At 71.7% G+C, this 52066-nt stretch carries 45 protein-coding genes and 1 pseudogene (1 of these 46 cut by a window edge); 35 read left to right on the plus strand and 11 right to left on the minus strand.

What is annotated here, in order from left to right; translation table 11 throughout:
- From SRB5_RS23720 to aroA, 7 genes are all read left to right on the plus strand, one after another.
- A protein-coding gene (locus tag SRB5_RS23720) for a rhodanese-like domain-containing protein (RefSeq protein ID WP_153455371.1) crosses the window boundary here: on the plus strand, positions 1–226 show its 3' portion. 347 nt of this gene lie to the left of the window's left edge; the window shows 226 of its 573 coding nt (coding positions 348–573); its start codon lies off the left edge, out of view; the stop codon is at positions 224–226.
- Positions 226–1104, plus strand: a complete 879-nt coding sequence (locus tag SRB5_RS23725; protein ID WP_153455373.1) for a sulfite exporter TauE/SafE family protein — start codon at positions 226–228, stop codon at positions 1102–1104. The genes SRB5_RS23720 and SRB5_RS23725 overlap by 1 nt, the downstream gene beginning before the upstream one ends.
- Before the next feature lie 60 nt (positions 1105–1164).
- Positions 1165–1410, plus strand: a complete 246-nt coding sequence (locus tag SRB5_RS23730; protein ID WP_153455457.1) for a metal-sensitive transcriptional regulator — start codon at positions 1165–1167, stop codon at positions 1408–1410.
- 124 nt (positions 1411–1534) lie between these two features.
- Positions 1535–1888, plus strand: coding sequence for a hypothetical protein (locus tag SRB5_RS23735; RefSeq protein WP_153455375.1), 354 nt, complete (start codon positions 1535–1537; stop codon positions 1886–1888).
- A gap of 256 nt (positions 1889–2144) precedes the next feature.
- Entirely contained in the window at positions 2145–3056 is a 912-nt protein-coding gene (locus SRB5_RS23740) for an SGNH/GDSL hydrolase family protein (RefSeq protein ID WP_323378361.1), read from the plus strand.
- 61 nt (positions 3057–3117) lie between these two features.
- Positions 3118–4305 carry a cytochrome P450 family protein gene (locus SRB5_RS23745; RefSeq protein WP_153455379.1) on the plus strand — a complete coding sequence of 396 codons (1188 nt, stop codon included), beginning with the start codon at positions 3118–3120 and terminating at the stop codon, positions 4303–4305.
- Between the two features lie 61 nt (positions 4306–4366).
- Complete coding sequence (aroA, locus tag SRB5_RS23750; protein WP_153455381.1) at positions 4367–5596, plus strand: 3-phosphoshikimate 1-carboxyvinyltransferase; 1230 nt, start codon at positions 4367–4369, stop codon at positions 5594–5596.
- Here aroA and SRB5_RS23755 read toward each other — a convergent pair.
- Together SRB5_RS23755 and SRB5_RS23760 are read right to left on the minus strand one after the other, a co-directional pair.
- Complete coding sequence (locus SRB5_RS23755) at positions 5593–6351, minus strand: ABC transporter permease (protein ID WP_323378362.1); 759 nt, start codon at positions 6349–6351, stop codon at positions 5593–5595. The genes aroA and SRB5_RS23755 overlap by 4 nt on opposite strands.
- Positions 6341–7237 carry an ABC transporter ATP-binding protein gene (locus SRB5_RS23760; protein ID WP_153455383.1) on the minus strand — a complete coding sequence of 299 codons (897 nt, stop codon included), beginning with the start codon at positions 7235–7237 and terminating at the stop codon, positions 6341–6343. Before SRB5_RS23760 ends, SRB5_RS23755 begins: the two co-directional genes overlap by 11 nt.
- Before the next feature lie 56 nt (positions 7238–7293).
- Between SRB5_RS23760 and SRB5_RS23765 the strand changes: the two genes are divergently transcribed.
- Positions 7294–7923: a TetR/AcrR family transcriptional regulator gene (locus SRB5_RS23765; RefSeq protein WP_153455385.1), complete on the plus strand. Its 630-nt coding sequence runs from the start codon at positions 7294–7296 to the stop codon at positions 7921–7923.
- Here SRB5_RS23765 and SRB5_RS23770 read toward each other — a convergent pair.
- On the minus strand, positions 7920–9008 hold the full coding sequence (locus SRB5_RS23770) for a Gfo/Idh/MocA family protein (protein ID WP_153455387.1): 1089 nt from the start codon (positions 9006–9008) through the stop codon (positions 7920–7922). The genes SRB5_RS23765 and SRB5_RS23770 overlap by 4 nt on opposite strands.
- 101 nt (positions 9009–9109) lie before the next feature.
- Here SRB5_RS23770 and SRB5_RS23775 point away from each other — a divergent pair, with 101 nt between their 5' ends.
- The 11 genes from SRB5_RS23775 (at position 9110) to SRB5_RS23825 (ending at position 18650) form a co-directional block, all read left to right on the plus strand.
- Complete coding sequence (locus SRB5_RS23775) at positions 9110–9874, plus strand: GntR family transcriptional regulator (protein WP_323378363.1); 765 nt, start codon at positions 9110–9112, stop codon at positions 9872–9874.
- 136 nt (positions 9875–10010) lie between these two features.
- Entirely contained in the window at positions 10011–11012 is a 1002-nt protein-coding gene (locus SRB5_RS23780) for a sugar ABC transporter substrate-binding protein (RefSeq protein ID WP_228390398.1), read from the plus strand.
- A gap of 116 nt (positions 11013–11128) precedes the next feature.
- Complete coding sequence (locus SRB5_RS23785; protein WP_456114913.1) at positions 11129–12151, plus strand: sugar ABC transporter substrate-binding protein; 1023 nt, start codon at positions 11129–11131, stop codon at positions 12149–12151.
- Entirely contained in the window at positions 12148–13191 is a 1044-nt protein-coding gene (locus tag SRB5_RS23790; protein WP_153455389.1) for an ABC transporter permease, read from the plus strand. The genes SRB5_RS23785 and SRB5_RS23790 overlap by 4 nt, the downstream gene beginning before the upstream one ends.
- Positions 13188–14033, plus strand: coding sequence for an ATP-binding cassette domain-containing protein (locus tag SRB5_RS23795; protein WP_153455391.1), 846 nt, complete (start codon positions 13188–13190; stop codon positions 14031–14033). The genes SRB5_RS23790 and SRB5_RS23795 overlap by 4 nt, the downstream gene beginning before the upstream one ends.
- A gap of 58 nt (positions 14034–14091) precedes the next feature.
- Entirely contained in the window at positions 14092–15213 is a 1122-nt protein-coding gene (locus SRB5_RS23800; protein ID WP_153455393.1) for an ROK family glucokinase, read from the plus strand.
- Positions 15213–15791, plus strand: coding sequence for a hypothetical protein (locus SRB5_RS23805; RefSeq protein WP_153455395.1), 579 nt, complete (start codon positions 15213–15215; stop codon positions 15789–15791). Before SRB5_RS23800 ends, SRB5_RS23805 begins: the two co-directional genes overlap by 1 nt.
- A 28-nt stretch (positions 15792–15819) precedes the next feature.
- Positions 15820–16464, plus strand: a complete 645-nt coding sequence (locus tag SRB5_RS23810; protein ID WP_153455397.1) for an MBL fold metallo-hydrolase — start codon at positions 15820–15822, stop codon at positions 16462–16464.
- Positions 16465–16775: 311 nt separating this feature from the next.
- Positions 16776–17585, plus strand: a complete 810-nt coding sequence (locus tag SRB5_RS23815; protein ID WP_153455399.1) for an exodeoxyribonuclease III — start codon at positions 16776–16778, stop codon at positions 17583–17585.
- 81 nt (positions 17586–17666) lie between these two features.
- Positions 17667–18113 carry a DUF6278 family protein gene (locus SRB5_RS23820; RefSeq protein WP_153455401.1) on the plus strand — a complete coding sequence of 149 codons (447 nt, stop codon included), beginning with the start codon at positions 17667–17669 and terminating at the stop codon, positions 18111–18113.
- A gap of 144 nt (positions 18114–18257) precedes the next feature.
- Positions 18258–18650: a nuclear transport factor 2 family protein gene (locus SRB5_RS23825; RefSeq protein WP_153455403.1), complete on the plus strand. Its 393-nt coding sequence runs from the start codon at positions 18258–18260 to the stop codon at positions 18648–18650.
- A gap of 1 nt (position 18651) precedes the next feature.
- Here SRB5_RS23825 and SRB5_RS23830 read toward each other — a convergent pair whose 3' ends face one another.
- Complete coding sequence (locus tag SRB5_RS23830) at positions 18652–19398, minus strand: GntR family transcriptional regulator (protein WP_153455405.1); 747 nt, start codon at positions 19396–19398, stop codon at positions 18652–18654.
- Between the two features lie 554 nt (positions 19399–19952).
- Between SRB5_RS23830 and SRB5_RS23835 the strand changes: the two genes are divergently transcribed.
- Together SRB5_RS23835 and SRB5_RS23840 are read left to right on the plus strand one after the other, a co-directional pair.
- On the plus strand, positions 19953–23447 hold the full coding sequence (locus tag SRB5_RS23835; protein WP_323378365.1) for a S8 family serine peptidase: 3495 nt from the start codon (positions 19953–19955) through the stop codon (positions 23445–23447).
- Between the two features lie 101 nt (positions 23448–23548).
- Positions 23549–23761 (plus strand): helix-turn-helix domain-containing protein, encoded by a 213-nt coding sequence (locus tag SRB5_RS23840; RefSeq protein ID WP_153455407.1) that lies wholly within the window; start codon positions 23549–23551, stop codon positions 23759–23761.
- 45 nt (positions 23762–23806) lie between these two features.
- Here the strand turns inward: SRB5_RS23840 and SRB5_RS23845 are convergent, their stop codons facing one another.
- Together SRB5_RS23845 and SRB5_RS23850 are read right to left on the minus strand one after the other, a co-directional pair.
- Complete coding sequence (locus SRB5_RS23845) at positions 23807–24616, minus strand: endonuclease/exonuclease/phosphatase family protein (protein ID WP_153455469.1); 810 nt, start codon at positions 24614–24616, stop codon at positions 23807–23809.
- Between the two features lie 34 nt (positions 24617–24650).
- Complete coding sequence (locus SRB5_RS23850; protein WP_153455409.1) at positions 24651–25403, minus strand: hypothetical protein; 753 nt, start codon at positions 25401–25403, stop codon at positions 24651–24653.
- 266 nt (positions 25404–25669) lie between these two features.
- Between SRB5_RS23850 and SRB5_RS23855 the strand changes: the two genes are divergently transcribed.
- The 12 genes and pseudogenes from SRB5_RS23855 (at position 25670) to SRB5_RS23910 (ending at position 41978) form a co-directional block, all read left to right on the plus strand.
- Entirely contained in the window at positions 25670–26512 is an 843-nt protein-coding gene (locus SRB5_RS23855; RefSeq protein WP_153455411.1) for a nitrilase-related carbon-nitrogen hydrolase, read from the plus strand.
- Entirely contained in the window at positions 26509–27783 is a 1275-nt protein-coding gene (locus SRB5_RS23860) for an aspartate aminotransferase family protein (RefSeq protein ID WP_323378366.1), read from the plus strand. The genes SRB5_RS23855 and SRB5_RS23860 overlap by 4 nt, the downstream gene beginning before the upstream one ends.
- Before the next feature lie 230 nt (positions 27784–28013).
- Positions 28014–29405, plus strand: a complete 1392-nt coding sequence (gene hydA, locus SRB5_RS23865) for a dihydropyrimidinase (RefSeq protein ID WP_153455413.1) — start codon at positions 28014–28016, stop codon at positions 29403–29405.
- 401 nt (positions 29406–29806) lie between these two features.
- Positions 29807–34474, plus strand: a complete 4668-nt coding sequence (locus SRB5_RS23870) for a putative T7SS-secreted protein (protein WP_153455415.1) — start codon at positions 29807–29809, stop codon at positions 34472–34474.
- A 2-nt stretch (positions 34475–34476) separates the two neighbouring features.
- Positions 34477–34839, plus strand: a complete 363-nt coding sequence (locus tag SRB5_RS23875; protein WP_153455417.1) for a hypothetical protein — start codon at positions 34477–34479, stop codon at positions 34837–34839.
- Between the two features lie 26 nt (positions 34840–34865).
- Positions 34866–35272 (plus strand): annotated as a pseudogene (locus SRB5_RS23880) (hypothetical protein); the annotation flags it as partial.
- A gap of 310 nt (positions 35273–35582) precedes the next feature.
- Positions 35583–36635, plus strand: coding sequence for a type III polyketide synthase (locus tag SRB5_RS23885; RefSeq protein WP_153455419.1), 1053 nt, complete (start codon positions 35583–35585; stop codon positions 36633–36635).
- 47 nt (positions 36636–36682) lie between these two features.
- The gene (locus SRB5_RS23890) at positions 36683–37891 is read left to right on the plus strand and encodes a cytochrome P450 (RefSeq protein ID WP_323378367.1); all 1209 of its coding nucleotides are present in this window, start codon (positions 36683–36685) and stop codon (positions 37889–37891) included.
- The gene (locus tag SRB5_RS23895; RefSeq protein ID WP_153455473.1) at positions 37885–38436 is read left to right on the plus strand and encodes a cupin domain-containing protein; all 552 of its coding nucleotides are present in this window, start codon (positions 37885–37887) and stop codon (positions 38434–38436) included. The genes SRB5_RS23890 and SRB5_RS23895 overlap by 7 nt, the downstream gene beginning before the upstream one ends.
- Positions 38437–38450: 14 nt before the next feature.
- Positions 38451–40052, plus strand: a complete 1602-nt coding sequence (locus SRB5_RS23900; RefSeq protein WP_153455421.1) for an acyl-CoA carboxylase subunit beta — start codon at positions 38451–38453, stop codon at positions 40050–40052.
- Positions 40052–41053, plus strand: a complete 1002-nt coding sequence (locus tag SRB5_RS23905) for a glycoside hydrolase family 6 protein (protein WP_153455423.1) — start codon at positions 40052–40054, stop codon at positions 41051–41053. Before SRB5_RS23900 ends, SRB5_RS23905 begins: the two co-directional genes overlap by 1 nt.
- Positions 41054–41162: 109 nt before the next feature.
- Positions 41163–41978 carry a suppressor of fused domain protein gene (locus SRB5_RS23910; RefSeq protein ID WP_153455425.1) on the plus strand — a complete coding sequence of 272 codons (816 nt, stop codon included), beginning with the start codon at positions 41163–41165 and terminating at the stop codon, positions 41976–41978.
- Positions 41979–42053: 75 nt separating this feature from the next.
- Here SRB5_RS23910 and SRB5_RS23915 read toward each other — a convergent pair whose 3' ends face one another.
- Positions 42054–44804 carry a CDP-glycerol glycerophosphotransferase family protein gene (locus SRB5_RS23915; RefSeq protein WP_153455427.1) on the minus strand — a complete coding sequence of 917 codons (2751 nt, stop codon included), beginning with the start codon at positions 44802–44804 and terminating at the stop codon, positions 42054–42056.
- Between the two features lie 225 nt (positions 44805–45029).
- Between SRB5_RS23915 and SRB5_RS23920 the strand changes: the two genes are divergently transcribed.
- Both SRB5_RS23920 and SRB5_RS23925 read left to right on the plus strand, forming a co-directional pair.
- The gene (locus SRB5_RS23920) at positions 45030–45887 is read left to right on the plus strand and encodes a metallophosphoesterase family protein (protein ID WP_323378369.1); all 858 of its coding nucleotides are present in this window, start codon (positions 45030–45032) and stop codon (positions 45885–45887) included.
- Between the two features lie 65 nt (positions 45888–45952).
- The gene (locus SRB5_RS23925; protein ID WP_153455431.1) at positions 45953–46168 is read left to right on the plus strand and encodes a hypothetical protein; all 216 of its coding nucleotides are present in this window, start codon (positions 45953–45955) and stop codon (positions 46166–46168) included.
- 10 nt (positions 46169–46178) lie between these two features.
- On the opposite strand, the gene SRB5_RS23930 is transcribed toward SRB5_RS23925, so the two are convergent.
- The 4 genes from SRB5_RS23930 to SRB5_RS23945 form a co-directional block, all read right to left on the minus strand.
- Positions 46179–47567, minus strand: coding sequence for a hypothetical protein (locus SRB5_RS23930; protein WP_153455433.1), 1389 nt, complete (start codon positions 47565–47567; stop codon positions 46179–46181).
- Positions 47564–48934: a hypothetical protein gene (locus SRB5_RS23935; protein WP_153455435.1), complete on the minus strand. Its 1371-nt coding sequence runs from the start codon at positions 48932–48934 to the stop codon at positions 47564–47566. Before SRB5_RS23935 ends, SRB5_RS23930 begins: the two co-directional genes overlap by 4 nt.
- The gene (locus SRB5_RS23940; RefSeq protein ID WP_153455437.1) at positions 48931–50955 is read right to left on the minus strand and encodes an ATP-binding protein; all 2025 of its coding nucleotides are present in this window, start codon (positions 50953–50955) and stop codon (positions 48931–48933) included. Before SRB5_RS23940 ends, SRB5_RS23935 begins: the two co-directional genes overlap by 4 nt.
- A gap of 74 nt (positions 50956–51029) precedes the next feature.
- Positions 51030–51845, minus strand: coding sequence for a hypothetical protein (locus SRB5_RS23945; protein WP_153455439.1), 816 nt, complete (start codon positions 51843–51845; stop codon positions 51030–51032).
- Positions 51846–52066 lie beyond the last annotated feature (221 nt).

Raw genomic sequence — 52066 nt, forward strand, 5'->3', positions numbered from 1 at the left:
CGAGCGCCAGGTCCGCCTCGTCGCCGGCTCGATCGTGCTGGTCACGGGCATTTCCGGGCTGTTCGTGCCGGGCCTGCACCTCATCGGCACCGCCGTCGGCGCCGGTCTGACGTTCGCCGCGCTCAGCAATACCTGCGCCATGGGCATGATGCTGTCCAAGCTGCCGTACAACCGCGGCCCGCGCACCGACATCCGTACCGTCATCGCGTCCCTGCGGGATCGCTGATGATCACGTTCATCCTCGCGGCGTCCGTCCTGATCGGCATCAGCCTGGGCATTCTCGGCGGCGGCGGCTCCATCCTGACCGTCCCGATCCTGGTCTACCTGGCCGGTCAGGACAGCAAGGAGGCCATCGCCACCTCGCTCTTCGTGGTCGGCGTCACCAGCCTCGTCGGGCTGATCCCGCACGCCCGCGCCGGCCGGGTGCGCTGGCGCACCGGGCTGATCTTCGGCACGGTCGCCATGGTCGGCGCCTACGGCGGCGGCAGGCTCGCGGAGTACATCTCCGGCACCGTGCTGCTGATCGCGTTCGCCCTGATGATGCTGGCCACCGCCGCCGCCATGCTGCGCAGGAAGCGCGGGGACGCGGCGCCGAAGCCGGCGCACACCGAGTTGCCGGTGAAGCATGTGATCGTCGAGGGTCTGGTCGTCGGCGCGGTCACCGGTCTGGTCGGCTCCGGCGGCGGCTTCCTCGTCGTCCCGGCGCTCGCGCTGCTCGGCGGACTGCCGATGAGCGTCGCCGTCGGTACGTCGCTGCTGGTCATCGCCATGAAGTCGTTCTCCGGACTGGCCGGGCACCTGTCCGGCGTCGAGATCGACTGGGGCATGGCGCTCATGGTCACCGCCGCCGCCGTCGTCGGCAGCCTGATCGGCAGCCGCTTCGCCGGCCGGATCCCGCAGGAAACCCTGCGCACGGCCTTCGGCTGGTTCGTGGTGGTCATGGGCGTCTTCGTGCTCAGCCAGAACCTCCCGCACGCCGTCTGGGCCAGCCCGCTGACCTGGACCGGTCTCGGCGTCGCCCTCGCGGCGGGCGTGACATGGACGACAGCCCGGCGTCGCCGCACGCCGCGGACTCCGGAACGGATACCCCAAGGGGTATCCTAGGTTCGAAAGGTGGTGAACAGGGTGGACAGGAGAAACCCGGTGAAAGTCGAAGAGGCAGCGATGGCCCCGGTCCTCAACCGGCTGCGCCGCGCACAGGGACAGCTCGCGGGCGTCATCACGATGATCGAGGCGGGCCGGGACTGTCAGGACGTCGTCACCCAGCTCGCCGCCGTCTCCCGCGCGCTCGACCGGGCCGGCTTCAAGATCGTCGCCAGCGGAATGCGCCAGTGCCTCGCCGACAGCGAGGAGGGCGCGCCCCCGATGAGCGAGCAGGAGCTGGAGAAGCTCTTCCTCGCCCTGGCGTAGGCAGCACCCGCGGCGCCCCCTGTGCGATCACCGCGCAGGGGGCGCTGTGTCGCACGGACACCGGATCCGGCCCAGACTGATACCAGGGGCGGGTCCGTACGCGCGAGGAGAGGACGACCGACCCATGAGCGACGACGACAAGGTCACCGTCGGCCTGAGCGCCTGCTCGGCCCAGGACGCGGCCGCGGTGCTCGAGGCGCTCGGCGACACCTTCGAGACGAACTGGCGCCGCGGCGAGCCCCCGCCCGAGGCCGCCCCCGGCCACCCCCAGGTGTGGGTCGCCACCGTCGACACCGCCCACCCCGCCGGCGCCGCCCACCCCCCGGCCCTCGGCGCCTCGGTCACCGCGGACCTCCAGGGCGGCTATCTGGCCGTGGACCGGGTACGGGACGCCCTGGCGGACACGTACACCGTCCGCGAGGAGGGCACGGCGGCGGGCGACCAGGAGAAGGACGTACGCCTGCGGCTGACGAACTGACCGCCGTGGCCGGCGAACCCCGGACCGCCGACGCGTACCCCGACGGATTCACCGGCCCGGCCCGTGCCGTTTTCGCCCCCACCACCCGCGCGGCCTGCGAACGCGATCTCACCGCGATGTAGCCCCGTCCGGCCCGCGGTCTCCCGGCGAACAGACTTTGTCCCTCCGGCGGATTGACAGACCGTCGGCCACCGTCTGAATGTACTCCCCAGTAAGAGATCCGCGTGATCCGCGCGGACGGGGAGTGGAGGCGGCAGTGGCCGAGCAGGGGCTCAGGGAACAGCGCGGCAGAGGAGACCGGCGGCGGGCGGCGGTCGCGCTCGCGGTGTCGGGGGCGGCGGCCCTCGTCGTCGGCGGGACGGCGGTGCCCGCGCAGGCGGACCCCGCCGAGCACTACGTCGCCCTCGGCGACTCGTACACCTCGGGGCCCCGCATCCCCACCCAGGTCGACGTGGCCTGCGAGCGTTCCGACCAGAACTACCCGTCGCTGACGGCGAAGGCGCTCGGCGTCGCGACGTTCGAGGACGCGAGCTGCGGCGGCGCCCGCACCACGCACATGTGGGAGGCACAGGGCGCCAACCCGCCCCAGCTGGACGCCATCGACAAGAAGACCACCCTGGTCACCGTCGGCATCAGCGGCAACGACATCGGCTTCGGCGAGATCATCGGCACCTGTACGGTCCTCAGCTTCACCGACCCCACCGGCAACCCCTGCCAGCGCCAGTACACGGCGACCGGCGAGGACGTGCTGGCCACGCGGATCGCGGACGCCCGGACCAAGGTCGACGCCGTGCTCGACGCGATCCACGAGCGCTCCCCGCGGGCCCGGGTCGTCGTCGTGGGCTACCCGGTGATCGTCCCCGACGACGGGGTGGGCTGCTGGCCGGCCGTGCAGATGGCCGCGGGCGACATCCCGTACCTGCGGGACACGGAGAAGCGGCTCAACGCCATGCTGGCGGACGCCGCCGCGCACAACCGCGCCGCGTACACCGACACGTACGCCTCGACCGTCGGCCACGACATCTGCAAGTCCCCGGCGGACCGCTGGGTCGAGCCGCTGGTCCCGGCGAGCCCCGCCGGCTCCTTCCACCCCAACGCCAAGGGCGAGGCGGCCATGGCCGACGCCGTGGTGGCGACGCTGGCGAAGCCGGGTCGCGGGCGGTTCTGAGGCACGTCCGGGGGGCCGGTGCGGGCTGTGGTCCGCGCCGGCCCCGACGTACCCTGACGTGATGGAGCCCCTGGTCGATCTCACCGCGCTGGGCGCCGACTTCGCCCGCGACCCCTACCCCGTCTACGCGCGGCTGCGCGAGCGCGGGCCCGTGCACCACGTGCTGAGCGACGACGGCGAGGTATGGCTCGTCGTCGGGTACGACGCGGTGCGCGAGGCGCTCGCGGACCCCCGGCTGCACAAGGACTGGCGGCTGCGCATGAGCCCGCAGGAGGCCGCCGGCCTGCCGGACATCAGCGCCAACATGCTCGAGTCCGACGTCCCCCGGCACACCCGGCTGCGACGGCTGGTGACCCGCGAGTTCACCGCCCGGCGGATCGCCGCGCTGGCCCCCCGGATCCGGCGGATCACCGACGACCTCCTCGACGCCATGCTGGCCGCCCCCGGCCGGCGCGCGAACCTCGTCGAGGCGCTGGCGTTCCCGCTGCCGATCACGGTGATCTGCGAACTGCTCGGCGTACCGGACCTGGAGCGCGACGACTTCCGCGCCTGGTCGCACGAGGTCGTCTCACCCACCACACCCGAGGCCGAGGAGGCGGCCACCGCCGCGATGGGGCGCTACCTCGACGAACTCATCGAGGACAAACGCGTCCAGCCCCGCGGCGACGACCTGCTCGGCGCCCTGATCCGCACCCGCGAGGAGGACGGCGACGCGCTCTCCCGCCAGGAGCTGATCGGCATGGCGTTCCTGCTGCTGGTCGCCGGCCACGAGACCACGGTGAATCTGCTGGCCAACGGCATGCTGGCGCTGCTGTCCCACCCTGACCAGCTCGCCGCGCTGCGCGCCGGCCCGGACACGCTGCTGGACGGCGCGGTGGAGGAGATGCTGCGGTACGACGGGCCGGTGGAGACCTCGACGTTCCGCTTCACCACCGAGCCCGTGGAGATCCACGGCGTACCCGTCCCGGCGGGCGCCGTCGTGCGCGTCGTGATCTCCTCCGCCGAGCGCGACCCGGCCCGCTTCGACGCGCCCGACACCTTCGACATCCGCCGCGACACCCAGGGCCATCTGGCCTTCGGCCACGGCATCCACTACTGCCTGGGCGCCCCGCTGGCCCGCCTCGAGGGCCGGATCGCGGTCCGCGCCCTGCTGGACCGCTGCCCGGACCTCGCGCTGGACGGGGAGGCCCGCGACTGGCGGCAGGGGCTGCTGATCCGCGGACCCGGGGTGCTGCCCGTGCGGTGGTAGGGCGGTCCGCAGTCCGGACACCGCGGACATCGGGGGCGGCGGCGCGCATAGGGTCGCCGGTATGACGACCGTCGCCGTGCCCGGGTCCAAGTCCATCACCAACCGCGCCCTGTTCCTCGCCGCCGCCGCGGAGGGGGTGACCACGCTGCGGCGCCCCCTGCTGTCCGACGACACCGAGGCGTTCGCCGGTGGGCTCACCGCGCTCGGGTACCGGGTGGAGCGGGGGGACGGCGTATGGCGGGTGCACGGGCGGCCGGAGGGGCCGGCGGTGGCCGGGGCGGAGGTGTACGCGCGGGACGGGGCCACGCCGGCGCGGTTCCTGCCGGTGCTCGCGGCGGCGGGGCGGGGGGAGTTCCGGTTCGACGGCTCCGCGCAGATGCGGCGCCGGCCGCTGGGACCGCTCACCGGGGCGCTGCGGGACCTGGGGGTCGACGTCCGGCACGACGGGGCGGAGGGACACCTCCCGGTCAGCCTGTCCGCGCGCGGGGTCGAGGGCGGCGAGGTCACGCTGGACGCGGGGCTGTCGTCGCAGTTCCTCACCGCGCTGCTGCTCCTGGGACCGCTCACCCGGAGGGGGCTGCGGATCCGGGTGACGCGGCTGGTGTCCGTGCCGTACATCGGCATCACCCTCGCCATGATGCGGGCGTTCGGCGCGGAGGTACGCCAGGACGGTGACGTGTTCGACGTACCGGCGGGCGGGTACCGGGCGACGGAGTACGGCATCGAGCCCGACGCCTCCACCGCGAGCTACTTCTTCGCCGCCGCCGCGCTCACCGGGCGGGAGGTCACCGTCCCGGGGCTCGGGGAGGGGGCGCTGCAGGGGGATCTGGGGTTCGTGGAGGCGCTGCGGTCGATGGGCGCGGAGGTACGGACCGGGGCGGACGCGACGACCGTGCGGGGGACGGGGCGGCTGCGGGGGATCACGGTCAATATGCGGGACATCTCGGACACGATGCCCACGCTCGCCGCGATCGCGCCCTTCGCCGACGGGCCGGTACGGATCGAGGACGTCGCCAACACCCGGGTCAAGGAATGCGACCGGCTCGACGCCTGCGCCGGCAATCTGCGGCGGCTGGGGGTACGGGCGGAGACGGGACCCGACTGGATCGAGGTCCACCCCGGCGTCCCGGCCGCCGCGGAGGTCGGCTGCCGGGGTGATCACCGCATCGCGATGGCCTTCAGCGTGACGGGGCTGCGGACACCGGGGCTGACGCTGGACGAGCCGGGGTGCGTGAAGAAGACGTTCCCGGAGTTCCACGAGGCGTTCGGGGGCGTGTTCCCCGCCGCCTAGAGCCGGTCCGACCGCGCCCGCCCCCGCCCGATCGCCCACGCCGCGGCCACCCCCGCCACCGCGGCGAACCCGAGCAGCGCCCCCGACGCCGCGAACACCGCCCCCGCGTCCCCGCGTACGGCGCCGCGCAGCGCCCCGAAGCCCCAGTAGCCGGGGGAGAGGGGCGCCACCGCGCCCACCCAGCGCGGCAGCTCCGCGAGCGGGACGAGCGCGCCGCCCAGGGCGCTGAGCAGCATCCCGCCGATGTCGTACGCCGCCGACAGCTCACCGAAGCTGCGCGCCGCCGCCCCCAGCGCCGCGCCCATGGCGAGCAGCGCCACCGTCCACGCCAGGCACGCCACCCCCAGCAGGGCGGGCGCCCGCACGTCGAGCCCCAGCAGCCCCGCCCCGTACCCCAGCACCAGCGCCTGCTGCAGGAGTAGCGCGACCAGCACCGGGAGCCCCTTCCCGGCCAGCAGCTCGACCGGCCGCGCGGGCGTGGTGCGCAGCCGGTCCCAGGTCCGCCACACCCGCTCCTGGAGGACGGCGGAGCCGACCAGGCTCATCCCCAGCAGCGAGAACATCACCAAGATCCCCACGACGGCCTGCTCGGTGCCGGCCGCCCCGCCCTGCGCGGCCTGATAGAGGGGCCGCATCAGGGTGAGCAGGATCAGCGGCAGCACCAGCCGGCTCACCAGCGGCCCCGACTCCCGCAGCAGCAGCGCGGTGTTGAGCCGGACCAGGGCGGCGGTGCGGAGGGCGGAGTCACGCGGCACGGGTCGTCTCCTTCGCGGCCAGCGAACGGTACAGGTCGTCGAGCCCGGGCCTGCGCACGTCCACCGACGCCGGCCGGCACCCGGCCGCCAGCAGCCGCGCCAGCTCGGCGGCCGGATCACGGGCCGGTACGCGCAGCACACCCTCGTACGACCGGGCCGGCGTCCCCGCGGGCAGCGGAGCCCCCGCCGGGTCGAGGACCAGCCGCAGTTCGCCGGGGAGCCCGCGCAGCAGCTCCGCCCGGGTGCCCCGGGCGATGACCCGGCCGGCGCGGGCGACGGCCAGGGTGGCGTCGAGGTCGGTGAGTTCGGGCAGGTAGTGCGTCGTGTAGAGGACGGCCGCGCCGGCCGCCGCGCGGGCCCGTACGGCCGCGAGCAGCGCGTCCCGGGTCTCGGGGTCGGCGCCGGCGGTGGGCTCGTCGAGCAGCAGCAGCGGGGGGTCGCCCATCAGCGCCGTCGCCGCCTGGGTGCGCCGCCGCTGACCCCCGGAGAGCAGCCCCGCACGGGTGTCGAGGCAGCCGGTGAGCCGCAGTTCCTCCGCCGTCCGTGCCACGGCCCGGTGCAGTGCCCGGCGGCGCAGGCCGGCGAGCGCGCCGTGCAGCCGCAGCTGGTCGCGGACCGTGGCGGCCGCGTACAGCGCGGTCTCCTGCGGGGCGACCCCGAACAGCCGCCGCGCCGCCCGCGGCCGGCGCAGGGCGTCGACGCCGGCGACGGTGACCGAGCCGGAGTCGGGGCGGGTCAGGCCGGTGACGATCTCGACGAAGGTCGTCTTGCCGGCGCCGTTGTGCCCGATCAGCCCGGCGATCTCGCCGGCGGCGACGGTGAGGCCGAAGCCGTCGAGGGCCGGCGACCGCCCGTAGGACTTGCGGAGTTCGTGCGCCTCGAGCATCGGCCGCCCCCTGATCCGTAAAAGATCTACAACGTATAGATCTACAATGTAGAGGCATGAGCGCGCGACGACAAGAGATCCTGCGGGCCGCGGTGGAGCTGGCCGACGAACGCGGCCTGGCGGCGGTGACGATGCGTGCGGTCGCCGACCGGGTGGGCGTCACGCCGATGGCGCTGTATCCGCACGTCAGGAGCAAGGCCGTGCTGCTCGACGGCATGGTCGGGGAGATCCTCGGCTCCCTCGCGGCGGACGACGAGTGGACGGCGGCCGGGGACGGCGACTGGCGCGCCCGGCTGCGGGCCTTCGCGCGGGCGGCGCGCCGCCGGGCGCGCGAACACCCCTGGGCGGTGGGCCTGCTGTTCACCCGGCCCGCCGTGTCGCCGGAGGCGGTGGGCTTCGTCGACCGGCTGTACGGCGCGCTGCTGGAGGCCGGGGTGGAGCCGTCGCGGGTGCCGCGGATGGAGCGGCTGGTGAGTACGTTCGTGCTGGGCTTCGCCGCCTCCGAGGCGGGCGGCCGCTTCGCCGTCGGCACCCTCGACCCGCGTGGCCGGCGCGGGCAGCTCCCGGAGGGCGCCGCGCCCGGGCACACGGCGCTGGCGCCGTGGCTGGACCTGCCGCTGGACCTGGACGCCGAGTACGAGGCGGACCTGGACGACCTGGAACGGCTGGTGGCGGCGTCTGTCTAGGGCGCCTCGGGCCACCGCTCCGGAGCCAGCGCGACGAGATCCGCCGGGAACTTCCCCGGCCCCTGCCAGCGCCACGCGCCGACGAAGTGCGCCGCCTCCGCGATCCGCACCGGCCGCCGCACCCGCCGCGACAGCGCGCACGCCTCGGCGACGTACTGGGCCTCCAGCGCCGCGAAGCCCGGGCACGGGTTGGCGAGCTCACCGCGCACCACCCGGACGAAGGCGTCCATCTCCGCCTCGTACGCCGCCCCGAACCGCTCCAGGAAGTCCCGCCACGGCGGCCCGGGGAACTCCACCGGCTCCGGCTCCACCGACCGCAGCGGCGTCCGCGGCCCCGTCCCCACCGCGATCTGGTCCCGCTCCCCGGCCAGTTCGAGCCGTACGTCGTAGCCGGCGCCGTTCACCCGGGTCGCGGTGACCGTGGCGAGGGTGCCGTCCGCCAGCGTCAGCACCGCGGCGGCGGTGTCCACGTCGCCGGCCGCCCGGAACTCCGGCGCTCCCGCGTCCGAGCCCACCGCGTACGCCTCGACGACCGGCTGACCCGTCACCCAGGCGAGGGCGTCGAAGTCATGGATCATGCAGTCGGCGATCAGCCCCCCGGACAGCGGCAGATACCCGGCCGGCGGCGCCCCCGCGCCCGACGTCACCGCCCGCGCCGTGTGCACCCGCCCCAGCCGCCCGGACCGCACCGCCTCCCGCGCCGCCACGTACCCGGCGTCGAACCGCCGCATGAACCCGAGCTGCAGCACCGCCCCGGCCTTCCGCGACCGCCACAGGGCGTCCAGCGTGCCCGGCCAGTCCAGCCCCACGGGCTTCTCGCAGAACGCCGCCATCCCGCACTCCGCCGCCCGTACGACCAGCGACGGATGCGCCCCCGTCGGCGCGGCGATCACCACGGCGTCCGCGCCCCGCGCGAAGACCTCCTCCGGCCCCTCGTACGCCACCGCCCCGATCCGCCCCGCCACCTCCCGCGCCCGCGCGGGCGACGCGTCCGCCAGCACCACCTCGGCGACGTCCGCGTGCCGCGCCAGCGTCGCCGCGTGGAAGGCGCCGATCCGTCCCGTGCCGATGACCGCGATCCGCATGAGCCCAACGTCTCCCCGCCCGCCGGGCCTGTCAATCGGATGTCAGGACAACCGAACCACCGTCTTCCTCCCGCCCGCCCGGGCCGTTAGCGTGGAGGGCCGTGGCGAGGCGCGACGCGGGGTCCTCGGACTCCCTCCAGCTCAGCGTGGACCGGGGCAGCCCGGTGCCCCTCTACTTCCAGCTGTCCCAGCAGCTCCAGAGCGCGATCGAGACCGGCTCCCTCACCCCCGGCATGCTGCTCGGCAACGAGATCGACCTCGCCGCCCGGCTGGGCCTGTCCCGGCCGACCGTCCGCCAGGCGATCCAGTCCCTGGTCGACAAGGGCCTCCTGGTCCGCCGGCGCGGCATCGGCACCCAGGTGGTGCACAGCAGCGTCCGCCGCCCCCTGGCCCTGACCAGCCTGTACGACGACCTGCAGGCCGCCGGCGCCCGCCCCGCGACGGTTGTCCTCCGTAACGACACCGAGCCCGCCGGCCCCACCGTCGCGACCACGCTCGGCGTCCCCGAGGGCACGGAGGTCGCCGTCCTCGAACGGCTCCGCCTGACCCGCGGCGAGCCCATGGCGTACCTGCGCAACCACCTCCCCCTCGGCCTGCTCCCGCTCCCCACCACGGAGCTGGAGGCCACCGGCCTGTACGCGCTGCTGCGCCGGGCCGGCGTCACCCTGCACAGCGCCCGCCAGCGCATCGGCGCCCGCACCGCCGGCCGCGAGGAGGGCGAACGCCTCGGCGAGGCGCCCGGCGCGCCGCTGCTGGCGGTGGAGCGCACCGCGTTCGACGTCACCGGCCGCGCGGTGGAGTCCGGCGCCCACCTCTACCGCGCCTCGCGGTACACCTTCGAGTTCCAACTCCTCGAACGCGGCTGACCGCACGCCCGCCGGGCCCGTAACACCGGCCGCTCGTCCGGATGTTATGACAAAGGCATTGACGCCCCCGGCGCCCCCGGTTACATACTCCGTCAGCCGCAATGAGGCGGTGCTCGACGGAAGGCGGGGACAGATCATGAGGTACAGCCGGATGGCCCGTACGACGGTGGTGTTCGCGGCGGCGGTACTGGCGGTGAGCCTGGCCGGCTGCAGCGACTCGGGCGGCAAGGACTCGGAGGACAAACCCGAGACCGGCGGCGGGGGGAAGGCGAACACGGCGGAGATGACCATCGCGATGGTCACCCACTCGGGTCAGGGCGACACCTTCTGGGACATCGTCAAGAACGGCGCCGAGACCGCCTCCGCCAAGGACAACGTCAAGCTCCTCTACACCAACGACGACAAGGCCGACGGCCAGGCGCAGCTGGTGGAGCAGGCGATCAACCAGAAGGTCGACGGCATCATCGTCACCCTCGCCAAGCCCGACGCCATGAAGGCCGCGGTGCAGAAGGCCGTCGCCGCCGGTATCCCGGTGGTGTCGATCAACTCCGGCAGCCAGTTCTCGAAGGAGTTCGGCGCGCTGGCGCACTTCGGCCAGGAGGAGGGCGTCGCCGGCGAGGCCGTCGGCGAGCAGCTCAACAAGGACGGCCGCAAGAAGGCCGTGTGCGTGATCCACGAGCAGGGCAACGTGTCGCTGGAGGAGCGCTGCGCGGGCGTCGCCAAGACCTTCTCCGGCGAGGTGGAGAACCTCCAGGTCGAGGGTACGGACCGGCCCGGCGTCGAGGCCGCCGTGGAGGCCAAGCTGACGGCGTCGAAGGACATCGACGCGGTCGTCACGCTGAACGCCGACATAGCCTCCGCCTCCATCAAGGCGAAGGAGGCCGCCGGCTCCGGGGCGGAGGTTGCGACCTTCGACCTGAACTCGGACGTCGTCGCCCGGATGGAGAAGAAGGAGGTCGCCTTCGCGGTCGACCAGCAGCCGTACCTCCAGGGCTACCTCGCGGTGGACGAGCTGTGGCTGTACAAGCAGAACCTCAACATCATCGGCGGCGGCCGCCCGGTCCTGACCGGCCCCGCGATCGTCACCGCGGAGCAGGCCCCCGACCTGAAGAAGCTGACGGACAACGCCACCCGGTGAGCGCTTCAAAACGCGTGGTGACACATACTGGGGCCGTCGGAACAGATCATTCCGGGTGCCGTACGGCACCCGGGTTCCGGCGGCACCGGACAGCACTACGCAAGGGAACACTGGCTGTGGCACAGCGCGCGGCACTGGCAGGCACGAGGGTACGCACCTGGGTGGGAGGGGTGCTGGCGGCGGCGCTGGGCCTCGGCGCGGCGTCCTGCAGCAGCACCGGGGGCAAACGGGCCGAGGACGAGGCCGCGCAGGCCGGCGGCCGGCCCGCGGTGAGCACACCGCGCTGGACGGTGGCCATGGTCACCCACTCGGGCCAGGGCGACACCTTCTGGGACATCGTGCAGAAGGGCGCCGAGCAGGGCGCGGCCAAGGACAACATCAACTTCACCTACGCCGCCAGCCCCGAGGCGAACGAGCAGGCCCAGCTCGTGCAGAACGCCATCGACCAGAAGGTCGACGGCATCATCGTCTCCCTCGCCAAGCCCGCCGCCATGAAGGGCGTGGTCGAGAAGGCGATCGCCGCCGGCATCCCGGTGATCACGATCAACTCCGGCACCAAGGAGTCCAAGGAGTTCGGCGCCCTCACCCACATCGGCCAGGACGAGACCCTGGCCGGCGAGGCCGTGGGCGAGCAGCTGAACAGGACGGGCCGGAAGAAGGCCCTGTGCATCCTGCACGAGCAGGGCAACGTGGGCCACGAGGAGCGCTGCGCCGGCGCGAAGAAGACCTTCGACGGCACGCTGGAGAACCTCTACGTCGAGGGTACGGACATGCCGTCCGTCGAGCAGTCCATCGACGCCAAGCTGACCGCCGACCCGGCGATCGACGCTGTTGTCACCCTCGGCGCGCCCTTCGCGAACACCGCCGCGCAGGCGAAGAAGCGGGCCGGCAGCGACGCCGAGATCTCCACCTTCGACCTCAACGAGGGCGTCGCCAGGTCCCTCCAGGACGGCACGCTCGCCTTCGCCGTCGACCAGCAGCCGTACCTCCAGGGCTACGAGGCGGTCGACCTGCTGTGGCTCTACAAGTACAACGCGAACACCCTCGGCGGCGGCCTGCCGGTGCTCACCGGGCCGCAGATCGTCACCAGGGACGAAGCCGCGGAACTCGAGAAATACGCGAGGCGGGGGACTCGATGAGCTCGACCACCACACAACCCGACGACACCACCGACGAGCGGCTGCTGCACCGCTCGCTGTTCAGCAGACTGCTCGGCCGTCCCGAACTCGGGTCGGTCATCGGCGCGGTCGCCGTGCTGGTCTTCTTCGGCCTGGCCGCGGACAGCTTCCTGCGCAGCATGGACACCGTCCTGTACGCGGCCTCCACGATCGGCATCATGGCCGTCCCCGTGGCGCTGCTGATGATCGGCGGTGAGTTCGACCTCTCCGCCGGTGTGCTCGTCACCGCGTCCGCGCTGGTGTCGTCGATGTTCTCGTACCAGATGACGGCGAACGTCTGGGTCGGCGTGGCCGTCTCGCTGCTGGTCACGCTGGCGATCGGCTTCTTCAACGGCTACGTGCTGATCCGTACCGGACTGCCCAGCTTCATCGTCACCCTCGGCACCTTTCTGATGCTGCAGGGCGCGAACGTCGGCGTCACCAAGGCCATCGACGGCACGGTGACCACCAAGAGCATCGAGGACATGGAGGGCTTCTCCTCCGCCCGTGCCGTGTTCGCCTCCACCCTCAGCATCGGCTCCTGGGACCTGCGGGTGACGATCCTGTGGTGGATCGTCCTGGTGGCGCTCGCCACCTGGATCCTGCTGCGTACCCGCGCCGGGAACTGGATCTTCGCGGTCGGCGGCGGCGGACCGGCCGCCCGCGCGGTCGGCGTCCCCGTCTTCCGGACGAAGATCGGCCTGTATCTGGGCGTCGCCGTCGGGGCCTGGATCTCCGGGCAGCATCTGCTCTTCTCGTTCGGCGTCATCCAGTCGGGCGAGGGCCGCGGGCTGGAGCTGCACTACATCGCGGCGGCCGTGATCGGCGGCTGTCTGCTCACCGGCGGCTACGGCTCGGCGATCGGCGCCGCGATCGGTGCGCTGATCTTCGGCATGACCAAGCAGGGCATCGTGTACGCCCAGTGGGACGCCGACTGGTTCTGGTTCTTCCTCGGGGCGATGCTGCTGCTCGCCACGCTGCTCAACGCATGGGTCCGCAAGCGGGCGGAGGCCGCGAAATGAAGTCCGACGACACCGGGGCACCGTCCGTACCGCTGGTCGAGATGCGGGACGTCAGCAAGTACTACGGGAACATCCGCGCGCTGGAGGGGGTGTCCCTGGAGGTCCACGCCGGGGAGATCACCTGTGTCCTGGGCGACAACGGGGCCGGCAAGTCCACCCTGATCAAGATCATCGCGGGACTGCACCGGCACGACGCCGGCGACTTCCGGATCGAGGGCCGCCCCGCGAAGCTCGCCAATCCGCGCGACGCCCTCGACCGCGGCATCGCCACGGTCTACCAGGACCTCGCGGTCGTCCCGCTGATGCCGGTCTGGCGGAACTTCTTCCTCGGCTCCGAGCCGACGAAGGGCCGCGGACCGCTGCGCCGGCTGGACGTCGAGCTGATGCGCCGCACCACGTACAGCGAGCTGCTGCGCATGGGCATCGACCTGCGGGACGTCGACCAGCCCATCGGCACCCTCTCCGGGGGCGAACGCCAGTGCGTGGCCATCGCCCGCGCGGTGTACTTCGGCGCCAAGGTCCTCGTCCTGGACGAGCCGACCGCCGCCCTGGGCGTCAAGCAGTCCGGGGTGGTGCTGAAGTACGTGGCCGCCGCCCGGGACGCGGGCCTGGGTGTGGTGCTGATCACCCACAACCCGCACCACGCCTATCTGGTCGGCGACCGGTTCATCCTGCTCAAGCGGGGCGTGATGGCCGGCAGCCACCCCAAGCCGGAGATCACCCTGGACGACCTCACCCGCGAGATGGCGGGCGGCGGCGAACTCGAACAGCTCTCCCACGAGCTCGAGCGCGCCCCCGTACCGGATCACCTGGGCGGACACGAAACCGGTCACTCTGCGTGAGTCGCCGCGGGGCCCCGGAGGAAGCGGGGCCCCGCGGCGTAGGGCAGAATCGGGGCCGATGAGCGCCAATCGCGAAACCTCGTACAAGGGAGCCGCCCGCGCGACGGTCCTGCGCAGCGTCAGCAGCCGCGAGCGCCGGTCGCATCTGACCGCGCCCCGGGTGCCGACCGTCGGCATCGACATCGGCGGCACCAAGGTCGCCGCCGGCGTCGTGGACGCCGACGGGAACATCCTGGAGCGGATGCGCGCGGAGACCCCGGACAAGTCCAAGAGCCCCCGGGTCGTCGAGGACACCATCGTCGAGCTGGTGCTGGACCTCTCCGAACGGCACGACGTGCACGCGGTCGGCATCGGAGCCGCCGGCTGGGTGGACGCCAACCGCTCGCGCGTCCTGTTCGCCCCGCACCTGTCCTGGCGCGACGAGCCGCTGCGCGACGCCCTCTCCTCCCGCCTGCGCGTTCCCGTGATGGTCGACAACGACGCCAACACCGCAGCCTGGGCCGAATGGCGCTTCGGCGCCGGACGCGGCGAGGACTACCTCGTCATGATCACGCTCGGTACGGGCATCGGCGGCGCCATCCTGGAGGACGGCCAGGTCAAACGGGGCAAGTACGGGGTGGCCGGCGAATTCGGCCATATGCAGGTCGTCCCCGGCGGCCACCGCTGCCCGTGCGGCAACCGCGGCTGCTGGGAGCAGTACAGCTCCGGCAACGCCCTGGTGCGCGAGGCCCGCGAGCTGGCCGCCGCCGAGTCGCCCGTCGCGTACGGGATCATCGACAAGGTGCAGGGCAGGGTGGGGGACATCACCGGCCCGCTGATCACCGACCTGGCCCGCGAGGGCGACGCGATGTGCGTGGAGCTGCTGCAGGACATCGGCCAGTGGCTGGGCGTCGGCATCGCCAACCTCGCCGCCGCCCTCGACCCCGGCTGCTTCGTCATCGGCGGCGGCGTCTCCGCGGCCGACGACCTCCTCATCGGCCCCGCCCGCGACGCCTTCCGCCGCAGCCTCACCGGACGCGGCTACCGGCCGGAGGCCCGTATCGCCAAGGCCCAGCTCGGCAACGACGCCGGCCTCGTCGGCGCCGCGGACCTCGCCCGCCTCGTCGCCCGGCGCTTCCGGCGGACGAATCGCCGCCGGGTCGAGCGCTACGAACGCTTCGCGCAGGTGGTCGGCAAGTGATGACGGACGAAGCCGACCGCCCCACGGCCGACGACACCCCCGAGGCCCCCCACCACCCCCCGCCGCGGCGGCTGCCGGCCGGCTGGAAGGGCGGTGTGATCGTCGCGCTGCTGATCCTCGTACCGCTGGTCTATCTCTGCATCTCCTTCCTGCAGAGCCGCGACGCCGGCCGCAGCAAGGAGGAGAGCGCGGAGGCGACCGGGCTCGTCCTGGGCTGGCCCAGCCGGATGCAGCGGCGGATCTACGACATCAAGCCGCCGATGAACGTCGACCCGATCTCCTTCTACGAGTTCAACTCCTGGGAGAAGAGCAGCCTGTACGTCGAGTTCACGACGAACGAGGCGGGTCTGAACGCCTTCATGAAGTGGTCCGACGGCCACCGCTCCGACCTCGTCGAGGGCTACAACCCGATCACCCACGGACAGGCGAAGCGGGTCCACTGGAGCTTCGGCGACGGAAGCGACTGGTGGGGCTGGTCACGCCCCCGCCCGGGCGCGGAGCCGGATCTGGCGGTCGCCGTCGACCTGTCGGACCAGACGCATCCGACGGTGCGTGTGGTGTCCACCACGAAGTTCTGAACCGCAGCGGGAAGGGGCTGGACCGACGATGAGGCTCACCAAACGAGGACACGCCTGTATCCGCCTCGACAAGGGCGACAGAACCCTGGTCGTGGATCCCGGCGGCTTCTCGGAGCCGGACGCCGCCGAGGGCGCGGACGCCCTCCTGGTCACCCACGAACACCCCGACCACTTCGACGAGCCCCGCCTGCGCGCGGCCCTCGAGGCCAACCCCGCCTGCGAACTCTGGACGCTGCGGTCGGTCGCCTCCCAACTGGCCGCGGCCTTCCCCGGCCGGGTCCACACGGTGGGCCACGGCGACACGTTCACGGCGGCGGGATTCGACGCGGAGGTACACGGCGAACTCCACGCGGTGATCCACCCGGACCTCCCCCGCATCACGAACATCGGCTTCGTCCTGGACGGCACGGTCTTCCACCCCGGCGACGCCCTGACGGTGCCGGAGCGCCCGGTCGACACGCTGCTCCTCCCGGTGCACGCCCCGTGGAGCAAGATCTCGGAGATCATCGACTACGTCCGCGAGATCAAGCCCTCACGCGCGGTGGACATCCACAACGCCCTCCTGTCGGACGTGGCCCCCCTGGTATACGACCGCCTCCTGGGCCCAACGGGCCCAGGAACGGGCGGCGCAGAGCACCTGCGGCTTGCGCCGGGGGAGAGCGTGCCGGTGTAGGGGAGGGCTCTGTCCTTCCGGGAAGCCCCGACTGCCTGCTCTGTCCTTCCGGGAGGTGCCGACCAGCTGCTTTGTCCTTCCGGGAAGTCCCGACCATCCGATCTGCTTTCCGGGCGGAGCCGACTGCATGTCGGGCGGTGGCGAGCGACAAGATCTGTTCCTGCCGGACCGGCGGCAGACAGCGAAAAGCACCCCTCCCAGCCCGGCCGGCGTTTGAGGCCGAGGCGCGAAGCGCCGACAAGGGGGTCCGGGGGCGGAGCCCCCGAAAGTGGTCCGCGTCACGTGTCAGACCCCCGCGCTAAATTAGCCGCATGGCTCTTCGCATCGCGACGTGGAACGTCAATTCGATCACCACAAGGCTCGACCGCATCACCGGCTGGCTCCGCTCCACCGACCCGGACGTGGTCTGCCTCCAAGAGCTGAAGTGCACCCCCGAGGCCTTCCCCACCGCCCCCCTCCGCGCCCTCGGCTACGAGGCGGCCTTCGTGGCCGACGGCCGCTGGAACGGCGCCGCCGTGCTCTCCAGGGTCGGCCTCGAGGACATCACCCACCACCTCCCCGACCAGCCGCAGTACGACGGCGTGACCGAACCCCGGGCGGTGGGAGCGACCTGCGGCCCGGTCCGCGTCTGGTCGCTCTACGTCCCGAACGGCCGCGAGGTGGGCCACGCCCACTACGCCTACAAGCTGAAGTGGCTGGAAGCCCTCCGCGCGGCCGTGGCGACCGACGCCGCGGGCTCCCGCCCCTTCGCCGTCCTCGGCGACTTCAACGTCGCGCCGAAGGACGAGGACGTCTGGGACATCTCCCTCTTCGAGGGCGCCACCCACGTCTCCGAGGCCGAGCGCACGGCGCTGATCGAGCTCCAGAAGGAGGGACTGTCGGAGGTCTACCCCCGCGCGCTGAAGTACGACATCCCCTTCACCTTCTGGGACTACCGCCAGCTGGGCTTCCAGAAGAACAAGGGCATGCGCATCGACCACGTCTACGGCAACGCCCCCTTCACCGCCGCCGTGACCGACTCGTACGTCGACCGCGAGGCCCGCAGGCCCGGGAAGAAGGACGCGCCGGCCTCCATGGCCCCCTCCGACCACGCGCCGCTGGTCGTCGACCTCGAGCTGTAGCGGGCTGTCCGATCCGGAGGCGTTGATCCGCTTTGTGCGTGCCTGTGGCGCCGACATCGGTCGGAGTGCGACCGTAGAGGTATGAACATCTCCTTCCTGGACAACTGGCGTAAGCGGCACGACGGCACCGGCGTGACGGACGTGTTCTCCCCGGGCGGCCGGGAGACGGATCAGGAGGGAATCACCCAACTGCTCTCCGAGTGCGATCTGCTGCGCTCCCAGGCGGCCGGCTCCAAGGTCGAACTCGACGACACCTGGCGCTCCCTGGAGGCGCTGGACCAGCTGGTGCCCCGCTGGCGCGACGACCCCGAGGTGATGCCCTGGCTGGGCAACGACGCGGGTCTGTATCTCGGTACGGTGATCGTCCGTACCGTCCCGGGCGCGCGCTGGGTGCTGTCGCCGGACGGGCGCCCGGTGGTGGAGCTGGCCTCGGGGCGCGAGGTCGACGTGGTGGAGGTCGGGCTGGCCTGGGCGGAGACGGGGACGCCGGAGCTGTCGCAGATGTACGCGGAGGTCTCCGAGGACTGAGTGTTTCCATAACCGGCGCGTTAACGCATGATGCGAGATCCGCTGTTGTTCCCGTCCTGACCACGGCCGATGCTGGGGCCATGGCACCGGCCCGGACGTGCCGGAGCCCCCGGCCCGGCCGGCGTCAGGAAGGGATTGCCGCTCATGGGGGACGGTCGACAGCTGGTCGAGCGCTATCTGGAGGTGTGGAACGAGGAGGACCCGGCCCTGCGCCGGGCGGGGATCGAGGAGGTGTGGTGCGAGGACGGCATCTACATCGATCCCGAGGTCGCCGTGGCGGGCCGCGCCGCGCTGGACGCGACGGTCGCCGCGGTGCGTGAGCAGCACCCCGCCCTGGTCTTCACCCTGACCGGCGAGGTCGACGTCCGCCCCCGGCTGGCCCTGTTCTGCTGGCAGCACGGCGTCGCCGGCGGCGCGGAGCCGCTCGCGGTCGGCTTCGTCCTCGCGGTCCTGACCGACGAGGGCGACCGGATGCGCTCCGTCCACGTGTTCATGGACGAGCCCTATCCCGAGCCGCTGGCGCGGGCCGGGGTGTGACTCAGCCGGTGAAGTCGATGCTGTACTCGAGCCGCCAGCGGTCGGCGCGGACCACGACGTCGGAGGTTTCGACCGGCCGGTCGTCCGCGTCGTAGTGCGTGCGCTCCACCACGGTCAGGCACTGCCCCGGCGCGCAGCCGAGGGCCTCCGCCTCCGCGCTGGTCGCGGCCCGGGAGCCGACGATTTCGGCGGCCCGTACGACGCGGATGCCGATCGCCGCCATCCGCCCGCGCACCCCGCGCCGGGCGTACGGGCCGCGCTCGGGGAAGACGACGTCCGTGCCCTCGGTGCGGGCGAGGGGCTCCCAACTGGTCGCCAGCTGTACGGGCCTGCGGTCCGCCAGATACTCGTACCGGGTGCACATCACCCGGTCGCCGGCCGCGATGCCCAGCCGCTCGGCGACATGCCGCGGGGCCGGGGTGGTGACGGAGGTGGCCTCCCAGGCGACGGCCGTGTCCGGGGTGGAGATCCGGGCGGCGAACGGGGTGTCCACGGTGCCCGTGTCGCGCAGCAGGGTGCCCAGCGGGGTCCGGTCGGTGACGAACACCCCCCGGCCGAACTGCCCCTGGGCGTATCCGGCGGCCTTCAGGACCCGTACCGCGCGGTCCACCGTCTGGTCGCTCGCCGCGTAGGCGCGCTTCAGCTCGGAGCGGGACGGGATCTGCGCCCCCACCTTGAGCTCGCCGCTGTCGATGCGGTCGCGCAGCTCGTCCGCGATGCGCTGGTACACCGGCCTCGTATCGCCCATCCCCGGGCTCCCTTCCCCGCGCGACGTGACCCCTTTGGGCCCCGCCGGACGGCGGTCCGCCCGAAGGGGCGGGGACGTTACGGCGGTTGACCCGAGTCAAGGCTAGGTACTCAGGGCGATTCTTGGTACCTAGGCAACGAGGCCGTCGCGAGGGGCGGCCGGGGCCGGCGCCCCGACCTGGGGCTCGGGGCGAGGATGTCCGTCGCCGTGCGGGCTTATATCTGTATCGACAAATAGAGACCCGTTCCCGGCATTTGGCCGCCCCGGCTTACCACCGGACCCGCGCCGGAACACAACATTCCGGCAATCGGCGCCTTTGCGCCAGCGGCTCCCGGAGAGCCCTGCCGGATCTTGTGCGGCCGTCCGCGGATGGCCGAGCATATGCGGGTTCTGTCGGGTGCATGACCTGTACCTGACCCATCGCCACGGAACAGCGCCCCTACCCCCCGCACCCGTACGTGTCCTGCTCCTGAGCGCGGGAGATCCCCGCCGCACTCACTCCCTAGGGAGACCCCTTGAGATTGATCCGAAGCAGTTCACTCAGAGCCGCGACAGTGGCCCTGACCGCCATGGCCATGGTGCCGTTGGGTGCCCTCGGTGCGAATGCCGCCCCGGCGTCGGCCGACGCGGTCACCCCGCTGGCGGCCAAGGCCGAGAAGCAGGTGGTGCAGCAGCTCGAGGCCAACGACAAGTCCACCTTCTGGGTCACGCTCAAGTCCGAGGCCGACCTCAGCAGAGCGGACGTGCTCACCGACAAGGCCGACCGCGGCGCCGAGGTGATGCGGGCGAAGAAGGCCACCGCCAAGGAGTCCCAGGCGGACGTCCTCGCGGTGGCGAAGGCGGGGGGCGCCGACGCGCGCTCCTTCTGGATCTCCAACACCGTCAAGGTGACGGGTGACCAGGCGGTGGCGGAGAAGATCGCCGCACTGCCCGAGGTCTCGATGATCGAGGCCGACGACGCGGTCGAGCTGCCCAAGCCGGTCAAGGGCAGTGACCAGCCGTCGCTGGACGGCGTCGAGTGGAACATCGACGCGATCCACGCGAACGACGTGTGGGAGCAGTTCGGCGTGCACGGCGAGGGCATCGTCGTCGCCAGCGTCGACTCCGGCGTGGACTTCACCCACCCGGCGGTGGCCGGCAAGTACCGCGGCAAGAACGCCGACGGCACCTACAGCCACGACTACAACTGGTTCGACCCGTCGGGCTCCTGCCCCACGGACGACCCGTGCGACAACAACGACCACGGCACCCACACCATGGGCACGATGGTCGGTGACGACGGCGGCGCCAACCAGATCGGTGTCGCGCCGGGCGCCAAGTGGATCGCCGCCAAGGGCTGCGAGACCAGCAGTTGCTCCCGCGAGTCGCTGATGGCCGCGGGCCAGTGGATGGTCGCCCCGACGGACCGCCAGGGCAACAACCCGCGGCCCGAGATGGCGCCCGACGTGGTGAACAACTCCTGGGGCTCCACGGTCTACGACCCCTGGTACTCCGACGTCGTCGCCTCCTGGCGCGAGGCCGGCATCTTCCCGGCCTTCTCCAACGGCAACAGCGGCCCGGGCTGCAACACCTCCGGCTCGCCCGGCTCGTACGCGATGAGCTACTCCAGCGGCGCGTACGACATCAACGGCAACATCGCGTCCTTCTCGTCGCGCGGCACCGGTGAGAACGGCACGATCAAGCCGAACATCGCCGCCCCCGGCGTCGACGTCCGCTCCTCCATCCCCGGTGGCTACGACATCTTCGACGGCACCTCGATGGCCTCCCCGCACACCGCGGCGACGGTGGCGCTGCTGTGGTCGGCCTCGCCCGCGCTGCAGAACGACATCGAGGAGACCGAGGCGCTGCTCAACCGCACCGCCACGGACACCGAGAACCTGACGTGCGGCGGCACCGCCGCCAACAACAACGTCTTCGGTGAGGGCAAGCTCGACGCGCTGGCCGCGGTCCAGGACGCCCCGCGCGGCCCGATGGGCTCGCTGACCGGCTCCATCACCTCCGGCGGCGACCCGGTCGGCGGCGCGACCGTCACCCTCGACGGTCCCCTCGACCGCTCCGTCACCACCGATGCGAACGGCGGCTTCTCGCTGCCGGTCCTGTCCGTCGGCGAGTACGCCGTGTCCGTCTCCAAGTACGGCTACGAGACGGCCACCGGCTCCGTGACGATCGTGGAGAACGAGACCGCGACCATCGCGCTGTCGATGACGCAGGCCCCGTCCAGCACCGTCTCCGGCACCGTCTCCAGCGAGTACGGTGCGGCCCCCGGCGCCACGGTCACCTTCGTCGGCACCCCCGTGTCCGCGACGACCGACGCCGCGGGCCACTACTCGGTGGTCATCCCGAACGGCGACTACACCGTGACCGCCGCGGGCACCGACCGCTGTGTGGCCGGCGCCGAGACGCAGGTCAGCGTCGCCGCGGACACCACCGCGAACCTCACCCTCCCGCTGCGTACCGACTCCTTCGGGACCGCCTGCCGCACCGGCAACGAGGCGTGGGTCGCCGCCGACAACCCGATCGGGCTGGCCGGTGACGACGCGGCCAAGGAAGTCGCGCTGCCGTTCAGCTTCCCGTTCTACGGCGGTTCGTACGCCAAGGCGTTCGTCTCCACCAACGGTGTGGTGTCGTTCGGCGCCTCCAGCACCGCGTTCTCGAACGTCGCGATCCCCGCGGCGGCCGCCCCGAACGCGGCGCTCTACCCGTTCTGGGACGACCAGAAGATCACGGCCCCGGCCAACGTCTACACCAAGGTGACCGGCCAGGCACCCAACCGGAAGTTCCTGATCGAGTGGCGCGACATCACGCCCCTCAGCAACACGGTCCCCTTCTCCTACTCCGCGGAGATCAGTGAGACCGGCGCCGTGACGTACCGCTACAAGGACGTCCCGGCGAGCGACCGTCACAAGGGCAACAGCGCCACCATCGGCGTGGAGAACGCCACCGGCACCGTCGCCCTGCAGTACTCGCTCAACACGGCCGTCCTGCCGGAGGGCGACAGCAGCATCTCCTTCCGGTCCACCACCACCGGTGTGCTGTGGGGCAAGGTCACCGACGCCAACGACGGCCTGCCCGTCGCCGGCGCCACGGTGACGGCCGGCACCGCCACCGCCACCACCGGCGCCGACGGTGTGTACGTCTTCCAGGCCCCGGCCGGGGAGCAGAGCGTCAAGATCGAGGCGCCCGCCTACCAGAGCGTGACGCGGTCGGTCTCCATCACCGCCGGCGACATCACCGAGGCGGGGGCGTCCCTGGCCACCGGCGCGGTCGCCGTCAAGGGCGGCGGCGAGGACGGCCTGGCCGTCGTCGTCCCGGCCGGCGAGACCCGTGACCGCAAGCTCGAGCTGACCAACACCGGCTCCCCGACCGCGTACACGGTCACCGGGGCCACCGACTGGCTGGCCGTGAGCCCGGCCGAGGGCTCGCTGGACAACGGCGGGAAGGCCACGCTCGACCTGGCGATCGACGCCACCGGCCTGGAGGCCGGCGTCTACGACACCGACGTGGTCGTCGCGTCCGCGTCGGGTCGCTCGCCCGAGATCACGGTCCCGGTCCGGGTGGTCGTCCCGGCCTACCGGATCGCCCTGGACAGCGGCGCGAAGGACGCCACCGCGGCGGACGCCCTCGGTGACACCTGGTCCGCCGACCGGGAGTACACGGCCGGCTCGTACGGCTGGGTGGGCAACTCCGCCACCGCCTCCGCCAAGGGTGACATCGCCGCCACGGACGACGACCAGCGCTTCGGCACCGCCCGTGAGGGCATGCTGGAGTACCGGTTCGACAACGTCCCGGACGGGACGTACACCGTCGAGCTGGACTTCGCCGAGCTCGCCGGACGTACCCCCGGAAAGCGGGTGTTCGACGTGATGGCCGAGGGCCGGGTCGTCGAGCCGAACATGGACGTCGCGCTCATCGCCGGGCAGAAGACCGCCCTTTCGCGCACGTACACCGTTACCGTGACGGACGGACAGCTCAATCTGCGTTTCGTCGCGGGCACCGGCAAGACGCTGGTCAACGCCGTACGGGTGACGGAGCGGTCGGACCTGGGCTGACCGCCTTGACAGGTCATCGGTGACGACAGGGCCCGTCCCCACCGCAGCCGGCGGTGGGCACGGGCCCTGTCGCGCCAGGGTACGACGGAGGAGACAACGGGATGGATGGGCAGCAACCGGAGCGGAGCGGCCCGAAACTCGACGAGCAGATCCTGCGCATGCTGCTCTCCGGCCATACGGACACGACCATCGCCGGACGCTTAGGCATCGGCAGACGGACCGTGCAGCGCAGGATCCGCGGGATGATGGACCTGCTCGGGGTCAACACCCGGATCCAGCTGGGCTGGCACGCGCGCGACCACTTCCCCCTGTGAACAGGCCGGGCCGGTCACCCCGGTCGTACGGGGTGACCGGCCCGGTCAGGGCAGCCGCAGATCGGTGTACAGCAGCGCGTGGTCCGAGTGCGGGTTGGGGTGTACGTGGTGGCCGAGCGCGGTCACGTTCCCCCGCAGGAACACGTAGTCGAACTTGGCGTGCCAGTCGGTGGTCGTGTCGCAGACGCCCGCGACAGCCGCGGGCGCGCACCGCGCGTCGGTGTCGGTGGCCAGTGCCCAGACCGGGGTGAGCTCGGGGTCGTACGGGCGGGCGTTGAAGTCGCCGAGGACGATCGCGCGGTCGTAGCGGGCGACCGCCGCGGCGAGCACCCGGGTCTGCTTCATCCGGTACTCCTGCTGGCGCCGCTCGGCGAGGTGGGTGTTGAAGACCCGTACCCTGTGGCCGTCCACCGTGGTGGTGACCGCCAGATAGCCGCGGTCCTCGGACCCGCCGTCGGGGTACTCCACGCTCACCCGGTCCGTCATCGGCGCCGCCGAGAGAATCGCCTGACCGTAGGCCCCCGGCCGCCACGGCGTCCCGCCGCAGCGGCCCAGATCACGCAGGACGCCGCCGTACTCGACGTGGTAGACGAGCCCGTAGATGCGCTCCAGGCCGTCCCGTATCCGCTCCACGTCGCGCGCGCAGGCCTCCTGCACCCCGATCACCTGCGGCGCGTACGTGGCGATCTCCGCCGTCCGGCCGGCGTTGTGCCCGCTGCCGCAGGGGTTGCACAGATTCCACGTCATGACCCGGTTCGGCACCACACCGGTGACGGCGCCGGCCGGCAGCGGCCGGGCGTAGGGGGTGCTGATCGGGGCGCTCGGGCCGAGGAGCACCAGGAACGCCACGACCATGGTGCACGCGAGCAGTCGCGGGCTCACTGCTCGTTCACTTCGACGAACGGTCCTTGCTCTCGCCCTTCGCCAGCGGGGACGGCGACTTGGCGGCCTTGGTGACGTCCGCGACCAGCTCGACCACGTCGGCGCCGTACGACTGGGAGTTGACGACCTTCAGCAGCAGGACGAACGTGGAGTTGCCGTACTTGCGGGAGAGCCGGGCCTCGTGCTTGGCGAGATAGCGCATCGCGGCCTGGTTGGTGATCGAGCGCTGGCCGCAGGAGATGAACACCGGGCGCGCGTCCTGGCCGGCGGTGAGCCGGGCCAGGATGACGTGCTCGGTGACGCCGCTGTCGAGGCGGTAGCGCTCCGAGCCGATCGCGAACGCGCCGCGGTCCGGACCGGGCTCCGGGTCGGTGTTGATCCGGATGCCGGGCAGCAGGGAGTGCATGTGCGCGGCCATCCGGCGGTTGGAGATCGGCGTGCCGACACAGAACTCCGTGCGGTCGCCGAACCCCTGGTTCGCCGTGTCGTGGGCGATGATCTGCAGATGCGCCCCGCACTCGCGGATCACGGCGGCGAGTTCGACCAGCGCGAACACGTCGTGCTTGGCGACGCTCCAGTCAGCCCCGCTCGCGTCGCGGTTCACCACGACGAGGCATTCGGAGTTCTCGGGCAGCCCGAAGAACTTCTCCTTGCGGCGCAGCGTGCGCGCGGCCGCCGACTTCCGGCCGTACCAGCCGAGGCCGGCGCCGACGAGCAGACCCGCGGCGACGAGGATGATGCTGAGTATGCCGTCATTCATGGAGCGGCATGCTACTGGGCCCGGGCACCGATGTTCGAGGCCAGGTGCGGGACAGGGGGTATACGGACGTCATTGCGGCCTCCCGTCCGGTTCCAGCGGTATGCCGCCGGATTCCCGTTCATGCCCCCTGCCCGCCGGACGCCGCGCCGACACCTGCGGTCCCGGGCCGCGATGCCCTTGCCACCGAGCGTGACCGCGCCGTACGTTCTCCACCTACGCCCGTCTACGTGCGTAGACGGACGTGCCCGCGCGCCGAAGGAGCAGCCATGGCCAACATCGTCCGCGCCGCCCTCGTCCAGGCGACCTGGACCGGCGACACCGAATCGATGATCGCGAAACACGAGCGGCACGCCCGGGACGCAGCCGCCCGGGGTGCGAAGATCATCGGCTTCCAGGAGGTCTTCAACGCCCCCTACTTCTGCCAGGTCCAGGAGCCCGAGCACTACCGCTGGGCGGAGCCCGTCCCCGACGGCCCCACGACCGAGCGGATGCGGGCCCTCGCCCGCGAGACGGGCATGGTGATCGTCGTCCCGGTCTTCGAGGTCGAGCAGTCCGGCTTCTACTACAACACCGCCGTCGTCATCGACCCGGACGGCACCGTCCTCGGCAAGTACCGCAAACACCACATCCCCCAGGTCAAGGGATTCTGGGAGAAGTACTACTTCAAACCCGGCAACCTCGGCTGGCCGGTGTTCGACACCGCCGTCGGCAAGGTCGGCGTCTACATCTGCTACGACCGCCACTTCCCCGAGGGCTGGCGCCAGCTCGGCCTGAACGGCGCCCAGATCGTCTACAACCCCTCCGCGACCTCCCGCGGCCTGTCCGCGTACCTGTGGCAGCTGGAGCAGCCCGCCGCGGCCGTCGCCAACGAGTACTACATCGCCGCGATCAACCGGGTCGGCCGGGAGGAGTACGGCGACAACGACTTCTACGGCACCAGCTACTTCGTCGACCCGCGCGGCCAGTTCGTCGGCGAGGTCGCGAGCGACAAGGAGGAGGAGCTCCTCGTCCGCGACCTCGACCTCGGTCTGATCGAAGAAGTCCGGCAGCAGTGGGCGTTCTACCGCGACCGCCGGCCCGACGCGTACGAAGGACTGGTCCAGCCGTGAACGACCGCGCCCTGCACGCCCGCCACCGCGCCGTCCTGCCGGACTGGCTGGCCCTCTACTACGCGAACCCCATCGAGCTCACCCACGGCGAGGGCCGCCACGTCTGGGACGCCGACGGCAACCGCTACCTCGACTTCTTCGGCGGCATCCTCACCACGATGACCGCCCACGCCCTCCCCGAGGTCACCAAGGCCGTCAGCGAGCAGGCCGGCCGGATCCTGCACACCTCCACCCTCTACCTCGACCGGCCCATGATCGAGCTGGCCGAACGGATCGCGCAGCTCTCCGGCATCCCCGACGCCCGCGTCTTCTTCACCTCCTCCGGTACGGAGGCCAACGACACGGCGCTGCTGCTGGCGACCACGTACCGCCGCTCCAACCAGGTCCTGGCGATGCGCAACAGCTACCACGGCCGGTCGTTCTCCACCGTCGGCATCACCGGCAACCGCAGCTGGTCCCCGACCACCCTGTCCCCGCTGCAGACGCTGTACGTGCACGGCGGCGTCCGTACGAAGGGACCGTTCGCCGAGCTGTCGGACGCGGAGTTCACCGCCGCCTGCGTCGCCGACCTGAAGGACATGCTGACCCAGACCGGCGGCTCCGTCGCGGCGCTCATCGCCGAGCCCATCCAGGGCGTCGGCGGCTTCACCTCGCCGCCCGACGGCCTGTACGCGGCGTTCCGCGAGGTCCTCGCCGCCGAGGGCATCCTGTGGATCACCGACGAGGTGCAGACCGGCTGGGGCCGCACCGGCGAGCACTTCTGGGGCTGGCAGGCGCACGGGCAGCAGGGGCCGCCGGACATACTCACGTTCGCCAAGGGCATCGGCAACGGCGCCTCCATCGGCGGCGTGGTGGCCCGCGCCGAGGTGATGAACTGCCTCGACGCCAACTCCATCTCCACCTTCGGCGGCAGCCCCGTCACCATGGCCGCGGGCCTGGCCAACCTGACGTACCTCCTGGAGCACGACCTCCAGGGCAACGCCCGCCGCGTCGGCGGCCTCCTCCTGGAGCGCCTGCGCGCCATCGCCGCCCCGCTCGAGACGGTCACGGAGGTCCGCGGCCGGGGCCTGATGATCGGCGTCGAGCTGGCCACCCCGGCGGCGGCCACGGCGGTCCTGGAGGAGACCCGCGCCCGCGGCCTCCTCATCGGCAAGGGCGGCCTCACGGGCAACGCCCTGCGCATCGCCCCGCCGCTGTCCCTGACGGTGGGCGAGGCCGAGGAGGGGGCGGCGATCCTGGAGGCGGCGCTCAGGGCCGCGGCGGGCGCCTGAGTATCAGCCGGGCGGCGCGGAGCAGCGCGCCGCCCGGGACGTGGCTTGGCGGATCCCGTGGCGGCGGCGGGGCCGTACCGGATCCGGACACAGGCGGTATTGCGCTGCCGGGGACACGCTTCTACGGTTCCTCCACGACCGGACTCTACGGGTGTAGACCGGTGGGAGGACGAGCGAATCCACGACCAGACCGGGACGCGGCGGCTCCCGGCGCAGGGGAGATGTGAAGGATGACCCGCACTCTGATCACCGGCGGCCTGGTCATCACGGCTACCGACGAGATCCACGCCGACGTACTGATCGAGGACGGCCGCATCGCGGCGCTCGCCGCCACGGGGAGCCAGGAGTGGAGCGCGGACCACGTCATCGACGCGTCCCACAAGTACGTGATCCCGGGCGGCGTCGACGCGCACACCCACATGGAGCTGCCGTTCGGCGGCACATTCGCCTCCGACACCTTCGAGACGGGCACGCGTGCGGCGGCGTGGGGAGGCACGACGACGATCGTCGACTTCGCGGTGCAGTCGGTGGGCCACTCGCTGCGCGAGGGCCTGGACCTGTGGCACGCGAAGGCGGACGGTCGCTGTGCGATCGACTACGGCTTCCACATGATCATGTCCGACGTGAACGACCGGACGCTGAAGGAAATGGACCATCTGGTCAGCGAGGGCATCTCGTCGTTCAAGCTCTTCACGGCTTATCCTGGCGTGTTTTACAGCGACGACGGCCAGATCTTGAGGGCGATGCAGAGGGCGGGTTCCAACGGCGGTCTGATCATGATGCACGCGGAGAACGGCATCGCGATCGATGTCCTGGTCCAACAGGCCCTGGCCCGGGGCGAGACGGACCCGCGCTACCACGGCGAGGTGCGCCACGCGCTGCTGGAGTCCGAGGCCACGCACCGCGTGATCAGGCTGGCGCAGGTGGCCGGCGCCCCGGTCTACGTCGTGCACGTCTCCGCCCAGCAGGCGGTGACGGAGCTGGCGCGGGCGAGGGACGAGGGGCTGCCGGTCTTCGGCGAGACGTGTCCCCAGTACCTGTTCCTGTCGACGGACAATCTCGCGGAGCCGGACTTCGAGGGCGCCAAGTACGTCTGCTCGACGCCGCTGCGCCCGCGGGAGCACCAGGCGTCCTTGTGGCGGGCCCTGCGTACGAACGACCTCCAGGTGGTCTCCACGGACCACTGCCCGTTCTGTTTCGTGGGCCAGAAGGAGCTGGGCCGCGGGGACTTCTCGAAGATCCCCAACGGGATGCCGGGCGTGGAGAACCGCATGGACCTCCTCCACCAGGCGGTCCTGGACGGTCACATCTCCCGCCGCCGCTGGATCGAGATCGCCTGCGCCGCCCCGGCGCGGATGTTCGGCCTGTACGGGAAGAAGGGAACGCTCGCCCCGGGCGCTGACGCGGACGTGGTGATCTACGACCCGGCGGCGGAGCAGACGATGTCGGCGCAGACCCACCACATGAACGTCGACTATTCGGCGTACGAGGGCAAGAAGGTCACCGGCCAGGTCGAAACGGTCCTCTCCCGCGGGGAACTCGTCATCGACCGCCGTGAATATGTCGGCCGCGCCGGCCACGGCGTCTACCTCCCGCGCAGTGTCAGCCAGTACCTCGGATAGCAGGCACCTCATCAGGATTAATCGGGCGAACGGAACCGGGCGCAAACCCGACTGGTCCGCCAGTAGCCCGACCTGTGAATCCCCGCAGATCGGGGTGCCCTGTCGTGTGCCTTTGTGCTTCCTCAGCGACACCCTGCCGGGCAAGCGTTCACCGGCCGCAGCCAGCTGTGCAGGCGGCACCGGGTCTGGAGCATTCCTGCGGTCCGCAGATGGTGCTACTGGATCGGCAGGCCGGCGGCACCGACAAGCCGCGCCGTCCTCCGAGCAGGAGGGGTCCGCCCGGTAGTCCACGTATGTCAGGGATCCACCCCGTGTGGCTTTTGTCGGGAACCGGACAATGCTGTTGTTCGTCTCCATCTGTGGGGCGTCGTGGTTCTGGTGTCGACACACGGGGTGAGTTGATGGGCATCGGTGATTTCATTCCCGACCCGGTCGAGGACCTGATCGAGGACGGGGTAGAGGACGTCGGCAACGCTGTTGAGGGTGCCGGGAAGTGGACGGCGGACCGCCTCGACGACGCGGGGTGGGAGTCGGGTGCGGACTGGGTGCGGGAGAATTCCGGGTCACTCGCGAATCAGATGGGTGCCCAGGTCGATGAGCTGCAGTTGGGGCAGACCGAGGACAAGACGAAGCTGATCTACGGAAGCGCGGAGAAGTTACGGTCGACGGCGACGAACCTACGGGACTTCGCCGGGGCGTTCACGAAGGTCGGGAACGGGCTGAAGGGCCTGGACTCCTCCCGATTAAAGGGGAAGGCGGCCGACGCGTTTCGGGAGTCGGCGTCGATCGAGCCGCCGAAATGGTTCAAGGCGGCGGACGCGTTCGCGCAGGCCGGTGGCGCGTTGGAGCAGTTCGCGGGGACGGTGACGTGGGCGCAGGGACAGGCGCAGACGGCACTCGACAAGTTCAAACAGGGTGAGAAGGCGTCGGATTCGTACGAGTCCAAGGTGAACTCCTACAACGACGCGGTGGACCGCTACAATGCCCAGCCCTCCGAGTCCCGGGACCCGTCGTCGCTGCCGCCGAGGCCGGGTCCGTCGAATCCCGGTATTGCGTTGATGAATGAGGCGCAGCAGATTCTGACGGAGGCGCGTAAGCAGCGGAATTCGGCAGCGGACACGGCGTCGGCGGCGGTGCGGGCGGCGCGGGACGCGGCGCCGCCGAAGCCGTCGTACGGCGAGCAGGCGATGGACGGCCTGATGGAACTGCCGATGCAGTGGGCGCACTTTCAGTTCGGCGCCTTCAAGGGCGTGATGGGGATCGTGAGCTTCGCCCGCTCGATCAACCCGACGGACCCGTACAACCTCACCCATCCCGCCGAGTACGTCACCAACCTCAACAGCACCGTCGCCGGACTGGTGACGGCGGTCAACGACCCGTGGGGTACGGGCCGCCAGATGGTCACGGACTTTATGAAGGACCCGGCCGAGGGCCTCGGCCGCCTGGCCCCCGACGTCGCCCTGACCATTGCGACCGGCGGCGGTGGCGCCGCCGTCAAGGCGGCGCGGCTGGCGGACGACCTGGCAGACGCCGCCAAGGTCCGCCGCGCCCTGGACGACACACCGGGCGGACATCGGGACCCCGACAGCCGTCGCTGTTCGAACGGAACTGACCCGGTGGACCTGGCGTCCGGGCGGATGTACCTGCCGCAGACCGATGTTGAACTGCCGGGGGTGCTGGCGTCGGCGTTCACCCGCCGGGCGGAGTCCGGTTACGAGCTCGGGCGGTTCTTCGGGCCGTCCTGGTCGTCCACGGTGGACGAGCGGCTGCTGATCGACGCGAGCGGTGTCGTCCACGTTACCGCCGACGGGCTGCTGCTGACGTATCCGCATCCGGTCCCGGACCTGTCCACCGCCACCGAGACAGGCACCTCCCGCACGTTGCTGGAGCTCACGCAGAGCGGCGACTACCTGCTTACTGACCGCGATACGGGCCTGATACGCCACTTCCCGGCCCCGCGCGGCACCGACCCCGGTGCGGACGGCACCGCCTGGCTGGCCGAGACGACGGACCGCAACGGCAACCGCGTGACCATCGACCGCACCGACGACGGCACCCCACTCTCCGTGGTCCACTCCGGCGGCTACCACCTGCGACTGACCACGACCGACGGCCGTGTCACGGCCCTCGACCTGGGCGATCACCCGGTGATGCGTTACGGCTACGCGAACGGCGACCTCACCACCGTCACCAAGCCCTCCGGCGCCACCACCACGTTCGTCTATGACGACGAACACCGGATCACCGCGTGGATCGACTCCAACAACCGACGCTATGACTACGTCTACGACGAACGCCACCGTGTCATCGCCGAGGGCGGCGAAGCCGGCCACTTCCGGGTCCGTATCTCGTACGGCGAACCGGACCCCGACACCGGACACCGCGTCACCGCCCTGACCACGGCCGCGGGCCACACGAGCCGTTACCTCATCGACGCGCAGTGCCACGTCCTGTCCGCCACCGACCCCCTCGGCAACACCACCGCGTTCGGCTACGACACCCGAGGCCGCGCCCACACCCGCACGGACGCCCTGGGCCACGTCCTGGCCGCGACGTACGACGGGGACGGCAGCCTCACCGCCGTGGACCGTCCGGACGGCACCCGCCTGCACGTCACGTACAACGACCTGGGCCTGCCCGTTGAAGTGACCGAACCCGATGGTGCCCGTCGAAGCCAGGAGTACGACGAGCGAGGCAACCTCACCCGGCGCACCGACGCGGCCGGCCACACCACCACCTTCGCGTACGACTCCCACGGCCGCCTGGAGTCCGTTACCGACCCCACGGGCTCGGTGACGACGATACGGTGCGACGCCGCCGGACTCCCCCTGGACACCATGGACCCCTGCGGCGCCTTGACCCGCTGCACCCGCGACGCCTTCGGCCGCCTCGCTACCGTGACCGCTCCGGACGGAGGCGTGACCCGGCTGGAGTGGACGCCGGACGGCGACCTGGCCCGTCGTATCGCACCGGACGGCTGGGCGGAGACCTGGGTGTACGACGGCGAGGGGAACCTCACTGAGCACACGGGCGCGGCGGGGGCCGTCCAGCGCTTCGAGTACGGGCACTTCGACCAGCTGACGGCCCGCACGGACGCCGACGGCGCCAGGTACGAGTTCGACCACGACGCGGAGCTGCGCCTCACGAGGGTCACCAACCCGCAGGGGCTCACCTGGTCCTACGAGCACGACGCGGCGGGACGGCTGACAGCGGAGACGGACTTCGACGAACGGACCATCCGCTACGAAAACGACCCGGCGGGCCGGATCGTCGCCCACACGACGCGGCTGGGCGAGACGATCCGATACGAGCACGACCCCCTCGGTCGCACGACGCGCAAGGACGCCGCGGGCGACGTCACCACCTTCGCCTACGACCCGGCGGGACGGCTGATCCAGGCATCAGGCCCGGGCGGCGAGCTGCTGCGCCAGTACGACAAACGAGGGCTGCTCAAGACCGAGCTGGTCGACGGCCGGGCGATTACCTACCGGTACGACGCCTGCGGCCGTCGCACCCGGCGCGTCACACCCTCCGGCCATGAGACGACATACACCTACGACGCCGCGGGCCGCCCCGCGGGCCTTACTGCCGGCGGCCGGGACGTACGCTTCACCCGCGACGCCGTCGGCCGCGAGCTGGCACGCCAGTACGGCGACGATCTCAGCCAGGCACGCTCCTGGGACGTGATCGGCCGGCTGACCGCCCAGCAGATGTCGACGGGCGGCCGCGAGATCAGCCGACGGACCTACACCTACCGCCCCGACGGCTATCTGGCGGCTGTCGACGATACTCTGCGCGGGACGCAGCGCTTCGTCCTCGACGTAATGGGCCGCGTCACGGCCGTCACAGCCGACCGGTGGACCGAGTCCTACGCCTACGACCGGGCGGGCAACCAGACCACCGCGTCCTGGACCGGCCACCGCACCGGCCAGGATGATCAGGGCGAACGCGCCTACACCGGCACCCGGATCGTCCGGGCCGGCACCAACCGCTACGAGCACGACGACGCCGGACGCCTCACCACCCGCATCAAAACCAGGCTCTCCCGCAAGCCCGACACCTGGCACTACCACTACACAACGGAGAACCGCCTCGCCCAGGTCACCACCCCTGACGGCACCGTCTGGCGCTACCACTACGACCCGCTCGGCCGCCGCACCCGCAAACAGCGCATGGCCGCCGACGGCGAAACAGCCGCGGAACAGGTCGACTTCGCATGGGACGGCCCGACCCTGTGCGAGCAGACCACGACGGGCGGCACCCCGCACCCGGTCACCCTCACCTGGGACCACCAGGGCCACACACCACTCGCCCAGACCGAACGCCTACTGGAGACCGCCACCCAGCAGGAGATCGACGCCCGCTTCTTCGCCGTCGTCACCGACCTCATCGGCACCCCGACCGAACTGATCGACGAATCGGGCTCGATTGCCTGGCACACCCGCCGCACCCTGTGGGGCACCACCACCTGGAACAGCAACGCCACCGCCTACACCCCCCTGCGCTACCCCGGTCAGTACTACGACCCCGAAACGGGCCTGCACTACAACCACCACCGCTACTACGACCCCACCACCGCGCGCTACACCACCCCCGACCCCTTGGGCCTGTCCCCGGCCCCCAATCCCACCACCTACGTCCACAACCCCCACACCTGGGCCGACCCGCATGGCCTGACGCCTGCCGGAAACGGGGGCGTGGAGTGTCCGCCGGAAATCGCGCTGGGGAAGTCGGAGAGTGAGGACAACCCATTCCTGCTTCCGGACCATGCGGACCGCACCGGCGGCAAGATGTGGAGTGACTGGCCCGGCGGCATAGAAAAATGGGAATCGGTGTTCAAGTCCGCAATCGACCCGAGCAGCGAAGTGAAGATTCACTTCAACCTCGACGATATCCCCGACCCGGCAGCCTACGCCGCGACGTCGAAGGCAGGTCCCTCGGTACCGGTCGGCTCCGAATTCACCGCCTGGGAACTGGCGATGATCAAGGCGGCCCCCGAGTCGGTGAGAGCGCGGGTGATCTGGTATCGGGATGGTAAAGTCCTGCCCAATCCACCTGAGGGGTTCTAGGGATGCCCGTACTGAACGACGGCGCGGAGTCCGCCCGCAGTCTGCTCCCGCTGCTGGTCGAGCGGCCGATCAGGCTGTGGGAGTACCACGTATCGCATCGCACGCTTGTTATGCGCGGCCGCTCCGGAGACGATGACCCGTCGGCGTATGTGGAGGTCGTGTTCACCGACGTACTCGGCATGAAGCTCAGGTCCTACAGCTATTCGAGCCTCGAGATCCGCGAGGCGAACACCGGCACGGAAATGGCCGATTTCGTACCGGTACCGGAACGGCACCGCGAGCGGTACCTGAACCTGGTCGTTTCCGGCGATGGGGCCGAGGGATTTGTGGTGTGCGCGAACGTTCATTTGCGTGAGGGGAGATAGCTCCGCGACCAGCTCCCGCTGTTTTCGATCAGGCCCTGGCCCGGGGTGAGACGGACCCGCGCTACCACGGCGAGGTGCGTCACGCGCTGCCGGAGTCGGAGGCGACGCACCGGGTGATCAGGCTGGCGCAGGTGGCCGGCGCTCCGGTGTACGTCGTGCACGTATCGGCGCAGGAGGCGGTGACGGAGCTGGCGCGGCCCCGGCGCTGATGTTCGGCCTGTACGGGAAGAAGGGCACCCTCGCCCCGGCCGCGGAGCAGACGATGTCGGCCGAGATCCACCACATGAACGTCGACTATTCGGCGTACGAGGGCAAGAAGGTCACCGGCCAAGTCGAAACGGTCCTCTCCCGCGGCGAGCTGGTCATCGACCGGCGCGAGTACGCCGGCCACGGCGTCTACCTCCCCCGCGGCGTCAGCCAGTACCTCGGCTGAACCCACAGTCCGACCCATCCGCCAAAACGGCCCTGACCTGGGACTTGTCCCCGGACGGGGCCGTTTTGCGGCCGCTGTGGAATTCCAGGAACCGGGTATTTCGCGGGGCCGGATCCGTATGGCCGGCGAATCCCGGCGGGAGGTTGGTTTCGCGTTCCCGGACATTGCCGCTTCCGCAAGATTTTGAGTGCATTTTCAACAATGCCGCGGACGGTGACCTGAATGGATCCGGTCAGCAGGCTGCATCCCGGTGGAGTCAGTCACTGTAGACGAGGAAGCCGCCAACAAGGCAGCGGAAAGGCGTATCACCATGGCAACGCTGTGCAGACCCGTCGTTTCCGTGCCGGAGCATGTGATCACGATGGAGGACACGCTGAATCTGGCGCGCACCATCCACGCCGACCACCCCCGCCTCGACCTCGCGCTGCGTCTGATCGAGAACACCGGCGTCGCGAAGCGGCACATCGTGCAGCCGATCGAGGAGACGCTCAGGCACCCCGGCTTCGAGAGCCGGAACGCGCTGTACGAGGCGGAGGCCAAATCCCGGGTTCCCGCCGTGGTCCGGGAGGCGCTGGACGCGGCCGAGTGCGATCCCGGGGACATCGACCTGATCATCTATGTGTCGTGCACCGGCTTCATGATGCCTTCGCTCATCGCCTGGCTGATCAACACGATGGGCTTCCCCCACGACACCCGGCAGATCCCCATAGCTCAGCTCGGCTGCGCCGCGGGCAGTGCCGCCGTCAACCGGGCGCACGACTTCTGCGTCGCGTACCCCGAGTCGAACGTGCTCATCGTGGCCTGCGAGTTCTGCTCGCTCTGCTACCAGCCCGTGGATCTGGGCGTCGGCAACCTCCTCTCCAACGGCCTCTTCGGTGACGGCGTCGCCGCCGCCGTGGTACGGGGCGTCGGCGGCACCGGCATCTCCCTGGAGCGCAACAGCTCGTACCTGGTCCCCGACACCGAGGAGTGGATCGCCTACGACGTCCGCGCCACGGGCTTCCACTTCCAGCTCGACAAGCGCGTCCCCGGCACGATGGAGCCGCTGGCCCCCGCCCTGCGGAAGCTGGCCGCCGACCACGGCTGGGACGCCTCCGACCTCGACTTCTACATCATCCACGCCGGCGGGCCCCGCATCCTTGACGACCTGTGCAAGTTCCTCCGGGTGCCGGCCGACGCGTTCCGCTTCAGCCGGGCGACGCTCACCGAGTACGGCAACATCGCCAGCGCCGTCGTCCTCGACGCCCTCCGCCGGCTCTTCGAGGAGGGCAGCGCGGTGAGCGAACACCGCGGCATGCTCGCCGGGTTCGGGCCCGGCATCACCGCCGAGATGTCCCTCGGCCGCTGGACCACCTCCCCCTGACCGGCGGCGCACGCCGCCGCCCCGCAACGAAGGCAGGAACCACCGCCGTGATCACGTACCAGCAGACCCGCCCGCCCGTTCGCGTCTGGCCCGCCCTGGACCTGCACGGCGTCGACTTCGACCCGGTGCTCACCGAACTCATGGAGGAAGGTCCGATCACCCGGATCGAACTGCCCAACGGCACCGGCTGGGCCTGGCTCGTCACCCGGTACGAGGACGTCAAGGCGGTGACCAACGACGACCGGTTCAGCCGCGAGGCCGTCGTGCCGGCCGACGTGACCCGCCTCGCGCCCCACTTCATCCCCGTCCCCGGCGCCGTGGGCTTCGCCGATCCGCCCGACCACACCCGGCTGCGCCGCGCCGTGGCCGCGGCGTTCACCAAACGCGGGGTGGAGCGGCTGCGCCACCGGACCCAGGAGATCCTCGAGGACCTGGTGGACCCCCTGCTCCGGGACGGACCGCCCGCGGACTTCACCGAGCGGCTCCTCGTCCCGTTCCCCCTCGCCGTGGTCTGCGAGGTGATGGGCGTGCCCGCGGCCGACCAGCCCCGGATGCACGAATGGACGTACAGCATCCTCTCCTCCTCCAAGGGCGCCGACCGCAGCGAGGAGGCCAAGAACAACATGGCCGCCTACTTCACGGAGCTGCTCCGCGAACGCGGCAGCACCGGCGGCGACGACGTCTGCGGGCTGCTCGGCGCCGCCGTGGCGCGGTCCGAGGTCAGCGAGGAGGAGGCGGTCGGGCTCGCCCTGCTGATCCAGATCGGCGGCGAGGCCGTGACGAACAACAGCGGCAACATGATCTACATCCTGCTGACCCGCCCGGAACTCGCCGACCGGCTGCGCGCCGAGCCGGAGCTGCGCGCCCGGGGCGTCGACGAGCTCCTGCGCTACATCCCGCACCGCAGCGCGGTGGGCCTCTCCCGGGTGGCCAAGGAGGACGTGGAGCTCTGCGGGGTGACCATCAAGGCGGGCGAGGCCGTCTACAACTCGTATCTGGCGGCCAACCGCGACCCCGACGTCTTCCCGGACCCCGGGGCGATCGACCTCCAGCGGTCACCCAACCCGCACCTGGCCTTCGGGCACGGCCCGCACTACTGCGTCGGCGGCCTGCTGGCCACGATGGAGTCCCAGCTGCTGATCTCCACCGTCCTCGACCGCTTTCCCGGCCTGCGCCTCACGGTGCCGCCCGAGGAGGTTCCGTTCCGCCGCGGCGCGCTGATCCGCGGCCCGGAGGCGCTGCCGGTGACCTGGTGAGCGGCGTACGCGAGGGCCTCCTCGTACCCTCCGGAGCGGGCCGTACGGTACGCACCCCCGCCCAGGAGGTCACCTTCAAGGTGACCGGCGAACACTCGGGCACCGCGTCGAGCTTCGAGGTGGTCGTACCGCCCGGCTTCGACGTCGGCGCACACGTGCACGGGCGCAGCGAGGAGCTCTTCTACGTACTCGAGGGCGAGCTCGAGGTGCTGGCCTTCGAACCACGCGTACGCACCCCCGACGACTGGCGCCACTGGACCTCGCCCGGTGGCCGGCAGGTGGTCCGGGCGACGCCCGGCACGGTGATGGTCGTGCCGCCGGGTTGCCCGCACGCCTTCGCCAACCGGACCGGGGAGCCGGCGCGCATGTTCTTCCAGGCGTCGCCGCCGCCGTATCACGAGGACTACTTCGAGGAGATCCTCGAACACCTCGCCCAGGGCGGCGAGCCGGATCCCGAGGTCATCGCGCGGCTGCGGGCCCGTTACGACATCGAACAGCTGACGCCGATGCGGTACTCCGCCCCGCCCGCGCACACCGACGAGTGAATCGAGGTCCACCCATGGCCGACGTACGGGAGCCCACCGCCACGAGGGCCCGGGCCGCCGGGCTCTCCGACGCGGAGGTACGGCTCGCCGAACTCGCCTGGATCAGGGACGAGATCACCCACGGACCCGACGCCGAGGCGACGGAGAGACAGCACGCCCGGGGCAAGCTCACCGCCCGCGAGCGCATCAACCTGCTGCTCGACGACGGCTCCTTCACGGAGGTCGAACCCATGCGGCGGCACCGGGCGGCCGGCTTCGGGCTCGAGCGGAACCGACCGTACACGGACGGCGTGGTCACCGGCTGGGGCACCGTGCACGGCCGTTCCGTCTTCGTCTACGCCCACGACTTCCGCATCTTCGGCGGCGCGCTCGGCGAGGCGCACGCGGAGAAGATCCACAAGGTGATGGACCTGGCGGCGGCGGCCGGCGCCCCGCTGGTGGGCCTGTGCGACGGGGCGGGCGCCCGGATCCAGGAGGGCGTGACCGCGCTCGCCGGATACGGCGGCATCTTCTCCCGCAACACCCGGTCATCGGGGGTCATCCCGCAGATCAGCGTGGTGGTCGGCCCCTGCGCGGGAGGCGCCGCCTACTCGCCGGCGCTCACCGACTTCGTCTTCATGGTCCACAACGTCTCCCAGATGTGCATTACGGGACCCGACGTCGTGGAGGCCGTGACCGGATCGCGTACGACCCTGGACGAGCTGGGCGGCGCCGACGTCCACGCGCGAAAGACAGGAGTGGCCGGCTTCGTCTACGAGAACGAGGAGAGCTGCCTGGAGGAGGTGCGCTTCCTGCTCTCCCTGCTCCCGTCGAACAACCGTGAACTCCCGCCCGTGGTGGAGACCGCCGACCCGCCCGACCGCAGCTGCGAGCGGCTGCGGGACCTCGTCCCGGCCGACCCGCAGGCGGCGTACGACATGCGGGCGGTCATCGCCGAGGTGGTGGACGAGGGCGAGTTCTTCGAGGTGCACGAGGCCTGGGCGGAGAACGTGATCTGCGCGCTGGCCCGCCTCGACGGGCATGTGGTCGGGATCGTGGCCAACCAGCCGCAGACGCTGGCAGGGGTGCTGAACATCCACGCCGCGGAGAAGGCCGCCCGGTTCGTGACCATCTGCGACGCCTTCAGTATTCCGCTGGTGACGCTGGTGGACGTACCCGGCTTCCTGCCCGGCATCGACGAGGAGCACGGCGGCATCATCCGGCACGGCGCCAAGCTGCTCTACGCCTACTGCAACGCGACCGTGCCGCGCGTCTCCCTGGTCCTGCGCAAGGCGTACGGCGGCGCCTACATCGTCATGGACTCGCGGGCGATCGGCGCCGACCTCGCCTTCGCCTGGCCGACGAACGAGATCGCGGTGATGGGGGCGGAGGGCGCGGCGAACATCGTCTTCCGGCGCGAGATCGCGGCGTCCGACCAGCCGGAGGCCACGCGGGAGCGGCTGGTGGAGCAGTACAAGTCCGAGCTGATGCATCCGTACTACGCGGCCGCGCGCGGCCTGATCGACAACGTCATCGACCCCGCCGAGACCCGTACCGTGCTCATCCGGTCGCTGGCCGTACTCCGGACGAAACACGCCGACCTGCCGTCCCGCAAGCACGGCATCCCGCCGCTCTGATGGGCACGCCGGACCGCCGCCGGATGCCCGGCCCGTTGCGCCTGCTCGCCGCTGTCGTGGCGGCGATCGCCGCCTTGGTGGGCGCGGCGGTACCCGCTGCCGACGATTCGCCGTTCTGGGTCGACCCGGAGAGCGACGCGGCGCGCCAGGCCGAGCAGTGGGCGTCGGAGGGGCGCGCGGACGACGCCCGGCTGGTGCGGCGGATCGCCGGTCACCCGCAGGCGGCCTGGGTGGCGGGCAACAACCCCCGGCCCGACGTGGCGCGCGTCATGGCCGGAGCGGGGAAGGCGGGGAAGACGGCGGTGCTCGTCGCGTACAACATCCCCCACCGCGACTGCGGCCAGCACTCCGCTGGCGGGGCACCGGACGGCGGGCGGTATCTCGACTGGGTCGGGGAGTTTGCCGAGGAGATCGGGGACGGCGAGGCGATTGTGGTGCTCGAGCCGGACGCGGTGCCGCACATGGTGGACGGGTGCACCCCGCGGGACGTCGCGGGCGAGCGGACGACGCTGCTGTCGAAGGCGGTCGCCCGGCTCAAGGAACAGCCCCGGACGAAGGTCTATCTGGACGCGGGGAACTCCGGCTGGATCCGCGATCCGTGGCAACTGGCGGAGCGGCTGCGGGAGTCCGGGATCGCCCGCTCCGACGGCTTCGCGCTCAACACCGCCAACTTCCAGACCAGCGCGGACCTGAAGGCGTACGGCGGCAAGATCTCCGGCTTCCTGGAGAACAAGCACTTCATCATCGACACGAGCAGAAACGGCAACGGCCCGCTCGTCGGCGAGTGGTGCAACCCACCGGGCCGGGCCCTGGGAGACCCACCGACGACGAAGACGGACGACCCTCTGGTCGACGCCTACCTGTGGATCAAGAACCCCGGCAAGTCGGACGGCTCCTGCGGCGGCGGCCCGCAGGCGGGGACGTGGTGGCCGGAGTACGCGCTGGGGCTGGCGCGGGCGGCGGAGGAGAAGGAGTCGCGTACGGCTCCGGGGCGGCGCTGAACGCTTACCGCTCAGGTGGCCGGTACCCGGTTGCGCATCGTGCACGTCTCGGCGACGGAATCGACCAAATGTGCGCCTCAACTCGTAATCGGCGTGCAAGGATGCGCGGATGACCGAAAGCCTGCGATTCCCGGAACACGTCTTCGATGCGCTCGGGGTCGACCCGATGGTGCAGGAGGACCTGATCGGCGGCATGATCCGCGTGGTCGTGAAGCGCCCGGCGACGGGCCCGATCACGCTGATGACAGCCGGGGCGTCCCGTCTGCCGACCGACTCGGGGGAGAGAGTCGAGCTGGCCGTCGAAGTGATCGAAGGCCAACTGGGTGCGGCAAGGATCGCCCTGCAGATCGTCTGCGACGACATGGCCACGAACCGAAGGGTGCCTCCCTTCGAAGCCCCGTGGCGCAACAGCGATCCCTTCCTCACCGGCACCCGGATCTCGGCGATCATGGCAACGGGTTCACGCTGGGGCGCGTCGTTCGACGACGTACTCGCCTCCGACGGCACGGTGCTCGGCCACGTCCGTACTCTCCGCCTGCTGACCGACGCCGAGGCGGCCGTCGCGTCGGCCTACGGCTGGGACGCGCTGGTGAAGGCGGCCGGATCGCTCGACGCGCTGCTGGACGTCACGAGGGAAGACGCCGTCGAGGGCGGCGGCATACCGGACAACGCACCGGTCATCCTCTCGAAGCTGCACGACGAACACCCGCCGCGCTGGGTGACCTATTCGGGCTCGGAGCTGCAGTCGCTCACCGGCCTGGAATCCGACGAATACATGGACAACGCAGACAACCACGAGCTGTGGGCGGTCAGTTCCTTCGTCGCACGCTTCCCACACGTTGCCGAATTCGTGCGGAAGGCCCGCCCCGGACAGACGGCGTTGTTCACCGACGCTTCCGGCGCGTACACGCTGGAGGACGACTAGGCGCGGACGACCGGCAGGCCGATACGGCCGTGCGGGGCCGCAGTCGTCCGGCCCCGCACGGTTTGCCCCTCGGGGCTACGGCGTGGGCTCGCCGGTGAGCATGCGGTCGATGACCCGGGCCGTGGCCAGGCCGTCACCGGGTACGCAGAAGTCCTTGACGAACTCGGTGTACTTCTCGCGGTACTCCACTGCGACCTGGTCGATGCCCCGCAGGGCCTTGACCAGGTCCTCGGACGTTTCGAGGAGGGGGCCGGGGGCCCGGGTGGTGAGGTCGAAGTACAGGCCGCGGAGGGTGTCGCGGTAGTGCTCCAGGTCGTAGGTGAAGAAGAGGATCGGCTTGCCCGAGTGGGCGAAGTCGAAGAAGGCCGAGGAGTAGTCGGTGATCAGGACGTCGGCGATGAGGTAGAGGTCGGCGATGTCGGGGTAGCGGGTCACGTCCCAGACGAAGCCCCGGCCGGCGCCGGGGACGTTGTCGTGGACCCGCGGGTGCTTGCGGAAGAGCAGGACGTGGTCGTCGCCGAGTTCGGCCTGGGCGGCGGCCAGGTCGATGCGCAGGTCGAGTTTGTAGAGCTTGCTCTCGTGCCGCTGGTCCTCGCGCCAGGTGGGCGCGTACAGGATCACCTTCTTGCCGTCGGGCAGGCCGAGCCGTTCGCGGACCCGCGCGGCACGGGCCTCGCGGTCGGCGGCGTGGAAGACGTCGTTGCGCGGGTAGCCGGCTTCGAGGAGGTCGCCCTCGATGCTGTAGGCCCGGCGCATGATCTCGGTGGTGTGCGGGTTCGGTGAGACGACGAAGTCGAACTGCCGGTAGCTGTGCGGCAGGCTCGCGATGTACGCGGGGCTCGACTGGGCCGTGCCGAGGAGGTCCTTGCCGACCTTCTTCAGCGGCGTGCCGTGCCACGTCTGTACGACCCGCTGCCCGGGACGGGTGAGGAACCAGTCGCCCACCATCGTGTTGACGACGACGTACCGGCTGCGCGCGAGGGCCTCGTACCAGGCGCGGCTGTCCCGCCGTACGACCCGGGCCTCCGCCGGCATCTCGGGCAGGCCGCCGTCCTGGGTCCAGATGTGTTCGACGTCGGCGCCCCGGCGGACCAGCTCTTCGTACACCGCCCGCGGCGAGTCGGAGAACTGCCGGCCCTCGAGGCTCATGTAGACGACCGCGTCGCGCAGGGGCAGCTTCTGCTGCTGCCGGAAGTACTTCTCGCGCAGCTCGCGCTGCCGGTAGGCGCCGTGTTCGTCGGGGCCGAGGAGGCGTTCCGGCTCGATGAAGAGGCGGTCGAAGTAGCGGCGGTCCACGGTGTACGAGCCCTGCGGGCCGCTGACGTCCAGGGGCAGCTCCCGCACCTGCTCCGGACGTATCGTCACCGGGACGTCACCCGACTTGTCCCAGGCGTCGGCGTCGCGGAAGAACAGATACCAGCGGCCGGGGCACAGGGGCAGTTCGGGGCCGTCGGGCTGCGGGACGGCCTCGGGCGCGATCCGGATCGTGAAGCGCCCGTCCGCGAACTCGGCCGGCGGCTCCTTCTCCTCGAAGCGGATCCCGTGCCGCAGGACGACCTTCTTCTCCCCGGCGGGATACGTGCCCTCGAGCACCAGCCCCCCGGCCTCCGTCACGGTCATCCTGTCGACCACGGGACGGACGGCCCGCGTCACCAGCTGCAGCTTTCCCGGTCCGTCGCGGTGGACGGCCAGCTCGCGGCCGGAGGCGAGCGGATGCCTGCCCGTCGTGAAGTCCTCGGCGAGGACCGGGGTCTGGCCGCGGCCGGTGGCTCCCCGCAGGGTCACCTTGAACTGCCGGGTCTTGATCCCCTCCGGGTCGTCCGCGGTCAGCCGCTCGACGTCGAAGGCGGCCTCGTAGCGGCGGAACGCGTCCTTGGAACCGGACAGGGACGTGAGCGTGCTGCTGAGCTTCGTGTCACCCTCGACGATGTCGAGGTCGGTGGGCGGCTTGGCGCCGGGCCGCACCCGGATGACCAGCCGCAGCTCGCCGTCCGTGACGGTGAAGGACTCGATCTCGGCCGTGGGCTGCTGCACCGTGATGCCCACGGCGTTCTTGGTGAAGCCGACGACGAGGCGTACGCCGTCCGCCAGATGACTCACCTGGTTGTGCCCGGCCGTGCCCGCGTCCCGCTGGCGCACCCGCGAGGAGTAGGTCCCGCCCGGCCCCTTGAGCTCCACGTTCAGGAACCACTGGCCGGCGCCGTCCTCGGCGAGTTCGCGCAGCCGGCGGGCGGGGACGACGATCTCGAAGCCCGTACGGTCGTAGCAGTGCAGGGCCTGCCCGGAGGCGACGGTGGCCTGCTCGCTCCGCGTACGGCGCATGCGCAGCTTGATCCGGCGGCCGGACTCGGCCTCCTCCAGCACCGCGGACCGGCCCAGGAGGCGGCCCGACGGACGCGGCAGGTTCGCGATGAACGCGTACCCCTCCCACACGAGGTCGTCGCCGCGCCAGCCGACCGACATGAGCTGCGCCGTCACCGGCAGATCGCGCTCCGTGAGCGCGGTGATGCGGTCGGGCAGCTTCAGGTCCCGCAGCCCCGGCAGCTCCAGCCGGGGGCTTCGGCCGCCCGTCACCTGGAAGGCGTTCGGGTCCCTGCGCTGGTGGCGGACCACCGCGTCGAGGTCCTCGGCGCGGCTCTCGGCGGCGAGATGCCATACGACGCGGTCGAGCGGGGGGAGTTCGGCGAGCGCCTTCGCGCCGTGGGTGTCGAGAAGTTCACGGGCTGTGGTGCACAGTTCCTCGCGCTCGGCCTGCGAACTCTCGGGGAAGAACCGCAGGATCCGCTGCACGCTTGCCGACGCGAGATCGGCGAGAGACTGTGCCATGAGCGACGCCCTTCTTTACCTGTCCACGGATTTCAAGTCACCGCACGTTAACTGAGTTGTTCGCGTGTCGCACGCTTCGCGTAATAACAGTGCGAACACATGGATGTACGGCCTTACGAAGCGTTACCGGACGGTGACCGAACGGGCGCGTGCAGGGGCCCGGGGTCTTGCCGGGACGTCACCCGGCGTGTTCTTGTGGTGGCGTTCATGAGCGGAAGGTGCGAGGTGACATCGACGGCCGGTGCCGACGGGCAGTTGCTGGCCGTCAGTGACCTCCACATCGGGTACAAGGAGAACCGCGCCCTCGTCGAGGCCATGCGCCCCGGGTCCGACGACGACTGGCTGCTGGTGGCCGGAGACGTCTCCGAGACCCTCGCCGACATCCGCTGGGCGCTCAAGACGCTGGCGGGCCGGTTCCGCACGGTCGTCTGGGCGCCGGGCAACCACGAGCTGTGGACCCATCCCCGCGACACCGTCGCCCTGCGCGGCGTCGCCCGGTACGGGCAGCTGGTGGACCTCTGCCGCGAGCTGGGGGTGATCACCCCCGAGGACCCGTACCCCGTGTGGCGCGGGCCCGGGGGGCCGGTGGTCGTCGCGCCGCTGTTCCTGCTGTACGACTACAGCTTCCTCCCGGCCGGCTCCACCACCAAGGAGGAGGGGCTGGCCCACGCGCACCGGACGGGCGTCGTCTGCACCGACGAGTACCTGCTGCACCCCGATCCGTATCCGAGCCGCGAGGCCTGGTGCCGGGACCGGGTCGCCGAGACCGGGCGCAGGCTCGCCGAACTCCCCGGTGACCTGCCCGTCGTCCTCGTCAACCACTATCCGCTGCACCGCCACCCGACGGACGTCCTGTGGCACCCGGAGTTCGCCATGTGGTGCGGTACGGCGCTGACCGGCGACTGGCACCGGCGTTTCCCGGTCGCCGCCATGGTCTACGGGCATCTGCACATCCCGCGGACGACGCACCACGAGGGCGTCCGCTTCGAGGAGGTGTCCGTCGGCTACCCCCGCGAGTGGCGCGAGCGCCCGCATCCGCCGGGACGGCTGCGGCGCATCCTCCCGGCGGACGAAGCCTCCTGAGCCGGTCGGCGGCCGCATGGACGCGTCACGATCCCGTGACGTGGCCGGGGGACGATCGCGGTGTGATGAGTCCGCCGAGCAACGCCGAACCAGCCGCGATACCGGGCGCCGGGTATTTCGTCTGCGTCCTGACGGTCCGACCGCACGACGGCCGCGTGCTCTACCAGGTGCGGTACCGGTCGGGCCCGTCGCCGTCCTCGCCGTCGGCGGAGCGCGTCTTCAGGACGTTCGACGCCGAGGAGCTCTTCGCCCTGATCCGGGTGTTCTCGGAGAAGCTGTAGCGAGGGCCTGTCAGTCCCCGTTCCCGGGTGGATCGTCGCCGGTGTCGGTGGCTCCTGGGGCGGGTGACTCTGTCCCGTCGGAGTCCCCGTCGTACGAGGGGATGTATCCCGCCCGGCGGAACGCCACCCACGCCCGGCTGCTCCGCGGACTCTCCTCCTGCGCGTACGGATCCGGGACCGGGACCATGATCTCGATCCGGGGCGGCCAGAGCCCGCCGCCCGCCCGGGTCAGCGGGATACGGTCCCCGTGCTGCTCCCGCGCGACCAGGCCCACGACGACGTCCGCGCGGTAGGTGTTGAAGACCATCTCCGTCTCCGGAGGGAACAGCGCCCGCAGCCGCTCGCGGGCGTAGTCGCCCTGCGCGGGGAGATAGCCGGCGGGCGGCAGATCCTCGAACCCCAGGTCCGCCAGGCCGAGCATCGGCACGTCGGCCACCCGGCCCTGGAGCACGGCCAGGGCGTTCCGCAGCAGGCCGGCCGGCTCGCGGCTCTTGCGGGCGCGCATCAGGCGCAGCGCCTGCGTCAGCTGATCGGACACGTCGGCCCGTACGGACGGCGCCATCGGCGCGCCGGGGGCGGGCGTCGCGCCCGCGCCCGGCCAGACCGCGTTGAGCTGGTCCTGGAACTGCAGGAGCTGGGCCACGAACACCTGCCACGGCCGCATCGCCAGCCGGTTCATCCAGCCGGACTCCGGCGGGCTCTGCACCCGGTCGCGACGGGCCGCCCACACGTCCGGCACGAATCCGTCGCCGTCGCGCAGGAGCAGACCGATGCCCAGCGGGCCGGTGGCGGGCCCCGTCGGGACCGCCCAGTCGGCCGTGGTGATCGGCCGGCCCCGGTCGGCGGCGGAGTCCCGGTCGGACGCGGCGATGACCGGGTTGCCCGCCGAGCGCTCCTGCTCGAAGTACCAGGACGCCACGCGGTTACGGAACGCCGCCGACGTCGGGTCCAGTCCCGCCGGCAGGGGGAGCGGGGCGAGCCGGACGCCGACCGCCTCGCCGATGAACGCGGTGGTCCCGGCCGGGGCCTCGCACGGGTCGACGCAGACGTCGCCGTAGCTGTTCTCCGGGCCGAACGGCTCGTCCCTCTCGAAGAGTTCGACCCGCCACACGAGGGTCTGCCCGGGGCCGGGCAGGTCCACCTCGAGGGTCGACGAGGACAGCAGGATCCGGCCGTCGGCGTCGACGGCGAGGCCCGGCTGCACGGCGAGCTTCGTCGGCGGCTCGCCAGGGGCCGTGGACGTGGTCCTCAGCCCGTACCCGGATACGACGCCGGGGTCGCCGGCCAGGCCGAGCGCGCGGGTGAGGGCCTGGGTGTAGAGCTGGATCTGCTGGAGGTGCACCGCGCGCAGGAACAGCCCGTCGAACGGGTTCAGCCGGGCGATCTCGGGCGTCGTCATGGTGCGTCTCCCGCGTCGGTGCTGTCGGTGTCGGTGCCGGTGTCCGGGCGGCTCGCCCGCAGGGTCAGCACCGCGTCGTGACCGTCGTCCTCGCCGCCCGGGGGACCGGAGACCAGTCCCGCGAGCGGCACCCGGGGCTCCGCCCCGAACACCGGCGTCGGGCCGGTGCCCCGGACGATGACCCGGACCAGGTCGTACGCGGGCGGGTCGTGCAGGACGACGGTCAGGGTGAGCGCGTCGGGGTCGTGCTCGATACGGGCGATGTCCTCACGCACCCAGCCGTTCTCCGACAGCGACGTCACCGCCACCGGGTGGTCCGCGAGCGACCCGCGCAGCAGCGGCGCCGTCACGCCCAGCCGCAGCACCCTCGGCTGCGGCCACTCCGCCTCACGCTCCACCCGCGGGCCGCCGGCATCCGCGGCCGTGCCCGAACCCATCAGGGCCGGGGCCAGACCGCAGACGAGGTCCGCGACGGTGACCGTCGGCAGCAGCGTCGGGCGGCCCCGCAGGTCGACGTCGTGGTCGATCACCCGCAGCTGGTCGCCGTAGCCCCGCACCCGTACCCGCAGCCCGGCCAGCATGACCGCGCCCGGCTCGTCCCGCGGGAACAGCGAGGGCTCGTCCCCCTCGGCGGTGAACGGCGTCAGATCCGCCGCGTCCTCGGCCGCGAGCCGGTGGAAGGCGTCCAGCAGGGCGGCGGCGCGCTCGCTCCCGGGCAGCCCCGCGACCCGGGCCGCCTCGCGGGCCGCGCGGCAGTCGGCGAGGTCGCCGGGGGCGGTCCCGTCCAGCCCGAGCAGGACCCGCACCCGGTGATACGGCGCGGGCGGCGGCGACGGGCAGCGTCCCGGCCGCAGCTCGAGCCGGACCCGCTCCACCACCCGCGAGTCCGAGGTGTGCCGCCGGGACAGGTCGCACGGGTCGGCGAGCGCCGGCACCGGGGACGCCGGGCACGGCGCGAAGCGGACGGCGAGGCAGGCCTCGACGACACGCTCGTCGTCGCAGCTCTCCACCGTGCCCTCACCGGCGAAGTTCCGCACCAGCGTGGCCAGGTCGGCGCACCAGTCACCGCCCAGATACAGCTCGCGGCCCAGTCCGTCGACCGCCAGCCCCGAGGACACCCGCAGCGTGTGCGTCCCGGCCGCGGTGTCCGTGTCCACACCGACCCGGTAGCCGTGGACGACGCCGCTGCCGTGCAGCCAGGCGTTGTGCAGCATCAGCTTGCCGCGGGCGTTGCCGATGAGGGTGTGGAAGTCGTCCTCGCCGAGGAGCATCCCGAACCGGGCGCGCAGCGCCAGGAAGGGATTGACCGGCAGATCGGCGTCCCGGCCGCCGTCGTGGCCGACGGGTGTCCCGTCGCAGCTGCTCATGAGCGCCCCTCCCCGTGCTCCGGCTCCTCGCTGTGGCACCGGGGAGGCTCACCCGGATACGGCTGCGCGGCCTTCGCGTACTCGCGGCGGATCGCGTGCAGCAGATGGGCCCGGGTGATGGGGCCGCCGTCCGGCGCAGCGAGGAAGGCGGCGCCCAGGGCCGCGTTGCGGATCCAGGCGCCGGACATCTGATACATACGGGCGAGGACGTCCGGGTCCACGTCGGCGGCGAGCCGGGCGGGTCCGGGCAGATGCAGCCGCCACAGCCGGGCGCGCAGGGCCGTGTCCGGGAGACCGAACTCGACCACGAAGTCCATCCGCCGCAGGAACGCCGCGTCGATGTTCCGCCGGAGGTTGGACGTGAGGACGACGAGCCCGTCGAATCCGTCCATCCGCTGCAGCAGATACGCGGTCTCGAGGTTCGCGTAGCGGTCGTTCGCGTCCTTGATCTGCGTCCGCGTGCCGAACAGCGCGTCCGCCTCGTCCAGCAGCAGGACCGCCTGGGTGCGCTCCGCGACGTCGAAGGCGGCGGCCAGGTTCTTCTCCGTCTCGCCGATCCACTTCGACACCAGGCGGGCCACGTCGACCAGCAGCAGATCCGTCCGCGCGGCGCTGGCGACGGCCGCCGCCGCCAGCGACTTGCCCGTGCCGGGAGGGCCGGTGAAGAGCAGCCGGACGCCGCGCCCGGCCCGTACCCGCTCGGCGAATCCCCAGTCCTGGAGGACCAGCTGCCGGTGGTCCAGCCGGGACACCGCGTCCCGGAGCTGCCGGGCCGGCTCCGGCGGCAGGACGAGGCGGTCCCAGGGGACGTCCGGGGAGCTCAGGCTCACGCCCGGCGGCAGGATGATGGCGGCCCGGCCGCGGATCGCCGCCGAGACGTCCTCGAGCTGCGGCTGCGCGCCGAGGTGGTGCCGGCCGCGCAGATCGGCGGCCACCACGGCCGTGAGCGCCGGGTCCAGCGGATGGCGCATCGCCAGCACGGCCGCGAGGGACCGCAGCTGCGGCACGCCCTGCGACCAGGCGCGGCGATGGTCGTCCGGGGCGAGCGGCCCCAGCGGCACGGTCAGCACCGGACGCGGGTCCGTCGGCCGGAACGACCCGGGCCGCCCGCAGACCAGGGCGGGACCCCGCAGCCAGGACAGGTCCAGCGGGGCGGCCGTGCCCTCCTGCCGCGGGGCGGTGACACAGAACACCGGGACGGCATCCCGTACCGCCGCGTGCGCCGCGAGCAGCCGGGCGCCCGCGGTGTCGTCCGCGGCGACCCGGGCGGCGAGCAGCCGCATGCCGGCGGCGGCCGCCATCGCCGCGCACCGGCTCATGACCACGGCCTCGTCCTCGCCCGTGAGCACCACCGTCCGCGCCACCGGCGACGGCAGCGCGGCGACCGCCCGGCGCACGGCGGGCAGCCGCAGCCAGCCGTCCAGCCCCGGCGGCGGCGCCCCGGCCGGCACCCTGGCCAGGGCGGCAGGCCAGGCGTCCCAGCCGTGCAGCGCCTCCCACAGCGCCGGCGCCGGCTCGACGGAACGCTCGAACAGGGGGCCGTCCCCGACGGTGCGTACAAGGCCCTCGTCGATCACCCCGCCGGGTGCGCACAGGCGGCGGATCAGCGGGCGGCCGTCACCGTCGGGATCCGCGAGCAGCGCGGCCAGACCCAGCGTCGGACGGGGCTCGCCCTGCGGGTGCAGGGCCCGGAACGTGCCCGCCAGCCCCTCGTGTTCCTCGGGCAGACCCGCGAGCAGCAGCAGGTCCCGGGCCACCGTGCCCAGCCCGTACCGCGTCCGCAGCCGCTCCAGCGGGGGCGACGGGTCGGCCGGTCCCGGGCCGGTGCGTCCCGTGTGCTCGGCCCACGACCGGAGGAACGTCACGGTCGGTGCGGCCGGCCCGGTCGCGCAGGTGGCCTCGACCAGGTCGGCGATCCGCAGCGCCACGTGCGCGGCCCGGGCGGTCAGGCCCCGGCTGGTGCGGTGCTGCGGCAGGTCCACATCCGGCAGCACCGCCTGCGCGTCATGGAGGATCGTCATGACCAACAGCTTCGTGACGGACCGTCACCCACGCGTGATGCGACACCTGTTGGCTGAGCCCGATCCGCAGACGCTCACACATAGCGATAGCGCACGACGCAGCCGAGCCACCACACCCATCCCGGGTCGAGGTCCAGCCCCGCCACCCGGACGTCGACGTCCACCTCGTCCAGCGGGAGTACGGCCTCGATCCAGCCGGGGTCGAAGACGATCTCCCCCCGGCGCGCGGCCAGGGCCCGTACCGTCACCGGGCCCGCCTCCGGGGGCCGGCCCAGCGCCTCGGCCGCCGCCCGGGCCCAGCGCCCGGCGAGTTCGCCGACCGCGCACCGCTCGTCTGGCGAGGCGGGCGGGGCGACCCGCAGGGGCGAGGGCTCCAGCGGGTCGAGTCCGGCGAACGCGGCCAGCGCCGGGTCGTCACCGGCCGCCGGGACCAGGGTGAGGGCCACGCCCTGGAGCACCCACGGCAGGGACCGGCCGGCGAGGGCGGGCGTCGCGAGGACGGCGTGGGGCAGGCCCACGGCTGGTGCGAGGGCGAGCAGGAACAGCAGTCCGGCCCATCGGGTGGGCAGGCCCCGGGGGTTGGGGGTCGCGGTGTCGTCCTTCGGCTCCGGGGCGCGGGGAGCGTCCGCCGGGGTCGTCGACACCGGTACGGGACTTCCCGGGCGTTCTGAACCGCCTACGCTCCCAACATCCCCCACCCGCCCGGACGGAGCCCCGAGCCGTCGGGCCACCTCGCCCACCACCGCACCGCCCGACGGCCGCCCCAGCACCGACGGATCGACCTCCGCGAGCACCAGCGCCGCCCACGCCACGGCGTCGGCCCCGTCCAGACGCAGCCGGGACCGGGCCACCGCCCGCGCCAGCACGGACCGTCCAAGCACCTCATCCACCAACCGCCCCCGCACGACGGCGGATTCCGGCGCCACACCGCCCGCGACGGCCGAAGGCCGGACACCCCCCGACGAAGCCGGCGCCACACCGCCTCCGACGACGGCCTCCCCGACAAGACCGTGCGCATCACCGTCGCCGGCGGAAAGGTCACCCCGCCCCCCGGCCGGATCGAGCTCAACCGGGGTGACCGCGTCGCCCTCGTCGTCACCACCGACCGCGC

This window comes from Streptomyces smaragdinus (genome assembly GCF_009604385.1).
Classification (GTDB): domain Bacteria; phylum Actinomycetota; class Actinomycetes; order Streptomycetales; family Streptomycetaceae; genus Streptomyces; species Streptomyces smaragdinus.

What these genes read in the sequence shown, in the direction of transcription:
- SRB5_RS23725 (WP_153455373.1), top strand. Translation starts at nt 226, where the DNA reads ATGATCACGTTCATCCTCGCGGCGTCCGTCCTGATCGGCATCAGCCTG.
- SRB5_RS23730 (WP_153455457.1), top strand. Translation starts at nt 1,165, where the DNA reads ATGGCCCCGGTCCTCAACCGGCTGCGCCGCGCACAGGGACAGCTCGCG.
- SRB5_RS23735 (WP_153455375.1), top strand. Translation starts at nt 1,535, where the DNA reads ATGAGCGACGACGACAAGGTCACCGTCGGCCTGAGCGCCTGCTCGGCC.
- SRB5_RS23745 (WP_153455379.1), top strand. Translation starts at nt 3,118, where the DNA reads ATGGAGCCCCTGGTCGATCTCACCGCGCTGGGCGCCGACTTCGCCCGC.
- aroA (WP_153455381.1), top strand. Translation starts at nt 4,367, where the DNA reads ATGACGACCGTCGCCGTGCCCGGGTCCAAGTCCATCACCAACCGCGCC.
- SRB5_RS23760 (WP_153455383.1), bottom strand. Translation starts at nt 7,237, where the DNA reads ATGCTCGAGGCGCACGAACTCCGCAAGTCCTACGGGCGGTCGCCGGCC.
- SRB5_RS23765 (WP_153455385.1), top strand. Translation starts at nt 7,294, where the DNA reads ATGAGCGCGCGACGACAAGAGATCCTGCGGGCCGCGGTGGAGCTGGCC.
- SRB5_RS23770 (WP_153455387.1), bottom strand. Translation starts at nt 9,008, where the DNA reads ATGCGGATCGCGGTCATCGGCACGGGACGGATCGGCGCCTTCCACGCG.
- SRB5_RS23780 (WP_228390398.1), top strand. Translation starts at nt 10,011, where the DNA reads ATGAGGTACAGCCGGATGGCCCGTACGACGGTGGTGTTCGCGGCGGCG.
- SRB5_RS23790 (WP_153455389.1), top strand. Translation starts at nt 12,148, where the DNA reads ATGAGCTCGACCACCACACAACCCGACGACACCACCGACGAGCGGCTG.
- SRB5_RS23795 (WP_153455391.1), top strand. Translation starts at nt 13,188, where the DNA reads ATGAAGTCCGACGACACCGGGGCACCGTCCGTACCGCTGGTCGAGATG.
- SRB5_RS23800 (WP_153455393.1), top strand. Translation starts at nt 14,092, where the DNA reads ATGAGCGCCAATCGCGAAACCTCGTACAAGGGAGCCGCCCGCGCGACG.
- SRB5_RS23805 (WP_153455395.1), top strand. Translation starts at nt 15,213, where the DNA reads ATGACGGACGAAGCCGACCGCCCCACGGCCGACGACACCCCCGAGGCC.
- SRB5_RS23810 (WP_153455397.1), top strand. Translation starts at nt 15,820, where the DNA reads ATGAGGCTCACCAAACGAGGACACGCCTGTATCCGCCTCGACAAGGGC.
- SRB5_RS23815 (WP_153455399.1), top strand. Translation starts at nt 16,776, where the DNA reads ATGGCTCTTCGCATCGCGACGTGGAACGTCAATTCGATCACCACAAGG.
- SRB5_RS23820 (WP_153455401.1), top strand. Translation starts at nt 17,667, where the DNA reads ATGAACATCTCCTTCCTGGACAACTGGCGTAAGCGGCACGACGGCACC.
- SRB5_RS23825 (WP_153455403.1), top strand. Translation starts at nt 18,258, where the DNA reads ATGGGGGACGGTCGACAGCTGGTCGAGCGCTATCTGGAGGTGTGGAAC.
- SRB5_RS23830 (WP_153455405.1), bottom strand. Translation starts at nt 19,398, where the DNA reads ATGGGCGATACGAGGCCGGTGTACCAGCGCATCGCGGACGAGCTGCGC.
- SRB5_RS23840 (WP_153455407.1), top strand. Translation starts at nt 23,549, where the DNA reads ATGGATGGGCAGCAACCGGAGCGGAGCGGCCCGAAACTCGACGAGCAG.
- SRB5_RS23845 (WP_153455469.1), bottom strand. Translation starts at nt 24,616, where the DNA reads ATGGTCGTGGCGTTCCTGGTGCTCCTCGGCCCGAGCGCCCCGATCAGC.
- SRB5_RS23850 (WP_153455409.1), bottom strand. Translation starts at nt 25,403, where the DNA reads ATGAATGACGGCATACTCAGCATCATCCTCGTCGCCGCGGGTCTGCTC.
- SRB5_RS23855 (WP_153455411.1), top strand. Translation starts at nt 25,670, where the DNA reads ATGGCCAACATCGTCCGCGCCGCCCTCGTCCAGGCGACCTGGACCGGC.
- hydA (WP_153455413.1), top strand. Translation starts at nt 28,014, where the DNA reads ATGACCCGCACTCTGATCACCGGCGGCCTGGTCATCACGGCTACCGAC.
- SRB5_RS23870 (WP_153455415.1), top strand. Translation starts at nt 29,807, where the DNA reads ATGGGCATCGGTGATTTCATTCCCGACCCGGTCGAGGACCTGATCGAG.
- SRB5_RS23875 (WP_153455417.1), top strand. Translation starts at nt 34,477, where the DNA reads ATGCCCGTACTGAACGACGGCGCGGAGTCCGCCCGCAGTCTGCTCCCG.
- SRB5_RS23885 (WP_153455419.1), top strand. Translation starts at nt 35,583, where the DNA reads ATGGCAACGCTGTGCAGACCCGTCGTTTCCGTGCCGGAGCATGTGATC.
- SRB5_RS23900 (WP_153455421.1), top strand. Translation starts at nt 38,451, where the DNA reads ATGGCCGACGTACGGGAGCCCACCGCCACGAGGGCCCGGGCCGCCGGG.
- SRB5_RS23905 (WP_153455423.1), top strand. Translation starts at nt 40,052, where the DNA reads ATGGGCACGCCGGACCGCCGCCGGATGCCCGGCCCGTTGCGCCTGCTC.
- SRB5_RS23910 (WP_153455425.1), top strand. Translation starts at nt 41,163, where the DNA reads ATGACCGAAAGCCTGCGATTCCCGGAACACGTCTTCGATGCGCTCGGG.
- SRB5_RS23915 (WP_153455427.1), bottom strand. Translation starts at nt 44,804, where the DNA reads ATGGCACAGTCTCTCGCCGATCTCGCGTCGGCAAGCGTGCAGCGGATC.
- SRB5_RS23925 (WP_153455431.1), top strand. Translation starts at nt 45,953, where the DNA reads ATGAGTCCGCCGAGCAACGCCGAACCAGCCGCGATACCGGGCGCCGGG.
- SRB5_RS23930 (WP_153455433.1), bottom strand. Translation starts at nt 47,567, where the DNA reads ATGACGACGCCCGAGATCGCCCGGCTGAACCCGTTCGACGGGCTGTTC.
- SRB5_RS23935 (WP_153455435.1), bottom strand. Translation starts at nt 48,934, where the DNA reads ATGAGCAGCTGCGACGGGACACCCGTCGGCCACGACGGCGGCCGGGAC.
- SRB5_RS23940 (WP_153455437.1), bottom strand. Translation starts at nt 50,955, where the DNA reads ATGACGATCCTCCATGACGCGCAGGCGGTGCTGCCGGATGTGGACCTG.